Here is a 42,190-nt window from a genome sequence, read left to right on the forward strand (position 1 = left end):
ATCGGACCCTTCACCGACCTCCGCGTCGATGACCTGCGCCGAGTCGTCGACGTCAACCTCGTCGGCTACGTCCTCTGCGCCCAGCAGGCCGCCCGCCGCCTCACCGACGGCGGCGCGATCGTCAACGTCTCCTCCGCCGCCGCGACCCTCGGCAGCCCGGGGGAGTACGTGCACTACGCCGCCGTGAAAGCCGCCACCGACACCCTCACCGTCGGTCTGGCCAAGGAACTCGCCCCGAAGGGCATCCGCGTCAACGCCGTCGCACCCGGCATCGTGCGCACCGACATCCACGCCGACTCCGGCGTACCCGACCGCGCCGACACCGCCGCCGGCCGCATCCCGCTGGGCCGCGCCGGCGAACCCGACGAGATCGCCGCCGCCATCGCCTGGCTGCTCGGCCCGGACGCCTCGTACACCACCGGCACGGTCCTGCGGGTCTCCGGCGGTCTCTGACCACCCGTGCGCGGGCAGAGACCGCCGGACCACGTGCGTGGGCAGAGACCGCCGGACCACGTGCGTGGGCAGAGACCGCCGGACCACGTTCGTGGTCGGAGACCGCCGGAGCAGGTTTACCGCGTGAACAGCTTCGCCGCCGTGATGAGGGTCTGCACCACCCCGTAACCGAGCAGCACCGCCACCACCGACCAGGAGATCCACAACCGGGCCCGCTGCCCGGATCGGCTGTCGTCACTCATCGCGTGGCACTCCTCTCCGCCATCGTGTCCTCATCCACACCGTGCTCCGACGACGGTTCGTGGTAGCGCCGCGGCACCGGCCGCACCAGCAGGTTCGCCACGAAACCCACGGCCAGCACGCCCACCATCGTGAACAGCGCCGGCCGGTACGCCGCCGCCGTCAACGAACCCGGCTCGCCCTGCGCGTCGAGGAAACCGTTGACGATCAGCGGACCCGCGATCCCCGCCGCCGACCAGGCGGTCAGCAACCGGCCATGGATCGCCCCGACCTGGAACGTGCCGAACAGGTCCCGCAGATACGCCGGCACCGTGGCGAACCCGCCCCCGTAGAACGACAGGATCACGCACGCCAACAGCACGAACAACGCCGTCGCGGTCTGCCCGACGAGCGCCAGCAGCGCGTACAGCACCATGCCGACACCCAGGTACACCAGGTAGATCGGCTTGCGGCCGATGACGTCCGAGGTCGACGACCACACGAACCGACCCGCCATGTTGAACAGCGACAGCAGCCCCACGAACCCGCCCGCCGCCGCCACCGACACCGCCGACGTGCCGTTGTCCCGGAAGAAGTCCTGGATCATCGGACTGGCCTGCTCCAGGATGCCGATGCCCGCGGTCACGTTGCAGAACAACACCACCCACAGCAGCCAGAACGAGCGGGTCTTCACCGCGTTCGCCGCCGACACGTTCGCCGTGGTGACAAGCGGTTTCGCCGCCACGCTCGCGGGATCGAAGCCGGCCGGGCGCCAGCCCTCCGCGGGCACCCGCACGTTCGCCACCCCGAACATCATGATCACGAAGTAGGCCAGGCCGAGCGTCACGAACAACCACACCAGCGCGCTGCCCGACGCCGTCGAGCCCGCGTTCGCCGGGTCGTAGCCGGGGTCGTAGAACGACAGCAGTTGCCGGGACAGGGGAGAGGCGACCATCGCCCCACCACCGAACCCCATGATCGCCAACCCGGTGGCCAGACCCGGCCGATCGGGAAACCACTTGATCAACGTGGAGACGGGGGAGATGTAACCGATACCCAGACCGATACCACCGAGCAACCCGTAACCCAGATACAGCAACCACAACTGCTTCGTGGCGATACCCAGCGAACCCACCAGGAAGCCGGCCGCCCAGAAACAGGCCGAGACGAACATCGCCTTACGCGGCCCGTTCGACTCCACCCAGGTCCCCGCGACCGCGGCGGACAACCCCAACATCACGATCGCGATGCTGAAGATCACCCCGATCGCGGTCTGGCTCGTGTCGAAGTGGGCGATCAGCGAGTTCTTGTAGACGCTCGTGGCATAGACCTGACCGATACAGAGATGAATGGCCAAAGCCGCCGGGGGGATGAGCCACCTGCTGTAGCCGGGCGGCGCGACGGTGTGCCGACGATCGAGTGCGGAAAGCATGCGCTGCTTCCTCTCCGACGAGGACGATAGACGTCCCGCACAACGTGCCCACACCACACGCAGGCGGCAAACCTCACCATCGCCGGACGGTCACCACGCTGAGCTGAGCGGTCAATCAGCACCACGGAGCGGAAACCGCACCGCGCCCTACCCCAGATCCGGGGTATGCCACCCACCGGCCAACGCGTCGGCGTCCGCCGGACCCCAACTGCCCCTGTCGTATGACTGCACCGCCGCCGGCAGATCCAGAATCGGCTCCACGATGCGCCACTCCTGCTCGATCGTCTCCGCCCGCGCGAAACGCAGGTGCCGCCCGTTCATCGCGTCGTCGAGCAACCGCTCGTACGCCTCCTGACGACGACCGAGCGCCGCACCGAAGTCGACAGACAGATCCACCGGACGACTCGCCACCTCCGCACCCGGGCTCTTCGCCTGGATCGACATCGTGATGCCGTCACCACGACCCAACCGGAACCGCAGCAGGTTCGCGACAGTCACCGTGCCCCGCTCGGCCGGAATCAACGACCGCTGCGGCTGCTTGAACTCGACCACAACCTCCGTCGCCGTCCCCGGCAGGGACTTACCGGTCCGCAGATAGAAGGGCACACCCGCCCAGCGGGGCGAGTCGACAGTCAACCGCGTGGCCACGAACGTCTCCGTGTTCGACTCCGCCGCCACACCCCGCTCGTCCCGATAACCCGCATACTGCCCCCGCACCGTGGACTCCGGCGACAACGGCGTGATCTGCCGCAGCACCCGCACCTCCGCCTCCCGGAACGCGGCGGCGTCGTCACCGTCGGGCGCCTCCATCGCGATCAACGCGACGACCTGCAGGATGTGGTTCTGCAACACGTCCCGAGTCGCGCCCACCGTGTCATAGAAGCCAGCGCGGCCCTGCGTGCCGAAACCCTCAGCCAGAGTGACCTGGATGTTGTCGATGTGCTGGTTGTTCCACAGCGGCTCGAACAACCGGTTCGCGAACCGGAAGGCGTACAACCCCTCGACGGCCTCCTTGCCGAGGTAGTGATCGATGCGGAACACCCGCTCCTGGTCGAAGGCCCCCCGCAGCGTGCGATCCAGCTCACGCGACGACTCCAGATCACGCCCGAACGGCTTCTCCACGATGACCCGACCCCGATCGGCCAGACCAGCCGCCGCGAGACCCTCGACCACCGAACCGAACACCGCCGGCGGAATCGCCAGATAGAAGACCGGCCGCTGCGCGCCCCGCAGACGCTCGGCCAGCCGCTGGTACGTGGCCGGGTCCGCGTAGTCGCCGGAGATCATCGAAAGGTGGTGCGCCAGCCGGTCGAAGGTCTCGTCGTCCACCTCGTCGTTGGCCTCGGCTACCGACTTGCGGGCCATCGTGACGAGCTGCTCATCATCCCAGGGGGAGCGGGCCACCCCGATCACCGGAACGTCAAGGCGATCGCGCCGAGTCAACTCGTACAGCGCCGGGAACAGCTTCTTCGAGACGAGGTCGCCAGTGACACCGAACAGCACTACCGCATCTGAGCGCATGTGCATGGCACTTCCATTCGATCATGTGATCCTGATCTTCCGAACGGAGAACCGCGCGACCCGCTCCCGGAATTCCCCCGCGAACGGCGCACGTGAGGTCGGCGACAGCGACGGCGCTTACCTTGAAGAAGGGTTACAGCCCAGACGACGGTTTGCAGCCCAGGTGTGACGCGGGTAACGCGCCCAGCCGGACCTGATCGAATGACTTCGATCATCATAAGGGCGGGAGACCCTACGCCCACCCCACCACACCCAGCGCTACCGGGCGAAAACCCCGACGTCACCGGAGCGGGGGAGCCAGGCACCTATACCGCAGGTGCCGCAACGTCGAGCCGTACCCCGTCTCGCGCTGTTCGTGGGCGCCGGCCAACCCGGCCCGGCGCCCACGATGGTCAGCGACCGCAGACGGTGTCCAACGCCGTTAACAACGGGTCAAGATCCGGTGCCTCGACCTGGGTGCCCTTCGGGCCGGCGAGGTGCCTCTCAACCCCGCTGGCCAGCGTCTCCAACGCGGCGCGCACCTGCGGGTCGGCAGCGCTCGGCGCCGCCTTCCGCAGATCCGCCAGAAGCGCCGTGTAGTGACCACGGACCTTCGCGCCCGCCTCCTTGGCACTGACCGGCTTGTCGATGGCGGCGATCGCATCGTCGGCCATCGCCACGTAGTGCTTCTTGACCACCGCGAGAGTCGTGGCGCAGACCTGCGTGCTGTTCGCCGCGACGTCGACGCTCGGGCTCGGCACCACACTCACCGAGGGCACCGCGCTCACCGCCGAGCCAGTGGCGGGCGCCGCGCTCTCCTTCGTGGCAGGCTGGCAACCCACCACAAGACCAGCGGCCGCGACCAGACCCAGCACGACACGGACAGACCTACTCATCAAGGCGTTCCCCCGTGGTAACACGCGATTCCACCGGTCACGTGCGCACACGCGCCGGCCCAGAGCGCACCACTGTAGAGACCGCACCACGCCCACGCACACCCGTTTGTAGGCTGGGGCCGCGTCTCCTGCCCACCACCTCACGCGAGGACTGCTGCCATGAACCTGGCGTACGACCGATCACCGGGCACCGGCCCGGACGTGGTGTGCCTGCCCATGTTCAGCATGACCCGCGCCGCCATGGCCACTGCCTTCGGCCCCGCCCTCGCGGGCGCCGACCTGCGGGAGACCTACCTCGACCTGCCCGGCCACGGAGACACCCCCGCGACCTGCGCACCCACATCCCAGGCGGTGCTGGACAGCGTGTGCGCATGGCTCGACGACCACGTCGAGGCACCGGTCCTGCTGGCCGGCGCCTCCTACGGCGCGTACCTGGCCGCCGGCATCGCCCGGCAACGACCCGACCTCGTTCGCGGCCTGCTCCTCGTCTGTCCCGGTGTCACCATCGCCCGCGACACGCGGACCCTGCCTGACTTGCCACCGCTCGACGCGCCCACGGGCTGGCTCGACGCCGCACCCGCCGCCCTGCGCGAGCACCTGGACTCAGCCCTGGGCCAGCGCACCCCGACCGTCGTCGCGACAGTGATCGCGGCACTGGACTCCGGCGGCCCCGGCGACGAAACGTTCCTGCAGAAACTGCAGTCCGGTCCCGACTACGCGCTGCCCGACGAGACCGCGGAGGTCGTCTTCGACGGCCCGGTCACCGTGCTCGCCGGCCGCCAGGACCGTGTCGTCGGCTACGCCGACCAGTTCCACGCCATGCGCAACTACCCGCGTGGCACCTACACCGTGGTCGACGACGCCGGACACTACCTGCCGTACGAGCAGCCCTCGGTACTGCGATCGCACGCCCAGGAGTGGCTGCGTCGCCAGCTCATTCGATAATGCACATTATGTAAAGTGGACCAGGTTGAGGGTCCCCTGGGGTGCTCGGCTAGCCACCCTGGGCATCAGGAGGCCAACAGGTCGAAGTGCATACCCGCGAGGAAGAGGAACAGCGCCGCCCAACGGAACGCGTGTCCCGGCCGGGCAATGCCGATCACCGTGGCACAGCGACGCAAGATCCGGGCGCAGCCGGAGCGCCAGGCCGCCAGCAGGGACCCGCTGAGACGCCAATCGCCCATCGGCGATACGCCGAGGGGGACGCTCACGAGCAAGACGACGAGCATGATGGGTACGGATATCCATCCACTGAGCGTCGTGGCGAGCAGGGCCGTGATCACGGCTGCGTTGACAGCCATCGCTGCCACCAACCCGATGAGTCCGAAAGTGGTGCTGCGCGCCTGAAACTGGTGGGCAACCTCGCCCGACCATCGCCGCTCACCTGGACCGAGATGCTCGCCAAGGAAGCTGTCGATGCGATTGCGGACGTGCCACTGGAGGTGCGCGCCGCGCCAACCTCCCGTGGCGGCTTCGGCATGCACCCTGCGCAGAAGTTCGGCAACGTCGACTGTGCCGAGCAGGTCCGCCGTCTCCTCGGAAACGGTGACGCTGGGCGTGGCTCGTAGCGACGAGGTGTCGAGAGTCTTGCCTCCTCGAGCCGCCAGGTATCTCTGGTCCACGATGCACCTGGCGAGCTCTTCACGAACGCCGAACATCTTGGCGCGGTGCCTTTCTAGTGGTGCCCGGCGATCGAGATCGCGTCCTCTGCGGTCGAGTTGGGCCGCAGATCGCCCCAGCCGCTCCAGATCGATCAGGTCGAGTATCACGACGAGTCCAGCCACGAGCTGGACGCCCTTGCCCACGCGACTCCAGCGCAGCATCGGCCACCACCACAGCCGCATGTCCATGGTGGACTCGCCCGACCACCAGGCTGCCCATACCGCGCCGAGACTCGTGGTGACCAGCGACACGACGTAGGTCAGGATGAGGAGGAGAAATCCGGCCCACACCAGCTTCCGGCGAGAGGTAGCGGCCACCCGGTCATGGTAGCGAGATGCCGCACCACGACTGCCCCTCGAAGACACCGCTACGAGGTGGAACCGTGTCCGCTGCGCCGTCTCTAGTCGCGGGTCCGACCCGGCGGGCAGGCGTCCTCATCGGGTCGGACGAGGCGCGCGTTGACCAGCGGACTGCGGCGCAGGCCCGCGAGCACGGGCGCGCTGGCACCGACGTCGGTCCAGGTGTCGTCCCAGAGGGCGGAGACGAGCCAGGAGCGATCCGTCGGAAAGAAGAGGTCGGGCAGCGCTCCGTCACCGCGCAGGTGACCGGTCCGCCAGGTGAGCGCCTGCTCGGGTCCGGCTTCGACAAGCACGTAGGACCAGCCTCCATAGAGGGAGACCTTCGCCGCGTACGGGAAGACGATGTCGTGGGCGCCGGTGTCGAGGTAGCCCAGCCACCAGGGCTGGTCCGGGGTGGCCGCGGCCAGTGCACGGACCACGGCGTGTTCGTGGGTCTGCAGGCTGACGCCGTCGGGCGGATGGAACGTGGCGTACGCGTCGAAGACCGGCGGGATCGCCGCGGTGACCGCGAGCCCTGGTGTGGTGTGGCCGGCGATCCAGCCGACGTCGCTGGCCGTGCCGATCCGCCAGGTCCGCCCGTCGCTGCTGCGCACGGAGTCCACGCTTGTCGCCGGGCCGCGACCGTCGTGACCGTCGGAGACGGCGCCCGGCACCGCTGCTGGATCCCCGTCGGCCCGCCACTCGTGCCGCTGCGGGCAGGCCCGCTCGGTGTGGTCGTCGCGCTCGGTGTAGGTGATCGGCAGGCGGGGCTGACCGCAGGTGGGGCAGTTCGCGCCTGGCGACGTCACGTCGGCCACGATACGTGCCTCTCGATCACCGCGACCCGCTTCCACAGCGGTCCGGCCGGCACGTCCACCGGATGGTGTCCGTACTCTTCGTACACCTGTCTGTGCACGCGCGCGAAGGCCAGCGATTCGGCGTAGCTGATCTGGCGTGCGGGTGTGTGTCGGATGAGGCCCAGCGGGCTGATCATGAACACCAGCCGCTGGTAGCTCCGCAGCCGCGTGATCCGGTCGAGTTCGGTTCGCAGCGGTGACGCCCCCGGGCATCGCTCCCCCTCCTCCCCTCTTCTCGGTAACACGAAAATCATGCATAATATCCCTTATGCATGACAAAAAGGACGAATCGCTCGGGGTGCTGATCGAGGAGTTCCTGACCGCCCGAGCCACCCGCAAGCCCTCCCCCCACACCCTGGCGGCCTACCGGCGTGACCTGCACACGGTGGGCGAGCTGATCGCCGGGGACGCTGCCACTCCCCTCCCCCTGACCGACCTGTCGATCACCGACCTCTCCCCCCGGGTGATGCGGGCGGCCTTCGCGCGGTTCGCCGCTCCCCGGGCGGCCGCGTCGGTGCACCGCGCCTGGTCCACCTGGAACAGTTTCTTCACGTTCCTGGTGGCCGAGGGGCTGCTGGCGGGCAACCCGATGCCGGCGGTCGGGCGGCCTCGGGCGCTACTCCCCCAGCCCAAGCCGCTGCGGGGCACGGACACCCCCGAGGTGCTGCTCGCGTCGGTCGCCCGCGACGACGGTCGGCAGCGCGACCCGTGGCCGGAGCGCGACGTGGCGGTGCTGGCCGTGGCGTTGTGCGCCGGGCTGCGCCTGTCGGAGTTGCTGGCGCTGCGGGTCGGGTCGCTGGCGGGTCGGCCGGGCGAGCGGCGTATCGAGGTGGCGGGCAAGGGTGGGCGGCCGCGGGTGGTGCCGATCGAGGCCGATCTGGACCGGGTGGTGGCCGACTACCTGGACAGTCGGCGGCGGCGTTTCGGGGGGCGGTCGGTGCGCCCCGACTCGGCGTTGCTGGTGGATCGTCACGGTGAGCCGCTGCGTCGTGGGGGGCTGCAGTATCTGGTGGAGTCGTGTTATCGGCGGGCGGGTATCGGGGACCGGGTGCCGCGGGGGGCGCGGTTGCACGCGTTGCGGCACACGTTCGCGACCCGGCTGGCGGAGGACGGGGCGAGCGCCGCGGAGATCATGCGGTTGTTGGGGCACGCGTCGTTGGCGTCGTCGCAGACGTACATCGAGGTGACGGCCGGGCAGCAGCGTGACGCGGTGCGGGCCAACCGCACCAATCGGGTGTTGGCGTCGTTGGTGGCGGTGGACCGGGGTTGAGCGCGCCGGTCAGCGGGCGTGTCGTAGCGCCCAGTCGAGGGCGTGGTCGGCGATCTGCTCCCAGCCGTGCTGCGCGGGCAGCAGGTGGGCGTATCCCTCGAAGAGTTCGACCTCGGTGATGGTGTCGCCCTGGTAGTGCGCGGCGTTGGCGTGTTGCACGCTGGGCGGCATGATGTGGTCTTCGGAGCCGGAGATGAACAGCAGTGGGGCGCGCCGCTGGTTGTGGTAGTCGACGGCGATGTCCTGGGGGCCGGGCAGCAGGTTTGCCAGGACGCCGTCCCAGAGGATGCCGCCGGCGGCGGGGATGGCGTAGCGCTCGTAGAGGGCCCGGGCGGTGCGCTCGTCGAAGGTGTTGGTGAACGCGTAGTTCCACTGGTCGAAGGTGAAGCCGACGGCGCGGTGCCGGTTGGCGGGGTTGCGGAGCACCGGGAAGGTGGAGCGCAGCTGCGAGAGGGGGGTCACCGTGACGCCTTCGGTGGGTGCGGAGTTGAGCACGACCGCCGAGGCGCCGTAGCCGCGGTCGAGGAGCACCTGGGTGAACGCTCCGCCGGCGGAGTGGCCGATGATGATCGGTGGCGTGGGCAGTGCGTCGAGCACCGCGCACAGGTGGGCGATGATCTGCGGCGCGGTGAGTGTCTCCAGGGGGCTCGGGTCGGCGTTGATCGCCTCGACCTCGGCTTCCAACCCGGGGTAGGTGGGCGTGAGGACCCGTAGGCCCTTGTCCTGGTAGTGGGTGACCCAGTGTTCCCAGCTGCGGGGGGTGACCCAGAACCCGTGGATGAGCACGATGGTGTCGGGCGTGTCGCTCATGGTCAGCTCCGTGGCGGCGGTGGTTTCCAACCTACGCACTGTCGGGCGGGTGGCTGGCGGGTTCAGCCGAGGTCGACGAGCAGGGGTCGGTGGTCGGAGATGGTGGACTCCGGTGTGGTGACGGCGCGTACCGGTGGGAGTTGGTCGAGGGCGTGCCGGTCGGCGAGGACGTGGTCGAGTTGGACGCGGGGTTGCCCGGAGGGGTAGGTGGGGCGGCGGCCCAGGGGGTGCCAGCCGGAGATGAGCCGGGCCGCGCCGGCGGGCAGGTTGAGGTCGCCGAGCAGGACGCGGGGGCCGGGTAGGGCGCGCAGGGCGCGCACGGTCTGGCGCAGTTGGCGGGCGTTCCAGCCGGGTACGAAGGACAGGTGAGTCGCGGCGACGGTGAGGGGGCCGTGGGGGGTGTCCAGGACGGCGGCGAGCACGACGCGGGGTTCGTCGTGGAGGAGGATTAGGCCGCCGCGGGGGCCGGGCACGTAGACCGGGGAGCGTACGGGGGCGGGTTTGAGGCGGGTGATGTGCCAGCTGCGGACGGGGTGGCGGCTGATCAGGCCGATGCCGTAGCAGGGTTCGCCGTGTCCGTCGTCCTCGTGGCGCAGGGGTCGGAAGTGTTCGCCGGGGGTGCCGACGACGGCGGCGGCGAAGCGGTGCTGCGGTGCGTCGAGGGCGTGGGCGGCGATGGTGGTGAGGTCGAGTTTGCCGCTGCGGTGTTGGTCGCGGTCGACCTCCTGGAGGGCGAGCACGTCGGCGTCGAGGGCGCCGATGGCGGCGGTGAGGCGGTCGGAGTTGACGAGCCCGTCGGTCAGGGATCGTCCGTGCAGCAGGTTGAAGGTGGCCAGGCGCACCTCTGCACCATACGTGGCCGTGGCATGGTTGCCGGGTGCTGAAGTTGTTGGTGTGTTCTGTGCTGGTGTTCGTGGCGGTTGGCGCGTTGGGGGTGTGGTTGCGGCGTGCCCGGGGTCGCTGACCGGGTGAGGCTTGCCACTCGGGTGGCGTTCGGGGCGGGTGTGGTGGGGAGAATTGCCGCCCGTGGACGCCGTATCGCTGACTACTCTGCTGGCCGCCGCTGCGATGGCCGGGTGGGTCGACGCCGTGGTCGGTGGTGGTGGGTTGTTGCTGCTGCCGGCGTTGCTGGTCGCCGCGCCGGGGTTGCCGTTGGCCACTGCGTTGGGCACGAACAAGTTGGCTGCGATCTTCGGTACGGCCACGGCGGCGGCGACGTACGCGCGGCGGACCGAGGTGGACTGGCGGGTGGTGGCGCCGGCGGCGGGGCTGGCGGTGGTGAGTGCGGGCGTGGGCGCGGCGTTGGCCGGGGCGGTGCCGGCGTCGGCGTACCGGCCGGTGGTGTTGGTCGTGCTGGTGGCGGTGGCGGTGTTCGTGCTGGTGCGTCCCCGGTTGGGGGTGGTGGCGTTGCCGCAGCGGCGGACTCCGGTGCGGGTGGTGGCGGTGATCGCGGTGGCCGGGGTGGGTATCGCGTTGTATGACGGGTTGATCGGTCCGGGTACGGGGACGTTCCTGGTGTTGGCGTTCACCGCGCTCGTCGGCGCGGATTTCGTGCACGGTTCGGCGATGGCGAAGGTCGTCAACGCGGGGACGAATCTGGGTGCGTTGCTGGTGTTCGGGGTGACCGGGCACGTGTGGTGGTTGCTGGGGGCGGCGATGGCGGTGTGCAACATCGCCGGGGCGGTGGTGGGGGCGCGGATGGCGTTGCGTCGTGGTTCGGGGTTCGTGCGGGTGGTGTTGGTGGTGGTGGTGGTGGCGTTGGTCGCGAAGCTGGGTCACGACCAGTGGGTGGCGCGCTGATGGTGGTGCGGGCCGAGCACGACCGTGCGGTGTTGGCGCGGTTGTTGGGGCGTGACCCGGTGTTGCACGCCTACCAGTTGGGTGATCTGGACGATTTTTTCTGGCCGTACATGTCGTGGTTCCGTCGGGGTGAGCAGGTCGCGTTGCTGTATCACGGCGTCGATGTGCCGACGTTGTTGGCGTTCGCCGCGCCGGGGGACGTGGAGGCGCTTGCGGTGTTGCTGGCGGAGTTGGCGCCGGTGCTGCCGGCCCGGCTGTACGCGCACCTGTCCCCCGGGCTGGTCGGTGCGCTGGCCGGGTCGTTCCGGTGGGAGTCCGGTGGCCGGCATTACCGGATGGCGTTGACCGACGAGGCGCGGTTGGACGCGGTGGTCGCGGCGGGTGTGGTGCTCGGCGCGGCTGACCTGCCGCAGGTGCGGGAGTTGTACGCGCTGGCGTATCCCGGCAACTGGTTTGACGAGCGGATGCTGCGGACCGGGCAGTACCTGGGGATCTATGACGGCGGGGCGCTGGTGGCGGTGGCCGGGGTGCACGTGTTCTCGCCGACGTACCGGGTGGCGGCGTTGGGTAACGTCACGACGCATCCGCGGTGGCGGGGGCGGGGGTTGGGCGCGTCGGTGGTGGCGGCGCTGTGTGCGCGTCTGCGGGACAGCGTCGCGCACGTCACGCTCAACGTGAAGGCCGACAATGTGGCGGCGGTGCGCCTGTACGAGCGGGTGGGTTTCGCCCGGGTCGCGGACTACGACGAGTGGACGTTGACGGCTCGGACGGCTGGGCGGTGACCGTTTCAGCCGCGGCGGCTGGGTGAGTCGAAGCGGCCGGCGCGGATCTCGCGCAGGGCGCGGCGGCGGGTGTCGCCGCGCAGGGTGTCGACGTAGAGGGTGCCGCGCAGGTGGTCGGTTTCGTGTTGCAGGGCGCGGGCGAGGAATCCGCTGCCGGCAATGGTGAGTGGTTCGCCGTGTTGGTCGACGCCGTGGGCGGTGGCGTGCAGGGCCCGTACGGTCGGGAAGTACAGGCCGGGGATGGACAGGCAGCCTTCGTCGTCGTCCTGGAGGTCGTCGGAGAGTTCCAGGGTGGGGTTGATGAGGTGGCCGCGGTGCCCGTCGGCGTCGTAGACGAACACCTGGGCGCTGACGCCGATCTGTGGTGCGGCGACGCCGGCGCGGCCGGGGGCGCCGAGGAGGGTGTCCATCAGGTCGGTGACGAGGGCCCGCAGCTCGGCGTCGAAGGTGGTGACCGGTTCGCATCCGGTGCGCAGGACGGGGTCGCCGATGATCCGGATGGGCCGCATGGTCATGGGGGGCAGTTTATCGCCGGTCCGGGTGGGTTCGGTGGCCGGCCAGGGTGGCGCGGATCGGGGCGGTTTTCGCGGCGGCTTCGGCGACCTCGGCGTGCGGGTCGCTGTCCCAGGTGATGCCGCCGCCGGCCCAGGTGTGCAGCAGTTCGGTGTCGGCGGCGGCGGTGCGGATGGTCAGGCCGAGGTCGATGCGGCCGGGGGCGACCCAGCCCAGTGCGCCCATGCTGGCGCCGCGGCCGACGGGTTCGAGGGCGTTGATCTGGGTGAGGGCGGCGTGTTTGGGTGCGCCGGTGACGGAGCCGCCGGGGCAGGTGGCGCGCAGCAGGTCGGCGAGGCCGAGGCCGTCGGCGGCGGTGGCGCGCACTGTCGACTCGGCCTGCCACAGGTCGCACCAGCGGCGTACGGCGAACAGGTCGTCGACGGTGACGGTGCCGGTGCGGGCGATGCGGGCGAGGTCGTTGCGTTCCAGGTCGACGATCATGATGTGTTCGGCGCGTTCTTTGGCGCTGGCGAGCAGTTCGGCGCGGCCGGCGGGGGTGGCCGGGCGGGTGCCTTTGATGGGTCGGGTGATCAGGTGTCCGTCGGTGACCTCGATGAGGGTTTCCGGGGAGGCGCAGCCGATGGCCCAGCCGTCGCCGGTGAGGACGCCGCCGTAGCGGGCGCCGGGGAGCGCGCCGAGGCGTTTCAGGGCGGGTAGGGGGTCGCCGGTGTAGCGGGCGGCGGCGTGTCCGACGAGGTTGGTCTGGTAGACGTCGCCGCGGCCGATGGCGGCGCGGACCGCGTCGACGGCGTCGGCGTGTTGGTGGGGGGTCCAGCTGTCGGTCCATGGGCCGAGCCACCAGGGGGTGGGTGCGGTTGGTGGGGTGGTTCGGGTGGGGCCGTGCTCGTAGACGACGACGGTGAGGTCGGGCAGGGTGGGTGCGGGCTCGGGGGCGGTGGTGGGTGTGCCGGCCAGGTGTGCGCCGGCCGCGGCGGACAGGTAGAGCGCGGCGCCGCAGGCGCTGGTGTGGTGGGTGGGGGTGGGTCGGGTCAGGTCGTGCAGGGGCAGGCCGTGTGCGGCGAGGAATTCCTCGGCGAGGGCGGCGGGGTCGCCGCCGTCGCGGCGGTGCCATTGCAGGCGGGCGCGTTCGGTGAGCGTGTGGCGGCAGGCGGTGGGTGCCGCGGGTGCATCGACCAGTGCAGCCGGGCCGCTGCCCGCGGCCAATGTGGCTGAGCCGCTGCCCGCGGCCAACGTGGCTGAGCCGCTGCCCGCGGCACCAACCTGTGGGAGCGTTTCCACGCCGTATGGTCCGACCTTCCTCATCCGTTCAGTGGATTTCGTGTGCGCCGGGCCGGCACCTGCTCGATGCTGGACACTTTCGCTTGGTACTGTGCGTCACTGGTCATGTGAACCATGACACAGTGCCCCCACAGTCCGGAGACCCTGATGTGCCAGCACCAACCGACCTGCCCCTCCGCTGAAGCCACCGACCGGGAAGCCGCACGGGTCCTCGCCTGCTTCCGTGAGCAGGGCTGGAGCCTGCTCTGCAATGGTGTGATCGTCTTCGAGGACACCGGCGAGTTGCTTCCCGACGGCAGCAGCATCGCACCGCACCGCGGTCCTGCCCGCCACGCCCTCGTGGCCTGATCGACCACCGAGAGTTACCGTTTAGCCGCCGTCGGCCAGGCTAGTCCCCCGGTACGGGACGTCTCCGCCCAGGTCGCAGCGGCTGCCGGGGCAGGCCGTAACCGCCCGCCCCGGCGCGCCGCCGTCAGTCCTCGAACGCCTCCGGCGTTGTCAGTCCTCGAACGCCTCCGGCGACGGGCACGAGCAGACCAGGTTCCGGTCGCCGTACGCGCCGTCGATGCGCCGCACCGGCGGCCAGTACTTCCCGGCCCGGTCCACCCCGGCCGGGTACGCGCCCACCGACCGCGGGTACGCGTGCGCCCAGTCGTCGCCGCTGACCATCGCCGCGGTGTGCGGCGCGTTGGCCAGGGGGTTGTCCCCCGCCGGCCACTGCCCCGACGCGACCTGCTCGATCTCCGCCCGGATCGCGATCATCGCGTCGCAGAACCGGTCCAGCTCGGCCAGGTCCTCGCTCTCGGTCGGCTCCACCATCAGCGTCCCCGCCACCGGGAACGACATGGTGGGCGCGTGGAAGCCGTAGTCGACCAGCCGCTTCGCGACGTCGTCGACGCTCACGCCGGTCGCCTTCGTCAACGGCCGCAGGTCGAGGATGCACTCGTGGGCCACCAGGCCCTTGTTGCCGGCGTACAGCACCGGGAAGTGCCCCCGCAGACGGGCCGCGACGTAGTTCGCCGCGAGGACCGCGACGCCGGTGGCCCGGGTCAGCCCCTGCGCGCCCATCATCCGCAGGTACGCCCACGGGATCGGCAGGATGCCCGCCGACCCGTACTTCGCCGCCGAGATCGCCGGCGTGGAGTCCTCGTGCGCGCCCAGCGGGTCGCCGGGCAGGAACGGCGCCAGGTGCGCGCGCACCGCCACCGGACCCACACCGGGGCCGCCGCCGCCGTGCGGGATGCAGAACGTCTTGTGCAGGTTCAGGTGCGACACGTCCGCGCCGAACTTACCGGGCTTCGCGAACCCGACCAGGGCGTTGAGGTTCGCCCCGTCGACGTACACCTGACCGCCGGCGTCGTGGACCTTCGCGCACAGCGACGCGATGCCCGTCTCGTACACCCCGTGCGTCGACGGGTACGTCACCATGATCGCGGCGAGCGCGTCCCGATGCTTGTCGATCTTCGCGTCCAGGTCGACGAGGTCGACGTTGCCGTCGTCGTCGCAGGCCACCACGACGACCCGCATGCCGGCCATCACCGCCGACGCCGCGTTCGTGCCGTGCGCCGACGACGGGATCAGACACACGTCGCGGTGCGACTCACCGCGCGACGCGTGGTATGAGCGGATCGCCAGCAACCCGGCCAGCTCACCCTGCGACCCGGCGTTGGGTTGCACGCTCACCGCGTCGTAGCCGGTCACCTCGGCCAGCCACGACTCCAACTGGCCGATCATCTCCCGGTACCCGACGGTCTGCGCGTCCGGCGCGAACGGGTGGATGTTCGCGAACTCGGCCCAGCTGACCGGCTCCATCTCGGTGGTGGCGTTCAGCTTCATCGTGCACGACCCGAGCGGGATCATGCCCCGGTCCAGGGCGTAGTCGAAGTCCGACAGGCGCCGCAGGTAGCGCAGCATCGCCGTCTCCGAGTGGTGGCTGCGGAACACCGGGTGGGTGAGGAAGTCGCTGCCGCGCGCCAGGTCGACCGGCAGGGCCCCGTCCCCGTCGCCGTCGAACGCGGGCACCCCGAACGCCTCCCACACCTGCGCCAGGTGCGCGTCGATGGTCGTCTCGTCGCAGGACACCCCCACCCGGTCGGCGTCGACCAGCCGCAGGTTCACCCCACGTTGCGCGGCCGCCGCGACGACCCGCGCCGCGCAGCCCGGCACGGTCGCGGTGACGGTGTCGAAGAACGCGACGTCCGCGACGTCCACACCACCGGCGCGCAGCCCGGCCGCGAGCCGCGCCGCCATGGCATGGGTACGCGTCGCGATGTCGCGCAGCCCGTCCGGGCCGTGGTAGACGGCGTACATGCCGGCCATCACCGCGAGCAGCACCTGCGCGGTGCAGATGTTGCTCGTCGCCTTCTCCCGCCGGATGTGCTGCTCACGGGTCTGCAACGCCAACCGGTACGCCGGGTTGCCGTCTGCGTCGCGGGACACCCCGACCAGGCGCCCGGGCAGCATCCGCTCCAGGCCCGCGCGCACCGCCAGGTAGCCGGCGTGCGGCCCCCCGAAGCCCATCGGTACGCCGAAACGCTGGGTGGTGCCGGCGGCGATGTCCGCGCCGATCTCCCCCGGTGCCCGCAGCAGCGTCAACGCCAACAGGTCCGCCGCCACCGTGACGAGCGCGCCGACAGCGTGCGCGGCCTCGACGAGGCCGCGGTGGTCACGGACCGCCCCGGACGCCCCCGGGTACTGCAGGTGCAGACCGAAGAACTCCGCCGGCACCTCGTCGCGCTCCACGTCGACGACCCGCACCTCGATGCCCAGCGGCTCGGCCCGGCTGGTGATGACCGCGATGGTCTGCGGCAACGCGTCGGCGTCCACGACGTACACCCGGCTCTTGCTCTTGGAGGCTCGCCGCGCCAGCGTCATCGCCTCCGCGGCGGCGGTGCCCTCGTCGAGCATCGACGCGTTCGCGGTGGCCAGACCGGTCAGGTCGCTGACCATGGTCTGGAAGTTCAGCAGCGCCTCCAGGCGGCCCTGACTGATCTCCGGCTGGTACGGCGTGTACGCCGTGTACCAGGCCGGGTCCTCCAGCACGTTACGGCGGATCACCGCCGGGGTGTGCGTGCCGTGGTACCCCAACCCGATCATGGACACGGCGACGGTGTTACGGGCCGCGAGGGCCCGCAGCTCGGCGATCGCCTCGGCCTCGGTGGCCGGATCGGGCAGGTCCAGGGTGCCGTGCCAGCGGATCACCTCGGGGATCGCGGCGTCCATCAGCTCGTCGATCGAGTGGTGCCCGACGACCTCCAACATCCGACGCTCATCGTCGGGGCCGGGACCGATGTGACGGGTGGCGAACTGCTCTACGGTCATAGGGGGGCACTCCCGGGGCGAGGTCGACGTGTCGGCCTCCCCCTCTGTCGCACCCGGGGGCGCTCCACAGTGCCTGCCCACGAGGTCCTTTTGCCTGAGAGGTTCCGGGGAGGATTTGCCCCTTCGGCGCCGCCCTGCGTGCTGTCGGGCGGTCTCTCCCACGTGGGTGTTACCGGCACGGACAACGCTACCAGCGCCGGTGTTTCCGGCAGATGTCTCCCCGGCAGTGCTCAGATGCCGACCGTCGCCGCGTCGCCGGCGACCCGGGCGGCCAGCTCCGGCAGCAACGCGCCCAACGGGGCGTCGACACACACGCTGGCGTGCCCGTCACCCCGGGTCGGACCCTGGTTCACGATCGCCACCGGGATGCCCCGTTTCGCCGCCCGAATCACGAAACGTCGCCCGGACATCACCGTCAACGACGACCCCAGCACCAGCACCGACCGGGCCCGCTCCACGGCCGCGAAGCAGCGCGCCACCCGCTGCGGCGGCACCGTCTCCCCGAAGAACACCACGTCCGGTTTCAGCATCCCGGTGCCGCAGATCGCGCAGTCCACCGTCCGGAACGCCGCCACCTGCTCGTCGGGGAGATCAACGTCACCGTCCGGGTTCACCGCGGCGACCTGGGCCACGAAGTCCGGGTTGGCCTCGCGCAACCGCCGGTCCAACTCCTCCCGGGAGGTCAGGTTGCCGCAGTCCAGGCAGATCACCTCGTCGAGGCGACCATGCAACTCGATCACCGACGTGCTGCCGGCCGCACCGTGCAGACCGTCGACGTTCTGGGTGACCACCGTGTCGACCAGCCCGGCCCGTTGCAACCCGGCGACGGCCCGGTGCCCGGCGTTCGGCGCCGCACCCGCGATCAACCGCCACCCCAGGTGGCTGCGCGCCCAGTAGCGCCGCCGAGCCAGAGGATCCCGGGTGAACGCCTGAAACGTCATCGGGGTGTGCCGCCGCGCCACCCCGCTGGGCCCCCGGTAATCCGGGATGCCCGACTCGGTGGACAGGCCCGCGCCGCTGAGCACCACCACCCCACCAGCGGCCACCAGCGCGCGCACCGCCTCGAAGCTCTCCGTCACCCCTCCATGCTGCCTCACCCCACCCGCCGACGCCGAACCCCCGACCACCCGCGGGCGCCACTGGTCGGAGGTGCGGCGCTGACGCCGACCGAGGGCGGCGGTCGCGGTCCTACCCGGCGACGACGTCGGCGACGACGCAGGCGACGTTGTCCGGCGCCCCCGCGGCCTCAGCCAGACCGATCAGTGCCCGCACCGTCTGCCCGGGACCGGTCGCCGCGCTCAGCGTCGCGCACAGGTCGGCACGATCGACGACGGCGGACAGACCGTCGGAGCACAACAGGTAACGATCACCGGGCAGCGCGGTACGCAACGCGAGATCCGCCTCGACCTGCTGGCCGCCACCGAGGGCACGCACCAGCACGGCCCGCTGCGGATGCGCGGCGGCCTGCTCCCGGTCCAGGTGGCCCTGCTCCACCTGAGCCCGCACCCAGGTGTGATCCTGGGTGAGCAGCGACAACTCACCGCCGCGCAGGAGATACGCCCGGGTGTCCCCCACGTGCACCACGGCCAGGTGGGAGCCACCGAACAGCACCGCGGTCAGCGTGGTGACCGGCTGGTACTCGTCGGTCGCCAACGCGCGCACCGTGCGCTCGGCGTCGGTGACCGCACCAGCGAGCCCCGTCAGCAGATCGTCCGCCGCGACGTCAGCCAGCGCCAACGGTCGCAGCGCGTCGATGGCGGCAGCGCTGGCGGCGGCGCCGCCCGGTCCTCGCATCCCGTCGGCGACGGCCAGCAACCGCCCGCCGGCGTACGCGGCGTCCTCGTTGCTGTCGCGCGCGGCCCCGGCCACACAACCAGCGGCATGACGGACAGCAAAGGTGGGTGTCGCCTCAGACATGGTGGTGCCCCCTTCAGACAGATGGTCCACGAGGACGGCGGCCAGCCGCGCCCGCGCCGCCGTGTCGGCGCTGACCTGCTGCCAGTACGCGGCGACCGCCTCAGCCGCCGCCGCCGGCGCCAAACCAGACACGGCGTGGATCTGCGCCAACGGCATCCCGATGCCGCGCAACTGCGCGATCAGGCGCGCCAACGGCACCTGCTCCGGGTCGTAGAGCCGGTACCCGGACTCGGGATCGACCGCGGCCGGCACCAGCAGCCCCACCTGGTCGTACAGGCGCAGCGCCTTCGGTGTCAGCCTCGCCGCCCGCGCGAACGCCCCGATGGTCAACAACTCCACGACGGCATCCTCCTCGTACCGGTCACCGTGACCGGCACGCACCACACTCAGGGTTACCCAAAGGTCAAGGTCAACCTCCGCCGGCCAGGACACCACCCCGTCGGCTCCCGGTTCCGCCACCACCACCGCCGGTACGTTGGACCCATGCGCGTCGTCATCGCCGGAGGCAACGGCAGGATCGCCCTCCTGGTCCAGCGTCACCTCACCGGGCGCGGCGACACCGCCGTCGGCCTGATCCGCAACCCCCAGCAGGCCGCGACGCTGCGCGCCGCTGGCGCCACCCCCGTCGTCTGCGACCTGGAACACGCCGACGTCACCGAGGTCGCCGCGCACCTGCACACCGCCGACGCGGTGATCTTCGCCGCGGGCGCCGGACCCGGCAGCGGCGCCGCCCGCAAGGACACCGTCGACCGGGCCGCCGCCGCGCTCCTCGCCGACGCCGCCACCCGCGCCGGTGTCCGCCGCTACCTGCTCGTCTCCTCCATGGGCGTGGACGACCCACCCACACCCGACACCGACGACGTGTGGGCGGCGTACCTGCGCGCCAAACGCGCCGCCGAGGACGACCTGCGGGGCCGCGACCTGGCCTGGACGGTGCTGCGACCCGGCCGGCTCACCGACGACCATCCCACCGCACGGGTCACCCTCACCCCACACACCGGGCGGGGCGCGATCAGCCGCGCCGACGTCGCCCACGTCCTCGTCGCCCTGCTCGACGCACCAGCCACCGCCGGTGCGACCCTGGAACTCGTCAGCGGACCCACCCCGATCGCCGACGCCAACCGCGCCGCCACCACCTGAACGCCCGCCCCCCGGAGGACAGCAATGGACCCGCAACCACTCGATCACCACTTCACCGCGCCCATCGAGAAAGACGGCGCGTTCGCCACCTACGTGACCGTTCCCGACTCCGCGCAGCTGCTCGGCACCCGCCGCGCCGTCAAGGTCACCGGCACCATCGACGGCCACCCGTTCAGCGCCACCCTCATGCCCTCCGGCGCCGGCCCGCACTGGCTGCCCATCCGCGCCGCCCTGTGCAAGGCCATCGGCAAAAGCGATGCCGGCACCGAGGTCACCTTCCACCTCGCACAACGCCTCAGCTGAGCACCGGGTGGGGTCGCACCCCACCCGGTGCGCTCACCGCTGGTGGTGACGCGGCAACGCCGACTGACCCACCACACCGCCGACGAACGGCGCCCCCGGCGTCTCCGCCGCGATCCGATCCATCGTCCGCGCCAACTGCTCACTGCCATCATCGAGATGCCGCGCCGCCGCCTGCATGTGCGACACCATCATCTCCCCGAAGATCCGCAACGCCTCCCGGGTGGCCACCGTGTCGTCGAAGCTCGACCCCGCCGCGCTGCGATACTCCGCCACCGCCCGCTCCGCCTCCTGCTTCGCCTCCGCCTCCGCCGCGTGCAGGTAACTCTCATACTGCACCCGGGCGTACTCGGCGACCCGCCGCGCATAGTCGTGCGCCTGCGCGATGATCTGCTCCGCCTCCCGCTGCGCCGCGGACAGCAGATTCACCTCCCGCGCCGCCGGGGCCTTCCCCGCCGCCCCCGTGCTCGGGATCACCCCGTGCCGGTGCAGCTCCACCCGGTCGGTCAGCCGCTCGTTCTCCGCCCGCAACGTCGCGATCTGCGTCGCCAACACGTCCAACTCGTCGGCGATCTGCATCCGGAACCGGTCCACGTCGGCGTTGTCGTAACCACGCCGCGCGAACGACGCCGCCCCGAACTGCCACCGCCGCACCCGATCGGCGGTCATCCGCACCTGCACCGCGCCGGACACCTGCATCCCGTCGTACCGGCTGATCGGGGTCGCGCTCACCTGTGCCCACCTCCCGAAACGTCACCGACCGGCGACTGCTGCACCGCCGTACGCCACGCCGGGCCGTACCACTGCTCACCCAGGCCCTCGTGGTGCACCTGACCCGGGTGGAAACCCGCCTGCAGCAACGCCCGCACCGCGTACGACACCATCTCGTCCGACCCACACACGAACACGTGCCGGGAACGCCAGTCACCGTCGGCCAACGCCCGATCCACCGCGTGCGCGAACTCCCCGGGCCGGCTCACGTCGGCACCCACCACATAGGTGACCGTCAACCACGGACACGACGACGCCAACTTGTCGATCGCCTCACTGTCGTACAGCTCACTGCGGGAACGGGCCCCCACGTACAGGTCCACCCGCCGACGCGAACCCTCCGCCGCCACCTGCTCCACAAGCGCCTTCACCGGCGCCCAACCGGTCCCCGCGACCAGCAGCAACAGATCACTGGAGCCCGCCGACCACAAGCCCAGCCGCTCCCCGACCGGCGCCGCCAGGTGGACCCGATCCCCCACCGCCGACCCGTAGACCAGCCGCGACGACACCGCGCCACCCGGCGCCGCCCGCACATGCAACTCCAGGGTGCCATCCACCCGCGGCGCGTTCGCCGGCGAGTAGTACCGCCACGAACGCACCGACGGATGCGACACCCCGATCGACTGACCCGGAGTGAACGGCAGCAGATACTGCGGACGCACCGTCAACACCGCCACGTCGAACGCCCGCCGCTCATGCGCCACGATCTCCGCCACCCACCACGGCGGGTTCACCGCCTCGGCGGCCTGAGCGGCCTCCACCATCACCTGCGCCACCAACCCGTACGCGGCAGCCCAGTCCGCAGCCAACTCGTCGGTCCACTGCTCGGCGAGGAAATGCTGCAACGTCGCCAACAGCGCCTCACCGACAGCCGGGTAGTGCTCCGCGCGGACCGCGAACTTGCGGTGGTCGGCACCCAGGTCCTGCAGGAAACCCACCAACCGGTCCACCTGATCCACGTTGGACACGATGTGGCCCAACGCGGTCACCAGGCGGTCCCGCTGACCGGCCATGTTCGTGGGGAACATCTGCCGCGTCTCAGGATGCGCGAGGAACAACGTCGAATAGAAATAGAGCGGCACCTGATCGCCGTGCTCGGCGACCACCGACCAGCTCTGCTTGAGTTGGGCAGCGTCCACGCTCAGGCGCCCGACCGGTCTCCAGAGGCCACCACCTGGTCCTGCACCTGGCCCAGCACCACCTGCACGTGGGCCAGGGTGTCCGCCGGCACATCCAACTCGGCCAGCGTCGCCAGGAGGTACCCGCCCACCTTCACGTAGTGCTCCACCGGGATGCCCAACGGCTGGTGCGCCTCGGCCAACCCACGACCGGTGTACTCGTCCGGACCACCCAGCACAGTGGTCAACATCAACGTCAGGTGCCGCCGCTGACCCACCATGTCCACGTTCGCGAAATAGCTCGCCGACGTCGGGTCGGCCAACACCTTGTCGTAGAACAGCTCCACAGCCGCCTTGACCGAGCTGGCACCGCCAATACGGTCGTAGTGCGACTGGGGGGCAGCCTCTTCGGTAACCGTCACGGTCGTTCCTCCGGGGGGAAGGGTCGATAACCGTGACGGACCATAGCGTGTCAATCGTCTGGGGTCATTGCCCCCCTATTGCGTTCCCGACAATTGCCTGAAACGCAGCGTCACCGCTACCGGCGGGTATCTCCACAGTCGGCAACGACAACACCACCCAGGGTGTCCACAGTGGAGAGAACACACCCACCGGCACCACCAGCCGTCACCGACGGTCGCGAAAAAACCAACCGAAAAAAAGCGCGCTCAGCCAGCCCGCCGCCGCGCCCGCCGCGCCGCCAACTCGTCACCCACGGGATCCGAACCCGACGCCACCGCAGGCTCCACCGGGGCGCTCGTCGCCGGCTCCGCCGGCAGATGCGACAACGACCCCTGGATCTCCTTGAACGCCCCACCGATCGCGATCCCGAAGACACCCTGGCCACCCTGCAACAGGTCGACCACCTCCTCCGGAGACCGACACTCGTACACCGTCGTCCCATCGGAGATCAACGTGATCCCGGCCAGGTCCTCCACACCACGCGACCGCAGCGCCTCAATCGCCTTACGGATGTTCTGCAGGGACACCCCCGCATCCAACAACCGCTTCACGACCTTCAACACCACCAGATCTCGGAACGAATACAACCGCTGCGTACCCGAACCAGAGGCGTCTCGCACACTCGGCACCACCAGCGCCGTCCGCGCCCAGTAATCCAACTGCCGGTAACTGATGCCCACCGCGTGGCAGGCCGTCACACCCCGGTAGCCGACCGAACCGTCACCCTCAGCCGCCACACCTGGCGACGAGGCACCCGACTCGTCGAAATCCGTGCCTGGATCGGGATCCTGCGGCTCGTGCATCCGGACAACCTCCCCCGTCAGTGTGGCGACGCGTCGTTTCCTTCGACGCGCACCCCTCGACACGGCAACCCTATCGCCACCCTCAGGGGTTACCACGGAGGAACCGACACGACACGCCGCGCCGCCACCGAGAAAGATCACCAACCGCACCGGGGACCACCCACCCGGGAGCGAGCACACGGCCCGCCTCAGCCCGCGAAGTCCTCCGGACGCACCTGCTCCAGGAACTCCCGGAACTTCTCCACCTCGTCCTCCTGCTCATCAGGAATGACGATCCCCGCCTCGCTGAGGACCTGCTCAGCACAACGAATCGGCGCACCGACCCGCAACGCCAACGCGATCGAATCGCTCGGACGCGCCGACACCCGCACCCCATCACCGATCAACAGATCCGCGTAGAACACGTTCTCCTTGAGCTCGGTGATCTCCACCGCCTGCAAGGGCGCCTTCAACGCCGCCAACACATCCCGCAGAAGATCATGCGTCAACGGTCGGGCCGGCTTGACCCCCTGCTGCTCATAAGCGATAGCCGTGGCCTCGACCGCGCCGATCCAGATCGGCAGATAGCGGTCACCCTCGACCTCCCTGAGCAGGACGATCGGCTGGTTGCTAGGCAGCTCCACCCGAACTCCGACCACGCTCAGCTCGCGCACCGCCGCCTCCGTGTCGTTGTCACCTACGCCGCACCGCGCCCTTCCCTGCACGGTACACGGACCGCGACACGGTCGTCCCGTGCGCTACCGCACCACGCCCGCGCCGGAAAGGGGTTACCCCGGCAAGCCTACGGCACGCTTCCCGGAAGAGATCTTTCCGCTCAGCCACCACCCACCGGGACCCCTCACCGACCCAACGTCGACCGCAAACCCACCCGCACCAACGCCGCGTGCAACTGCTCCGACAACGCGACCAACTCACGCGCCGTCTCCGCCGCCCGAGCCCGCGCCGCCGGATCGCTCTGCCGCGCCAACGGCGCCACCAACTGAGCGAACAAACCAACCTCGCGATCCGCCGCCGTCCGGTAACCCCGCAGATGCCGCGGCTCCAACCCGTACGACGCCAACCCCGCCACCGCCGAAGCGATGATCAACGCATCCCCGTCATACCACCCCGGCGGATCCGACACCAGCACACCGAGCCGCTCCAACTCCCCAAGCGTCGACTCGTCGATCCCACTCCGGGCCACCAGCTCCGCCCGGCCGAGCCGCACCTGCGACGACTCGGCCGGCTCCACCGACTCACGACCCGGCACCGCACCATCAGGACCAACCGCCACCAACGCCGGCCGCGACCGCCCCGGCTGCTCACCAGACGAATCCCACTGGGCCAACTGCTCACGGATCACCCGCAACGGCAGGTACTTGTCCCGCTGCGCGGTCAACACGAACCGCAACCGCGCCACATCGTCCCAGCTGTACTTCCGGTAACCCGCCGCCGTCCGCTGCGGCTCGACCAAACCCTCGGCCTCAAGAAACCGCAGCTTCGAAATCGTGGTGTCCGGGAAATCCACCCGCAACTGCCCAAGCACCTCACCGATGCTCATCAGCGGCTCAGACCGAGCCGCCCCGGGTGACATGGAGGCCGCAGGCTCGTTCACCCCCGGCCGGCCTCCTCCTCCGGGCGCGGACCGGCGATGAACACCACCCGGAACTTACCGATCTGAACCTCGTCACCATTGCTCAACGTGGCCGCCTCAACCCGCTCACGATTCACGTACGTACCATTCAGGCTACCCACGTCCCGCACCGTGAACGTCCCACCATCACGGTGGAACTCCGCGTGCCGACGCGACACCGTCACGTCATCGAGGAAGATGTCACTGTCCGGATGCCGGCCACTGGTCGTCACATCGTGGTCCAACAGGAACCGGGCACCCGCATTCGGACCTCGACGAACCACCAGCAGCGCCATACCCGGCGGCAACGAGCCGGACATCCGGCTCGGCACCACATCGGTGTCCGGCCCTTCCAGCACTTCGTCGAGCGAACCGAGATTGAGCGTCGAAGTGACGTCGAGCGGGGGGAACTCGTCGTCTGGCCGCGTCATGGGACCACCTCACGGATCTGTTCGGTCGGCGTCGGGTAATGGCGGGTCTGGCCGCCGGGCACGTGAACACCCGGCGGCTGGCTCCCCGTGCCCGGGAAGGCAATTCCACAACGCTCAACTATTTGGGTTCTCGGTCGACTGGGCGAGCCTAGCCAGCGCCGAAATGCAGGGCAACCGGACGCGCGCACACAACCCACGCACCGGATCACGCACACTCAGCCTTCGGTGATCTTCTGATAAGCCGCCGCCGTCAGCAACCCATCCGTCGCCGTCGGATCGTTCGGCGTGATCTCCACCAACCAACCCGCACCGTACGGATCAGTGTTGATCAACTCCGGTGTGTCACCCAACGCCTCGTTGGGCGCCACCACCGTACCGGCGACCGGCGCGTAGATCTCCGACACACTCTTGGTCGACTCGATCTCGCCCAACGAATCACCGGCCGCCACCACCGCGCCCGCCTCGGGCAACTGCACGTACACGATGTCACCCAGCGCGTCCTGCGCGAAGTGCGTAATACCGACCCGGATCGAACCCGTGCCGTCACCCGCCACCCACTCATGCTCGGCGGTGTATCGCAGATCCTCAGGAATCACCAGACGCGTCCTTCATCCATCGGTGCCCCGGACCACCCGGGCCCGGCGCGGCCGCGCCGGTCAGGAGACCGGACGGGCGTGTTCCAACTTGATCGGCGCGTGCAGCGCCGAAACCTCGGCAACCTCACGCTCCCCAAACGTCACGTTACCGCCGACACCCCGGACCGACGCCACCACCCCACCAGGAATGTTCAACGCCGTACGCATCGTCGCCGGATCACCGATCACCGTGATCGTGTACGGCCCCGTCAACCGACGCCCCTCCACTATCAACGACCCGTTGTCCCCATCGAGGAAGTACGTCGACGCGATGATCCGCACCGTCGCACGGTCACCGCCGGCGATCTGCATCGCCTCCGCGCCCGCACCCCGCAACTCCTGCACCGCGTCCAACACCCGGGTCGCCGTGATCGGCTTGACATCCGCATCGAACTGCACCGTCAACCCCGGCCCGACCGCCGGCAACGTACCCGCCAGAATGCCCAACTCGTTCGCCCGCCGCGTCGCCTCGTCCAACGCCGCCTGACGACCCTGCTCACCCGAGCGCAACTGCCGCTGACTGTCCTCCAGGGCACGAATATCCTGCTGAAGCCGACTCTCCCGCGCGTCCAGATCCGACAGAATCCGCACCAGGTCCTCCTGACGCGTCGCCCCCAACGTCGGATCCGTCGACGTCGTCTTCAACTGCACGACCAACGTGAAACCCAGCAACACCAACAACGCCACGATCATCACACCGGCCGTACTCCACCGGAACCGACCCGCCGCCACCGGCCGCGCCGCCACCGACTCCCCGGCCGGCTCACCCAACCCGTCCGAAGCCGCCACCGGCTCCTCCGACCGCGACACCGGCTCCTCCGACCGCGACACCGCGCTCAGGTCCACCGTCGCGCCGTCATCGACCCGCTCCACCGCGGGCTCCTCGTCCGGCCGGACCGGCTCCTGCGGGGCCAACGGGCTCAGCTCGTCCGGATCCGGTGCGTCCGGACGGGGATCCGGCTCACCCGCCGGCCCACCCGGCCGTGCCGGTCCAGCAGGCTGCGGCCACCCGGTCCCCGTGTCGCTCTGCTCATCACTCATCGCTGTCAAACCTACGCCCGGAACAGGTGCCGACGGATCGCCGCCACGTTGCCGAAGATGCGGACACCCAACACGACGACCACGCCCGTGGACAACTGCCCGCCCACCCCGAGCTGGTCACCCAGATACACGATCAGGCCAGCAACCAGCACGTTCGAAATGAACGACACCACAAACTGCTTGTCGTCGAAGATGCGGTCCAACCGAGCCCGCACCCCACCGAACACCGCGTCCAACGCGGCCACCACCGCGATCGGCAGGTACGGCTGCAACGCCGCCGGCACCGTGGGATCAAGCCACACACCCAGCACCACACCGGCAAGCAACGCCAGCACCGCGATCATCGGCCACCTCCGGAGGGGCTAACGGTCGTCGTCGGACCGGACGACCCAGGACTGCCGGACCGGACACCCGACGCGGAAGGGCTCGGACTGGCCGACGGCTTCGCGTAGCGTAGCTGCGGCTCCGGAGCCGCCGGCAGGGTGAGGTCATCGGCCTCCCGCACACCGAACGACAACCCGGTCTTCTGCGCGACCTCCCGCATCACGTCCGCGTTGCGACTGTCCTCGAACCTGCGCCGCATCGAACCCGGCCCGACCGCCGACACCTCGTACGGCCCCATCACCGGCCGGAAGTCCACCAGGATCGCGTCACCCGCCGTACGGATCGTCGACGTCGAGGTCAACCGCTGCCCATTGATGGCGACCGCCTCCGCACCGGCACTCCACAACGCGTTCGCCACACCCTGCAAGTCGCTGTACAACACCCGCGACGGCCCCGCACCAGCCCCCGTCACCGCGTCCGCGTTACCCGGCCCGTCCGCCAACCGCACCACCACGCCGTCGCCGCGCACCCGCCCCAGGCCGGTGCTCGCCTCCAGGTCCCGCAGCCGAGCCGCCGCCGACCCGCTCAACGCCGCGTCCCGCTGCCGACTGACCTCCTCGCGCAGCTGGTCCGCGCGCGTGGACAACCGGTCGGTCGTGCCCTCGCGCTCCTTGATCTGCGCCACCAGACCGGAACGAGCCTGGGCCCGCCCCGGCTCGTCCGCCATCGTCTGCCGGTACGCGACCGCGAACAGGAAACCGAGCAGCACCACCACGACCAGACTGACCGACCGCGCCGGCCACGCCCGCCACCCCCGCGCCGACCCGGTGGACGCCGAGTGCCGACGGGCAGCCGCCGCATCCGCGTAGCCCGGATCGAGCGGGTTGCGGAACAACTCGGTGAGGAAATCCGGCGCGTACACCCGGTCCGGGCGGGGTTTGCCCGGCTGCGGCGCGCTCATGCCGCCGCTCCCGGACCACGCGCCGCGCGCACCAGCCGCGCCGCCTGCACCACGTACATCCCGCCGGCCACCCAGTAGAGCACCAGCCCCCACCACGCCAACGCCCAACCGATCGCGGCCGTCGCCGTCGCCGCCGCGCTCCACTCGCTGGCCAACAGCAGCACCGGGAACGCCGCCAGCAGCAGGAACGTGGCGGTCTTACCCACGTAGTGCACCGGCGGCGGCCCGTACCCGTAGCGGCGCAGCACCGCCAGCGAGCCGAGCAGCAGCAACTCGCGGGCCAGCAACGCCGCGGTGAACTGCCACGGCACCACCTCCCGCACGGTGAAGGCGACAAGGGTGGCGAGGATGTAGAGCCGGTCGGCGAACGGGTCGAGCAACTCCCCGAGGCGACTCACCTGGTGCAGGCGGCGGGCGATCCAGCCGTCGACCCAGTCCGTGGTGCCACCGATGGCCAGGACGACGATCGCCGCCACGTCGGCGCGCTCGACCAGGAACAGGTAGAGGAAGAGGGGTACGCCCAGCAGCCGTACGAAGCTGATCAGGTTGGGCAGGGTGAGCACCTGGTTGCCGGGGGCCTCGTCACCGGTGTCCCGCGGTTGCTCTGCCCGAGCCGGACGCGACACCGATCCTCCTCCGCGGCAAGGACCCTCGGCCGACGTCGGGCGCGGCGGAGGGTCGTACGCGCTGTCGGGCCGGCCCGCGCCGGCTCCCCCTGCGGCCCCGGGGTGGGGCCTGTTCCCTGATCCGGCCCGCGATCTTGAAGATCACGGGCCGGGTAAGTGCGCTGTCACTATATCGGGCCTGCCTCCGTGCGCCGTCGCCGCGCGTTCGGTGCGGCTGTGTCGCACCGTGGCGTGGATCACCACGTGTAGAGCGTCCTAGGATACTAGTGGGAGCGAGGGCTCACGCCGTCTGTGCCGCCGGGTCGGTCTGCTGCTCGGGCACCGACTGGGTCGCCGCCCGGCCGAACGCGACCAACGCCAGCCACAGATCGTGCTGCGTCCTGCCCGGCATCCGATCCAGCACCGACTGCACCGCTCGCCGCCGCCGCTCGGCCAGGTCCCCCAGCAACGCCAACGCCGCGGGCGTGGGCACCAACCGCACCTCACGCCGGTCGCGGGGATCGGCCACCCGCCGCAACAGCCCGGTCGCCTCCAGCCGGTCACAGAGGCGGCTCGCCGACGACGGCACCACGTCGAGCAGCTCTGCCAACCCGTTGACATTGGTTTCCGCTCGGCTGCTGATCAACGTCAACACCCGCAACTGCGTGGGCGGCACCTGATGCCCCGACGCGGAGGAGTCGAGCACGGCGATCAGCGTCCCGGCAGCCGCGGCGATCGCCGCGGCGAGATCTTCAGGTCGCTCCACCCGATGTCCCCTGCCGTCGTCGCGCTGGTGCCCACCAGACGAGGCGGCGGCGGCCCTCACCCGCTGCCCCGCTCACGCGGGCCGTGCCAGTCCAGACACACCACGACGGCGTCGTCGCGCAGATCGGAGTCCGCGTGGTAGGCGTACAGTTCGCGCATCACCGTACCAACCGCCTCGGCCGCCGGCTGCAACCGCGTGGCGCGCAGCGAGCGAGCCATCGCCCGATCGCCGTACGGCTCCTGACCCGGCGGCTCGGCGGCCCACACCCCGTCGCTGACCACGAAGAGCCGGTCCCCCGGCTCGAGGTGCAACTCCTGCACCTCGTAGCGGGTCTCGGCGAACATCCCCAGCGGCAACTGCTGATCCAGCTTCATCGGCTCCACCGTGGCCCCCCGCATCCGCAGCAGGTGCGGGGAGCCCGCGTCGACCGCACCGACCCGGCCGGTGCGGGTGTCGACGTCGAGCAGCAGGGTCGCCACGTGCCGGCGGCCCCGGTGCTGATAGAAGACCGTGTCCGAGGCGAGCTCGGCCTGCTCCACCAGGCCGCCGCCGGAGCGCCGGGCGTTGCGCATCGCGTTGACCGTGACAGCGGTCAGCATCGACGCGGCCAGCCCACTGCCCTCGCCGTTGAGCACCGTCACGGTGAGACGGTCGCCGTCCAGCGACCAGTCGAAGTGGTCCCCACCCACGGTGTACGCCGGCTCCAGTTGCCCGGCCAGCGCGAACGCGTGGTGCGCCACGCTGCGACCGGGCAGCAGGTCCCACTGCATCTCGGCGGCCATCGTGAGTCGCTCACGGCGACGGGCCCGCCGATACCTGTCGGTCCCCCGGTCCGCCGCGCGCATCGCCACCGCCAGGGCGCCGGCGATGTCGGTCGCGTGGCCGGTGACTGTCGGATTCGGTACGGCCGGCAGCTCGATCAACAGCACGCCCAGCCGCTCCCCCCACAGGGTCAACGGCAGGTAGAGCCGACAGGGGCCCTCGCCAGCGGCGTCGCGTACCGGTTGCTGGCTGCTGAAGCACCGCTGCGCCACGGTGTGGCGGGAGAGGGACCCGGCCGCCGCCAGGTCCGGGTCCAGCACCGGCCAGAGCCCGCTGATCCGATAGTCGGCAACGAAGACGTCGGTGCGCAGCGCGCCCAGCGTCGAGCGGATCGCCTGGTCCGCCGCCTCGGCCAACTGGTCGGGCGGGGCCTCGCGCAGCGCGCGCGACACCACGTCCGGCGGCTCCACCATTGTCGTCCTCTCCAGAAGCTTGCTACAGGGCAAGCATCATACGGACGCCCCCGGACGGCGAACCGCTGCGGTCAGTCGTCACCACGGGTCGCGAGCACGCCGTGGAACGCGTCGGGCACCTTCGCGGGCGGACCCTCCGGCCGCCACCGCGCGACCGGCACGATCCCGTCCGCCGTCGGCGCCCAGCGGCCCAGCAGCGGCGCGAACGCCCTCGGGGCACGCATCCGGAACTGTGGCCCCATCATCGCCAGCGCCTGCGGGTGACCCGCCAACTCCTCGGTGTCGAAGTCCACCACCAGCAGGCTGCCCGGCGCCGCGGCGGCATACAACTCGTCGAGCGTGTGGGTCAGCGTGGCGTCGTCGAGGAACGCCGCGAGCCCGAGGAAGACCACCCCGACCGGCCGGCGGCCCCAGCCCGGCACGAAGCGGTGCATCTGCGCCGGGTCGACCGTGCCGATGTCGGTGGCGTCACCGAAACCGTAGCCGGCCCGGCCACTGCCGGCGAGGATGCTCTGCCCCAGCCGGATGGTCACCGGGTCGACGTCGGTGTAGAGCACCGTCGCGTCGACGGCGACCTCGTGCACGTTGCCCATCGTGGGCACCCCGGCACCGAACACCAGGAAACCATCCACACGCTGGGCGACCATGGCCCGCACCGCCCGGCCCAGGAACGCCCGCAGCTCCCGGAACACCGGCGCGCACGGCCCGTACGCCTGCTCGAACGCACTCGCCGCGACCACGTCGACCGGGAAGTGGTGCTCCCCGCCGAGCCAAAAGTCGATCATGCGGCCGGTGCTCGGCTGGTCCGGTTCACCCATCGACAATCCCCCCTCCCCAGCGATCGTCGCCAGCGTACCGACCCCGACGCGCTCAGCGGTATCACGGCGCGGGGACGGTCCTGCCCGCGATACTGACCCCGAGCGGGAGGTGGGCGGTGAACTCGGCGAACAGCGCGGCGGTCGTGGTCGGCGTGGACGGCTCACCGCCGGCCCTGCGCGCCGTACGCCTCGCCGCCACCGAGGCAGCGCGCCGGCACCGGCCACTGCGGATCGTGCACGGGTTCATCTGGCCGCTGCTGCACGTGCCCGCCGCCCCCGCCCCGGGCGCGCCGCCCGGCGGTGGCCTGCGACACCGGGCCGAGGAGCTGGTCCAGGCCGCGGTGGCCGAGGCCGAGGCGACCGTACCCGGACTGTCGATCTCCGGCGAGATCATCGACGGTGAGGCCGCCGCGGTGCTGGTGGGCGAGTCCCCCACCGCCGCGCTCATCGTGCTCGGCGACCGTGGGCTGGGTGGTTTCTCGGCGCTGCTGGTCGGCTCGGTCGCGGTGCAGGTCGCCGCGTACGCCGACTGCCCGGTGCTGGTGGCCCGCGGCGCGCAACGACCCGACGAGCCGGTGCTGGTCGCGGTGGACGGCTCGCCGGCCTCCCGGCTGGCGGCCGACTTCGCGGCCGAGACCGCCGTGTCGCGTGGGGTGCCGCTGCTGGCGGTGCACGCCTACCAGCACCCCGGCAGCAGCGGCCCCGGCGACATGCAACCCCTGGTGTACGACGACGCGACGCTGCGCGGCGAGCAGGAACGGATGCTCGCCGAGTGGCTGACCGGCCTCACCGAGCACCACCGGGAGCTGCGGTTGACCTGCCGGGCGGTGCACGGCCGCACCGGCGCCGTGCTGGCCGAGGCGTCCCGCTCCGCGCAACTCGCGGTGGTGGGCGGGCAGGGGCGCGGCGAGGTGACCGGGTTGCTGCTGGGGTCGGTGAGCCAGTCGATGCTGCACCACGCGCGGTGCCCGGTCGCCGTGGTCCGCGCCCCCCGCTAGGACCGAGGTTCACCGGCCGCCAGACGGGTAGACGGCCGCGGTACGCCGACGGCGACGAGGGCGACAGCAGATGCCCAGACCGACGAAGGAGGCACCACATGCCAGGACCACGGCCGGGCAGTAACGCCTACGACAAGCAGCGGGCGCGGTTGCGCAACGCGATCGACGACTCCGGACGTCGGGTGCCCGACGGCAAGGCCAACCAGGTCGCCAACCGGATCCTCCAGGAGGACCGAGGCCAGCGGGGCGTGGTCCGCGGCGACCGCGCGTACGGCCCCAAGAGCGAGCGCGAACCGGGCGACCCGAAGTGAGGAAGGTCGACCTTGCCGACGGTGCCATCGCTGGCGCCGTCGGCAGCACCGCGCTGAACGTGGTCAGCTACCTCGACATGACCCTGCGGGGACGGCCGGAGAGCGACGTCCCCCAGGAGACCGTCGACCGGCTGGCCGGGATCGCGCACGTCAGCCTGGGGTCCGACGGCCGGGCGGCGAACCGCCGCTCGGGTCTGGGACCCCTGATCGGCTACGGCCTCGGCATCGCCGCGGGCGTCGCGTTCGCGCTCTACGCCGGTGGTCGGCGTCAACCGCTGCCGGTGGCCACCGGCCTGCTCGGCGCCGGCGTGATGACCATGACCGACGGGTCGATCACCGCCCTCGGGATCAGCGACCCGCGTACCTGGCGGCGCTCCGACTGGATCTCCGACATCATCCCGCACCTCGCGTACGGGCTGACGGCCGCCGCGACCTGGAACAGGTTGCGGCGGCCGTCACGCTAGGGGCCGTTACCGGGTGTCGCTGTCGTCCTCGGCCACTGGTTCACCGGCCGGGCCGTACGGCGACACCTGCCCCCTGGGCACCGGCCGACCCTCGTCACCGCGCGACGAGCCACGGTTGAGCGGGTGCCCGGTCGGCGTCGGTCCCTTGCTGTCCTGGCTGGTGGCGCCCTTGGCGTTGCGCCGGAACTCCTCCTGCTGCGGGTTGACCACAGGTGTCTCCCTCCGGATACGGCGGGCGGTATCGACCGCCTCCACCGTCGGCATACCCGTCCGATCCGGTGGCATTCCGACCGGGCTCGCCGGCGCGACGGCTAGCGGGGCACGGATCGGGTACCCCCGCGGTGTGGGCAACGATCGAACAGTGGTGCGGGTCCTGCTGGACCGGCGTGGCCGCACCTACGCGGAGGAGGCCGGCATCCAGCTCGCCGACCGCCCCCGTCCGCTCTACCAACTGCTGGTGCTGACCACCCTGCTGAGCACCCGGATCCGGGCGTGCGTGGCGGTGGACGCCGCGCGGGAGCTGTTCGCCGCGGGCTACCGCACACCGCAGGCGATGGAGGCGGCCAGCTGGCAGGACCGCGTCGACGCGCTGGGCCGGGGACACTACCGCCGCTACGACGAGCGGACCGCCACCATGCTCGGCACCGGCGCCCGGTTGTGCCTGGACCGCTGGCACGGTGACCTGCGCCGACTACACCGCGAGGCCCAGGGTGACCCGGCCGGGCTGCGTCGACGCCTCACCGAGTTCCCCGGCATCGGCCCCACCGGCGCCGACATCTACCTGCGCGAAGCGCAGACGGTCTGGTCGGACCTGCGCCCGTACGCCGACCGTCGGGCACTGGCCGGGGCGAAGCGGTTGGGTCTGCCGGGCTCCCCGGACGGACTGGCCGGCCTGGTCGACGAACCGGACTTCGGTCGGCTCGCCTCGGCGCTGGTGCGGGTGGCGCTCGGCGAGGAGTCCGCCGGCGAGGTCACCCGGGTCGCCGCCCGCTGAGACCGCTCACTTCACCGTCTTGTCCCCCGGCCGGGTCAGGTGCCACACCAGCAACGCGGCAAGCAACGCCAGGACCACCACCCCGCCGGAGATCCCACGGCCCTCCTCGGGGCTGCGCCCGGCGCTGCCGAAGTAGATCACCGCGAGGCCGGCCAGCACGGTGACGAACGTACGCAAACCTCGGTCCTTCACGAATCGCACCGTAGGCGGGCCGCCTTCCCGGCGGGCTTTTTCGGTGCTGCTGTCCCCCGTCCGGGCGACCCGGTCACCCCTCGGTCGTGAACCCGCGCAACCGCACCCGCCGCACCGCCCGGTCGGCGACCTCCACCACCTCCAGCGTCAGCCCGGGTAGCCGGACCGTCTCCCCCGGCTGGTCGGGCAGGTGCCGCAGCCGGGCCAGCACCAACCCGGCCACCGTGGTGTAGTCCCGGGACAACGGGAAGCGCAGCCGCACCCCCAGGTCGGGCAGGTCGTGCAGCGGGAAGTCACCGGGCACCAGCAGGGCGCCGTCCTCCTCCCTGATCACCCCGTGCACGTCCCGGTCGGTCTCGTCGTACAGCTCGCCGACCACCTCGGCCAGCAGATCCTCCATGGTGACCAGGCCGTCGACGCCGCCGTGCTCGTCGACCGCCAGGGCCAGTTGCTGATGCTCCTGCCGGAGTTGGCGCAACGCGTCGGAGACCGGCAGGGTCACCGGCAGCAGCACCGGCGCGCGCACCCGGTCCCCCACCGACGCGGTGCCGGCCTGCACCAGGTCGCGGATGTGCACCACCCCGAGCAGCTCGTCCAGACCGCCGGGACCGGTGACCGGGGCGCGGGACCGGCCGGCGGCGGCGAGCCGGCGTACCCCCTCGTCGGCGGTCAGGTTGCCCGGCAGCGTCATCACCTCCCGGCGGGCCACCAGGATCTCCCGCAACGTCCGGCCGGCGATGTCGAACGCGCCGGTCAGGATCTCCCGCTGCTGGGCCGACAGGCCACGCTGGCTGGCCAGCATCTCGCGCAGTTCCTCCTCGGTCATCTCCGCGCGGTTGGCCCGCGGGTCACCGCCGGCCAGCCGTACCACCGTGTCGGTGGCCCGGCTGAGCAGCCACACCGCCGGCCGCGACGCCCGGGCGAGCAGGTCCAGCGGGCCGGCGCTGAGCAACGCCCAACGCTCCGCCCGCTGCATCGCCAGTCGTTTGGGCGCCAACTCGCCGAGCACCAGCGTGACGAACGTCAGCAGCACGGTAACCAGCAGCACCGCGGCGGGGCGGGCCGCGCCGCCGAGGAAGCCCAGCGGACCGACGAACGGCTCGGCCAGCGACACCGCGGCCGCCGCCGAGGCGAGGAAACCGGCGAGGGTGATGCCGAGCTGGACGGTGGCCAGGTAGCGGTTCGGGTCGCGGGACAACCGCACCAACCGATCGCCGGCGCGCGACCGGCGGCCCAGCCGCCGCAACTGCCCCTCGCGCAGCGTCACCAACGCCATCTCGCTGCCGGAGAGCGCGGCGTTGACAAGCACCAGTACGGCCACCAGCGCCACCTGCACGAGCTGACCACCCATCGCGCACCCCCGTCCGCCGCCTCAGGTCACTCAACCGCAGCGGAGCCGGTCCCGGGTCCGGTTTGCGCCCGCGCCACCGCTCAGTCGACCTCCAGGTCGTCAAGCGAGATGGCGTGGGTCATCAACCAGCGGGCCAACGCCGACATACCGAACAGCCACAGCGGCACCGATTCGGTGGGGCCGCTGGTGGCGTAGATGGCGAACCGCAGATCGGGCGCGCGGTACGCCTCGATCCGCCACCGGTGCTGCCGGTCCCGCCAGACCGCCGAAGGGTCCATGGCGTCACCGTAGGGGACCGCCATCCGGCCGGGGGGCGGTTAGCCCGGGACCACCGTCGTGCCGAGCAGCCGACGGGCGTTGAACACCAGCACGGCGATGCCGATCCCGGCGAGGATCAGCCAGCCGAGGCCACGCCAGCCCGAGCTGCGCTCGCCGACCTGCTCCGACGGTGCCCGCCACACCTCCCGGTAGGTCCAGGCGAGCACACCCGTCCCGAACGGCAGAAGCCCGACCCAGAACCAGAACCATCGGGTGCCGGTTCGTGGCGGCGCACCACCGACAAGCCTGGCCAGCCACAGCACGGTCAACACGCCGGCGAGCACGGCGGCGGCGTCGGTGATCCGGTGCGCGGCGGCGCCCACGCCCCGCCACGGTTCGGCGACGGCGGCGAGCCGCGCGTCCCACCCCGCGTTCGCCGACGGGACCGCCTCGACGACGGACGTTTCCGGGGCGGGCTGGTCGACGAACACGTACCGGGTCTGGCCGTTCGGCACGGTCCAGGCGAGCAACCAGCCGTTCGTCGCATACTGCAGCCGCGCACGGCTGCCCCAGTAGGCGTCGTCGTCGGCCCAGCCGTCCGCCCGTTGGAAGGTCACCACCCGGCCGGCCGCGAGATCCCGGCCGAGTTGGGCCTGCGTCGACTCGCGGGGCTCCACCCACCAGGCCAGGGGTGCCCACAGCACCCAGAGCACCGGCAGCCCCCAGCGCAGCGCCACCGGGAGGGCCTCGCGCCATCGACCGCCAGCGGGCTGCGACCGGGTCGGGATCAGCTCGACCATGTGTACACCGTCGCATTCCGGCAGGGTCCTGTCAGCCCCGGCCGGCGCGGGTGGCCACGGCACTCGGCCGCCTCCGGCGAAACGACGTCCGCTACCGCTTCGTCCTCGACATGTCCGACCCGGACTCCTGACCAGCGGAGTGTCGCGGGCTCAGGTGACGACGATCCGCGCGTCGTCGGGCAGCCGCCGGGTCGCACCGCGACGATCCAGCAACTCCAGCAGCGGCACCGCCACCCGGCGGGTGGTGTCCAACGCCTGCCGGGCCGCGGAAAGCGTGAACGGCTGTGGCAGCCCCGCCAGCACCCGGACCGCGTCGTCGAGCGCGTCGGGCAGCAGCACCACGTTGTCGGCCAACCGCAGCAGGGCGCCGGCCCGCACCGCCGCGCCGATCTCCCGGGGACCCAGTCCCAGGTCGACGAGACGGTCCGCCTCGGGAGCGCGGAACGGCCGGTCGCCGTACTCGTCGCGGACCCGCCGCACGGCTCGGGCCACGGGTTCGGGCAACGCGTCGGCGTCCGCCGCGCCGATCCGCCCGGCGTGGATCCGCAGCGGCGGCCGGACCAGCGCCTCGACCAGCACCCGGTCCGGCAGGCCGAGGCGCTGGCGCAGCGCGTCCACCGGCATCCCGGGCTCCAACGGGTGTTCCCGCGCGTGGCGGGTGACCTCCTCGGTCAGCTGGTCGCCGAGCCACCGCCAGTGCTCGGGGTCGGCCAACCAGTCACCGGCCACCGGCGCGGCGTGCACCGGTACGCCCATCCGGATCAACGCGCCGGCCCGGACCAGCCGCCGGCGGCGCAGCTCACCGGCCAGCTCGGGTCGACCGTCAAGCGCGGCGAGGACCTGCGCGCGGGCTACCGCGGCCCCTCGGCGGGCCAGCGGCGGCGGCGCCACGTCCAGCACCCGCACCCCGCCGGTCACGTGGTGCCGGCCCGGGTCCCGTAGCAGCGCCCGGTCGCCCACCAGCAGCGGCAGCGCACGGGACAGGCGCAGCCGTACGGTGTCCGTACCGAGCGGTCGGACCCGCACCGGCACCGCCGCCGACCCGACGTGCAGGGTGAGGGTGGCCGGCAGGTCGGCGGCCGGGTCGCCGGTGAGCCGGACGTCCACGAGGTCGGTGTGCTGGAACCGGCCCGGGGTGAGCAGCGCGTCGCCGCGGCCGAGTCGGTCGCGGGGCGTACCGCGCAGGTTGACCGCCACCCGGGCCACCGCGGCGGCCTCCGGTCGGGCCTCGCCGAGCGAGTGCAGGCCACGGACCCGGACCGGCTCGTCGGCACCGGCCACCTCCAGCACGTCGCCCACCCGCAGCCGACCGGCGCCGAGGGTGCCGGTGACGACGGTGCCGCTGCCCCGCACCGTGAAGCTGCGGTCGACCCAGAGCCGGACCGGGTCGTCCACGGTGGGTGTCGGCAGTCGGGCGGTGAGCCGGTCCAGGGCGGCCCGCAACTCCGGCAGACCAGCGCCGGTGCGGCCGCTGACCGCCACCGCCTCCACCGCGCCGAGGCTCGTCGCGCCGATCTCGGTGCGGGCACGGGCCATGGCCGGCCCCGGATCGGCCAGGTCCGCGCGGGTCACCGCCAGCAGGCCGTACCCGACGCCGAGCGCGTCCAGCGCGGCCAGGTGCTCGGCGGACTGCGGCATCCACCCCTCGTCGGCGGCGACCACGATCAGCGCCGCCGGCACCGGGCCGACACCGGCGAGCATGTTCGGCACGAACCGCTCGTGACCGGGCACGTCGACGAAGGCGATGGTGGCGCCGGATGGCAGCGTCGTCCAGGCGAAACCCAGGTCGATGGTCATGCCTCGGCGACGTTCCTCGGCCCACCGGTCGGGTTCCATCCCGGTCAGCGCCCGGACCAGTGTCGACTTGCCGTGGTCGACGTGCCCGGCGGTGGCGACGACGAACACGCTCAGTCGTCCCCGGGTACGCGCAGCACGGCCGCGCGGACGGCGTCGTCGGCGTCGGCGGGCACACACCGCAGGTCGAGCAGGAGTCGGCCCCGCACCACCCGGCCGAGCACCGGCTGGTCCCCGGTGCGCAGCGGCGCGGCGTAGCGCTCGGGCAGGCTCAGCGCCCACGAGTCCAACTCCACGCCGGGGGCGCCGCCGCCGCCGACCACCGCGACGGCCGGCACCACCTCCGCCTTACGGCCGTCCGCGCCGAGCCGGTCGCGCAGCCGTTCCACCCGATCGCGCAGGGCGCCCGGATCGGCGTGCAGGGCGGTGCGGGTGGGGGTGTCCGGTCGGTGCAGGGTGGCGGCCAGCGCGGCCAGGGTGAGCTTGTCCACCCGCAACGCCCGGGCCAGCGGGTGGCGGCGCAGCCGGTCGATCAGCGCGACGTCACCGAGCAGCAACCCCGCCTGCGGGCCGCCGAGCAGCTTGTCACCGCTGGCGGTGACGAGCGCGGCCCCCGCGCGCAGCGTGCCGGCCGCGTCCGGTTCGTCGGGCAGCAACGGATCCGCGGTGAGCAGACCGGAGCCGATGTCGGCGACCACGGGCACGCCGAGGGTGGCCAGTTGGCGTACCGGGGTGGCCGAGGTGAAGCCGGTGACCTGGAAGTTCGACGGGTGCACCTTGAGCACGAAACCGGTCTGCGGACCCAGCGCGGCGGCGTAGTCCGCGAGGGTGGTGCGGTTGGTGGTGCCCACCTCCCGCAGTCGAGCGCCGGTGCTCTCCAACAGGTCGGGCAGGCGGAAACCGTCGCCGATCTCGACGAGTTCGCCGCGGCTGACCACGATCTCCCGGCCGGCGGCCAACGCGGTGGCGGCCAGCACCAGCGCGGCGGCGCCGTTGTTGACCACGTGCACGGCGCCCGCGTCGGGCACGGCGGCGGCCAGGGCGTCGAGCGCGTCGCGGCCACGGCGGGCCCGTCGGCCGGTGCTCAGGTCCAACTCCACGTCGGTGTGCCCGGCGGCGGCCACCACCGCGGTGACCGCGGCGGGCGACAGGGGCGCCCGGCCCAGGTTGGTGTGCAGCACGACACCTGTCGCGTTGAGCACCGCCCGGGGGCCGGGTGCGGGCAACGCGGCGACCGCGGCGTCGCGTACCTCACCGGGGTTGATCTCGCCGCGGCGGGCCTGCTCCTGGGCGCGGACGACGACCGCCTTGACCTGGTCCCGGCCCAGCGTCACGCTGGCCGCGGCCAGCAGCGGGTCGGCGAGCAGCGTGTCGGTGCGGGGCACCCGACGTCGCGGGTCCACCGGCCCGTCGCCCATCGCGTCATCTCCTGCTGCGGTTTGGCGGAGACGGACGGGAATCGAACCCGCCTGGCCCGGGTCCCGGACCACTCCGGTTTTGAAGACCGGGAGGGGCACCAGCCGCCTGAACGCCTCCATCGGACATTCGATCACACCGCGGGCGGGGCCGCCCGATCAGATGGAAGATCCATGCCGGTTCGTCGGGCGTCGGCCCGCGCACGCTGCGGCACCACCGTGTAGCGAGGGTCGCGGGCGGACGCGACGCCACCGTAGAAGATGCCGAACCGGGTCGCCACCGACGCGGCCAGCAGCGCGGCACCGGACAGCGCGCTGACCGCCCGGCTGCGCCGGCCGAGCAGCGCACCGGCGACCCCACCGACCGTCAGCATCCGGCTGGCGCGCAGCAGCCAACCGGGCCGACCCTGCCGGTAGGGCTCGCTGAGCAGGCCGAGGCGGGTCTCCACCCGGTGCGTGCCGTACAGCTCCAGGGCCGCGCCGGCCACCGCCATCCGGCGGGCCGGCCCCGCCTGGGCCGTCGGCGCGGCGAGCAGACCCACGCCGGCGCCGCTGGCCAGGGCACTGCCCGCGAAGATCACCGGCAACTCGGGGTACGCCTCGTGCCACGACGGCACCGCCGTGTCGGCGAGCAGGACCCCGGTGTACGTGGCCAGCGCGGGCGCGGTCCCGGCGGCGAGCAGCCCGGCGGCGTGCCCGAGCGGCGGCAACGCCCGGCCGGCCAGCCCGAGCAAGCCGTGGCGGGGCAGCCGGCCAGCGACCTCGGCGATCGCGGCGACGCCCGCGGCCGGCCCGTACGCGGTGAGGATCCAGGTGCCCATCGACATCGGCGAGGTCGGCTTCGCCACCCGCAGCATGTGGTGGAACCGCGCCGGCCGGCCCAGGTCCCTGATCAGGAAGACGGCGCTGGCGCTGACGGCGGCCAGTGCGGTCACCCGACCGGCGCGACGCAGCGCCGGCCGCCCGGTGAGCTGCCCACCCGCGGCGAGCAGCGACGAGCCGGCGGCCAGGCCGCCGGTGAACAGGTACGCCGCGATGTCCCACTTCCACACCGGCGCCTTGAGGATCGGCCGACCGTAGTACGAGGTGAATTCGGCCTCCGGCACCCGCAGCTCCTCGCCACCGCCGCGACGCCCGCCCCGCCGGCCGGCGGACCCCCGCCGCGGCGAGGTCAGCTCCGCCCGGGAGTCCGCGCCCACCGCTTCCCGCCGCACCCCCGGACCACCCGACCGGTCGCTGCCGGCGGCGGATGGGTCGGTGCTGGCGGCGACCGATGGGTCGGGGCCGGCGCTGGTGAGTCGGTCGCGGAAGCGGCGGAAGCGGTCACCTATTTCGGGGTGGTGCGCCCTCACGAGGAACCTCCGACGAACGCGAACACGGTGGCAGCCGTCATGGTGAGGGCGGCGAGGCCCGCGCGTTTCCACATCGCCGGCAGGTCACGGGTCGTCACGACCGGATCCGGCGGCAGCCCGTACACCTCGGGCTCGTCCAACAGCAGGAAGAACGCCCCGTCACCACCCACACCATCATTCGGGTCGTG

At 71.6% G+C, this 42,190-nt stretch carries 49 protein-coding genes, 1 tRNA gene, 1 pseudogene and 1 riboswitch (1 of these 52 only partly in view); of the genes and pseudogenes, 12 read left to right on the forward strand and 39 right to left on the reverse strand.

Going from position 1 to position 42,190, the window contains the following annotated elements; translation table 11 throughout:
- Nucleotides 1-453, forward strand: the 3' portion of a protein-coding gene (locus ACFYPM_RS27825; RefSeq protein ID WP_387202921.1) for an SDR family oxidoreductase. Its footprint begins 276 nt before the window's first position; 453 of the gene's 729 nt are visible here — the last part of the coding sequence; its start codon lies beyond the left edge, outside the window; it ends in the stop codon at nt 451-453.
- 116 nt (nt 454-569) lie between these two features.
- Here ACFYPM_RS27825 and ACFYPM_RS27830 read toward each other — a convergent pair whose 3' ends face one another.
- The 4 genes from ACFYPM_RS27830 to ACFYPM_RS27845 form a co-directional block, all read right to left on the reverse strand.
- The gene (locus tag ACFYPM_RS27830; RefSeq protein ID WP_387202924.1) at nt 570-695 is read right to left on the reverse strand and encodes a hypothetical protein; all 126 of its coding nucleotides are present in this window, start codon (nt 693-695) and stop codon (nt 570-572) included.
- Nucleotides 692-2,104: an OFA family MFS transporter gene (locus ACFYPM_RS27835; RefSeq protein ID WP_387202927.1), complete on the reverse strand. Its 1,413-nt coding sequence runs from the start codon at nt 2,102-2,104 to the stop codon at nt 692-694. The genes ACFYPM_RS27830 and ACFYPM_RS27835 overlap by 4 nt, the downstream gene beginning before the upstream one ends.
- A gap of 147 nt (nt 2,105-2,251) precedes the next feature.
- Entirely contained in the window at nt 2,252-3,631 is a 1,380-nt protein-coding gene (gene zwf, locus ACFYPM_RS27840; RefSeq protein WP_387202930.1) for a glucose-6-phosphate dehydrogenase, read from the reverse strand.
- 386 nt (nt 3,632-4,017) lie between these two features.
- Nucleotides 4,018-4,500: a hypothetical protein gene (locus ACFYPM_RS27845; RefSeq protein ID WP_387202933.1), complete on the reverse strand. Its 483-nt coding sequence runs from the start codon at nt 4,498-4,500 to the stop codon at nt 4,018-4,020.
- A 159-nt stretch (nt 4,501-4,659) separates the two neighbouring features.
- On the opposite strand from ACFYPM_RS27845, the gene ACFYPM_RS27850 reads away from it, so the two are divergent.
- A complete protein-coding gene (locus ACFYPM_RS27850; protein ID WP_387202937.1) occupies nt 4,660-5,445 on the forward strand; it encodes an alpha/beta fold hydrolase in 786 nt (261 codons plus the stop codon).
- 65 nt (nt 5,446-5,510) lie between these two features.
- Here the strand turns inward: ACFYPM_RS27850 and ACFYPM_RS27855 are convergent, their stop codons facing one another.
- The 3 genes from ACFYPM_RS27855 to ACFYPM_RS27865 all read right to left on the reverse strand — a co-directional run bounded on the left by ACFYPM_RS27855 (nt 5,511) and on the right by ACFYPM_RS27865 (nt 7,611).
- Nucleotides 5,511-6,479: a hypothetical protein gene (locus ACFYPM_RS27855; protein ID WP_387202940.1), complete on the reverse strand. Its 969-nt coding sequence runs from the start codon at nt 6,477-6,479 to the stop codon at nt 5,511-5,513.
- 83 nt (nt 6,480-6,562) lie between these two features.
- Nucleotides 6,563-7,309 (reverse strand): hypothetical protein, encoded by a 747-nt coding sequence (locus ACFYPM_RS27860; protein WP_387202943.1) that lies wholly within the window; start codon nt 7,307-7,309, stop codon nt 6,563-6,565.
- A complete protein-coding gene (locus ACFYPM_RS27865) occupies nt 7,306-7,611 on the reverse strand; it encodes an AAA family ATPase (protein ID WP_387202946.1) in 306 nt (101 codons plus the stop codon). The genes ACFYPM_RS27860 and ACFYPM_RS27865 overlap by 4 nt, the downstream gene beginning before the upstream one ends.
- Before the next feature lie 14 nt (nt 7,612-7,625).
- On the opposite strand from ACFYPM_RS27865, the gene ACFYPM_RS27870 reads away from it, so the two are divergent.
- A complete protein-coding gene (locus ACFYPM_RS27870; RefSeq protein WP_387202949.1) occupies nt 7,626-8,627 on the forward strand; it encodes a tyrosine-type recombinase/integrase in 1,002 nt (333 codons plus the stop codon).
- Nucleotides 8,628-8,636: 9 nt separating this feature from the next.
- Here the strand turns inward: ACFYPM_RS27870 and ACFYPM_RS27875 are convergent, their stop codons facing one another.
- Both ACFYPM_RS27875 and ACFYPM_RS27880 read right to left on the reverse strand, forming a co-directional pair.
- On the reverse strand, nt 8,637-9,437 hold the full coding sequence (locus ACFYPM_RS27875; protein ID WP_387202952.1) for an alpha/beta hydrolase: 801 nt from the start codon (nt 9,435-9,437) through the stop codon (nt 8,637-8,639).
- A gap of 62 nt (nt 9,438-9,499) precedes the next feature.
- The gene (locus ACFYPM_RS27880) at nt 9,500-10,279 is read right to left on the reverse strand and encodes an endonuclease/exonuclease/phosphatase family protein (protein WP_387202955.1); all 780 of its coding nucleotides are present in this window, start codon (nt 10,277-10,279) and stop codon (nt 9,500-9,502) included.
- Nucleotides 10,280-10,463: 184 nt separating this feature from the next.
- Between ACFYPM_RS27880 and ACFYPM_RS27885 the strand changes: the two genes are divergently transcribed.
- Both ACFYPM_RS27885 and ACFYPM_RS27890 read left to right on the forward strand, forming a co-directional pair.
- On the forward strand, nt 10,464-11,237 hold the full coding sequence (locus ACFYPM_RS27885) for a sulfite exporter TauE/SafE family protein (protein WP_387202958.1): 774 nt from the start codon (nt 10,464-10,466) through the stop codon (nt 11,235-11,237).
- Complete coding sequence (locus ACFYPM_RS27890) at nt 11,222-12,019, forward strand: GNAT family N-acetyltransferase (protein WP_387202961.1); 798 nt, start codon at nt 11,222-11,224, stop codon at nt 12,017-12,019. Before ACFYPM_RS27885 ends, ACFYPM_RS27890 begins: the two co-directional genes overlap by 16 nt.
- Nucleotides 12,020-12,024: 5 nt before the next feature.
- On the opposite strand, the gene ACFYPM_RS27895 is transcribed toward ACFYPM_RS27890, so the two are convergent.
- The gene (locus ACFYPM_RS27895) at nt 12,025-12,534 is read right to left on the reverse strand and encodes a peptide deformylase (protein ID WP_357572990.1); all 510 of its coding nucleotides are present in this window, start codon (nt 12,532-12,534) and stop codon (nt 12,025-12,027) included.
- A 10-nt stretch (nt 12,535-12,544) separates the two neighbouring features.
- Nucleotides 12,545-13,837 (reverse strand): chorismate-binding protein, encoded by a 1,293-nt coding sequence (locus tag ACFYPM_RS27900; protein WP_387202964.1) that lies wholly within the window; start codon nt 13,835-13,837, stop codon nt 12,545-12,547.
- A gap of 123 nt (nt 13,838-13,960) precedes the next feature.
- Between ACFYPM_RS27900 and ACFYPM_RS27905 the strand changes: the two genes are divergently transcribed.
- Entirely contained in the window at nt 13,961-14,161 is a 201-nt protein-coding gene (locus ACFYPM_RS27905) for a DUF5999 family protein (RefSeq protein ID WP_007460326.1), read from the forward strand.
- A 150-nt stretch (nt 14,162-14,311) separates the two neighbouring features.
- Here the strand turns inward: ACFYPM_RS27905 and gcvP are convergent, their stop codons facing one another.
- The 3 genes from gcvP to ACFYPM_RS27920 all read right to left on the reverse strand — a co-directional run bounded on the left by gcvP (nt 14,312) and on the right by ACFYPM_RS27920 (nt 19,390).
- Nucleotides 14,312-17,134 carry an aminomethyl-transferring glycine dehydrogenase gene (gene gcvP / locus ACFYPM_RS27910; RefSeq protein WP_387202967.1) on the reverse strand — a complete coding sequence of 941 codons (2,823 nt, stop codon included), beginning with the start codon at nt 17,132-17,134 and terminating at the stop codon, nt 14,312-14,314.
- Nucleotides 17,135-17,206: 72 nt separating this feature from the next.
- Nucleotides 17,207-17,305, reverse strand: a riboswitch (glycine riboswitch).
- A 59-nt stretch (nt 17,306-17,364) separates the two neighbouring features.
- Nucleotides 17,365-18,213 carry an NAD-dependent protein deacetylase gene (locus ACFYPM_RS27915; protein ID WP_387202970.1) on the reverse strand — a complete coding sequence of 283 codons (849 nt, stop codon included), beginning with the start codon at nt 18,211-18,213 and terminating at the stop codon, nt 17,365-17,367.
- 109 nt (nt 18,214-18,322) lie between these two features.
- A complete protein-coding gene (locus ACFYPM_RS27920; RefSeq protein WP_387203046.1) occupies nt 18,323-19,390 on the reverse strand; it encodes a MerR family transcriptional regulator in 1,068 nt (355 codons plus the stop codon).
- A gap of 144 nt (nt 19,391-19,534) precedes the next feature.
- On the opposite strand from ACFYPM_RS27920, the gene ACFYPM_RS27925 reads away from it, so the two are divergent.
- Nucleotides 19,535-20,191 carry an NAD(P)H-binding protein gene (locus tag ACFYPM_RS27925; protein WP_387202973.1) on the forward strand — a complete coding sequence of 219 codons (657 nt, stop codon included), beginning with the start codon at nt 19,535-19,537 and terminating at the stop codon, nt 20,189-20,191.
- Between the two features lie 24 nt (nt 20,192-20,215).
- Nucleotides 20,216-20,494 carry a DUF1905 domain-containing protein gene (locus ACFYPM_RS27930; protein WP_387202976.1) on the forward strand — a complete coding sequence of 93 codons (279 nt, stop codon included), beginning with the start codon at nt 20,216-20,218 and terminating at the stop codon, nt 20,492-20,494.
- 33 nt (nt 20,495-20,527) lie between these two features.
- Here ACFYPM_RS27930 and ACFYPM_RS27935 read toward each other — a convergent pair whose 3' ends face one another.
- The 15 genes from ACFYPM_RS27935 to ACFYPM_RS28005 form a co-directional block, all read right to left on the reverse strand.
- Nucleotides 20,528-21,223 carry a cell division protein DivIVA gene (locus tag ACFYPM_RS27935; RefSeq protein ID WP_357249191.1) on the reverse strand — a complete coding sequence of 232 codons (696 nt, stop codon included), beginning with the start codon at nt 21,221-21,223 and terminating at the stop codon, nt 20,528-20,530.
- A complete protein-coding gene (locus ACFYPM_RS27940; RefSeq protein ID WP_387202980.1) occupies nt 21,220-22,401 on the reverse strand; it encodes a globin domain-containing protein in 1,182 nt (393 codons plus the stop codon). Before ACFYPM_RS27940 ends, ACFYPM_RS27935 begins: the two co-directional genes overlap by 4 nt.
- A 2-nt stretch (nt 22,402-22,403) precedes the next feature.
- The gene (locus ACFYPM_RS27945; protein WP_387202983.1) at nt 22,404-22,802 is read right to left on the reverse strand and encodes a group 1 truncated hemoglobin; all 399 of its coding nucleotides are present in this window, start codon (nt 22,800-22,802) and stop codon (nt 22,404-22,406) included.
- A gap of 246 nt (nt 22,803-23,048) precedes the next feature.
- The gene (locus ACFYPM_RS27950; protein WP_387202986.1) at nt 23,049-23,645 is read right to left on the reverse strand and encodes a MerR family transcriptional regulator; all 597 of its coding nucleotides are present in this window, start codon (nt 23,643-23,645) and stop codon (nt 23,049-23,051) included.
- A gap of 188 nt (nt 23,646-23,833) precedes the next feature.
- Nucleotides 23,834-24,298, reverse strand: coding sequence for a bifunctional nuclease family protein (locus ACFYPM_RS27955; RefSeq protein WP_030327706.1), 465 nt, complete (start codon nt 24,296-24,298; stop codon nt 23,834-23,836).
- A gap of 185 nt (nt 24,299-24,483) precedes the next feature.
- Nucleotides 24,484-25,185 (reverse strand): MerR family transcriptional regulator, encoded by a 702-nt coding sequence (locus tag ACFYPM_RS27960; RefSeq protein WP_357376846.1) that lies wholly within the window; start codon nt 25,183-25,185, stop codon nt 24,484-24,486.
- A gap of 50 nt (nt 25,186-25,235) precedes the next feature.
- The gene (locus ACFYPM_RS27965) at nt 25,236-25,688 is read right to left on the reverse strand and encodes an FHA domain-containing protein (RefSeq protein ID WP_007071101.1); all 453 of its coding nucleotides are present in this window, start codon (nt 25,686-25,688) and stop codon (nt 25,236-25,238) included.
- Nucleotides 25,689-25,903: 215 nt separating this feature from the next.
- Nucleotides 25,904-26,284: a glycine cleavage system protein GcvH gene (gene gcvH / locus ACFYPM_RS27970; protein ID WP_355031815.1), complete on the reverse strand. Its 381-nt coding sequence runs from the start codon at nt 26,282-26,284 to the stop codon at nt 25,904-25,906.
- Nucleotides 26,285-26,344: 60 nt separating this feature from the next.
- Complete coding sequence (locus ACFYPM_RS27975; protein ID WP_387202990.1) at nt 26,345-27,364, reverse strand: DUF881 domain-containing protein; 1,020 nt, start codon at nt 27,362-27,364, stop codon at nt 26,345-26,347.
- Nucleotides 27,365-27,375: 11 nt separating this feature from the next.
- On the reverse strand, nt 27,376-27,708 hold the full coding sequence (locus ACFYPM_RS27980; protein ID WP_030327710.1) for a small basic family protein: 333 nt from the start codon (nt 27,706-27,708) through the stop codon (nt 27,376-27,378).
- On the reverse strand, nt 27,705-28,649 hold the full coding sequence (locus ACFYPM_RS27985; RefSeq protein ID WP_387202993.1) for a DUF881 domain-containing protein: 945 nt from the start codon (nt 28,647-28,649) through the stop codon (nt 27,705-27,707). Before ACFYPM_RS27985 ends, ACFYPM_RS27980 begins: the two co-directional genes overlap by 4 nt.
- Nucleotides 28,646-29,275, reverse strand: coding sequence for a CDP-alcohol phosphatidyltransferase family protein (locus tag ACFYPM_RS27990; RefSeq protein WP_357572997.1), 630 nt, complete (start codon nt 29,273-29,275; stop codon nt 28,646-28,648). Before ACFYPM_RS27990 ends, ACFYPM_RS27985 begins: the two co-directional genes overlap by 4 nt.
- Before the next feature lie 280 nt (nt 29,276-29,555).
- The gene (locus tag ACFYPM_RS27995) at nt 29,556-30,020 is read right to left on the reverse strand and encodes a MarR family transcriptional regulator (RefSeq protein ID WP_357249166.1); all 465 of its coding nucleotides are present in this window, start codon (nt 30,018-30,020) and stop codon (nt 29,556-29,558) included.
- A gap of 56 nt (nt 30,021-30,076) precedes the next feature.
- The gene (locus ACFYPM_RS28000) at nt 30,077-31,255 is read right to left on the reverse strand and encodes a PP2C family protein-serine/threonine phosphatase (protein ID WP_387202997.1); all 1,179 of its coding nucleotides are present in this window, start codon (nt 31,253-31,255) and stop codon (nt 30,077-30,079) included.
- A 71-nt stretch (nt 31,256-31,326) separates the two neighbouring features.
- On the reverse strand, nt 31,327-32,073 hold the full coding sequence (locus ACFYPM_RS28005; protein ID WP_387203000.1) for an SAM-dependent methyltransferase: 747 nt from the start codon (nt 32,071-32,073) through the stop codon (nt 31,327-31,329).
- 116 nt (nt 32,074-32,189) lie between these two features.
- Here ACFYPM_RS28005 and ACFYPM_RS28010 point away from each other — a divergent pair, with 116 nt between their 5' ends.
- From ACFYPM_RS28010 to ACFYPM_RS28020, 3 genes are all read left to right on the forward strand, one after another.
- Entirely contained in the window at nt 32,190-33,071 is an 882-nt protein-coding gene (locus ACFYPM_RS28010) for a universal stress protein (RefSeq protein WP_387203003.1), read from the forward strand.
- 98 nt (nt 33,072-33,169) lie between these two features.
- Nucleotides 33,170-33,382 (forward strand): hypothetical protein, encoded by a 213-nt coding sequence (locus ACFYPM_RS28015; protein ID WP_030327717.1) that lies wholly within the window; start codon nt 33,170-33,172, stop codon nt 33,380-33,382.
- A complete protein-coding gene (locus tag ACFYPM_RS28020) occupies nt 33,379-33,846 on the forward strand; it encodes a hypothetical protein (protein ID WP_387203006.1) in 468 nt (155 codons plus the stop codon). The genes ACFYPM_RS28015 and ACFYPM_RS28020 overlap by 4 nt, the downstream gene beginning before the upstream one ends.
- Nucleotides 33,847-33,852: 6 nt before the next feature.
- Here the strand turns inward: ACFYPM_RS28020 and ACFYPM_RS28025 are convergent, their stop codons facing one another.
- Nucleotides 33,853-34,056, reverse strand: coding sequence for a hypothetical protein (locus ACFYPM_RS28025; protein WP_387203009.1), 204 nt, complete (start codon nt 34,054-34,056; stop codon nt 33,853-33,855).
- A 133-nt stretch (nt 34,057-34,189) separates the two neighbouring features.
- On the opposite strand from ACFYPM_RS28025, the gene ACFYPM_RS28030 reads away from it, so the two are divergent.
- A complete protein-coding gene (locus tag ACFYPM_RS28030; RefSeq protein WP_357376828.1) occupies nt 34,190-34,840 on the forward strand; it encodes a hypothetical protein in 651 nt (216 codons plus the stop codon).
- A gap of 6 nt (nt 34,841-34,846) precedes the next feature.
- Here ACFYPM_RS28030 and ACFYPM_RS28035 read toward each other — a convergent pair whose 3' ends face one another.
- From ACFYPM_RS28035 to ACFYPM_RS28075, 9 genes and pseudogenes are all read right to left on the reverse strand, one after another.
- Nucleotides 34,847-35,032 carry a hypothetical protein gene (locus ACFYPM_RS28035; protein ID WP_036410487.1) on the reverse strand — a complete coding sequence of 62 codons (186 nt, stop codon included), beginning with the start codon at nt 35,030-35,032 and terminating at the stop codon, nt 34,847-34,849.
- 73 nt (nt 35,033-35,105) lie between these two features.
- Nucleotides 35,106-36,383, reverse strand: a complete 1,278-nt coding sequence (locus ACFYPM_RS28040; RefSeq protein ID WP_387203014.1) for a hemolysin family protein — start codon at nt 36,381-36,383, stop codon at nt 35,106-35,108.
- Nucleotides 36,384-36,463: 80 nt separating this feature from the next.
- Nucleotides 36,464-36,661, reverse strand: coding sequence for a hypothetical protein (locus ACFYPM_RS28045; RefSeq protein WP_110566850.1), 198 nt, complete (start codon nt 36,659-36,661; stop codon nt 36,464-36,466).
- Nucleotides 36,662-36,700: 39 nt separating this feature from the next.
- Nucleotides 36,701-37,441 carry a hypothetical protein gene (locus ACFYPM_RS28050; protein ID WP_387203018.1) on the reverse strand — a complete coding sequence of 247 codons (741 nt, stop codon included), beginning with the start codon at nt 37,439-37,441 and terminating at the stop codon, nt 36,701-36,703.
- A 150-nt stretch (nt 37,442-37,591) separates the two neighbouring features.
- Entirely contained in the window at nt 37,592-39,346 is a 1,755-nt protein-coding gene (gene selB, locus ACFYPM_RS28055) for a selenocysteine-specific translation elongation factor (protein WP_387203021.1), read from the reverse strand.
- A 2-nt stretch (nt 39,347-39,348) separates the two neighbouring features.
- Nucleotides 39,349-40,653 (reverse strand): L-seryl-tRNA(Sec) selenium transferase, encoded by a 1,305-nt coding sequence (selA, locus tag ACFYPM_RS28060; RefSeq protein ID WP_387203025.1) that lies wholly within the window; start codon nt 40,651-40,653, stop codon nt 39,349-39,351.
- Between the two features lie 22 nt (nt 40,654-40,675).
- A tRNA-Sec gene (locus tag ACFYPM_RS28065) sits at nt 40,676-40,771 on the reverse strand.
- Nucleotides 40,772-40,784: 13 nt separating this feature from the next.
- Nucleotides 40,785-42,002: an NrfD/PsrC family molybdoenzyme membrane anchor subunit gene (gene nrfD, locus ACFYPM_RS28070; protein ID WP_387203028.1), complete on the reverse strand. Its 1,218-nt coding sequence runs from the start codon at nt 42,000-42,002 to the stop codon at nt 40,785-40,787.
- Nucleotides 41,999-42,190, reverse strand: a pseudogene (locus tag ACFYPM_RS28075) (4Fe-4S ferredoxin); the annotation flags it as partial. The pseudogene ACFYPM_RS28075 and the gene nrfD, both read right to left, overlap by 4 nt.

Source organism: Micromonospora sp. NPDC005203 (assembly GCF_042872705.1).
In the GTDB taxonomy this organism is placed as follows: Bacteria; Actinomycetota; Actinomycetes; order Mycobacteriales; family Micromonosporaceae; genus Micromonospora.

Coding starts and splice junctions, on each gene's coding strand:
- ACFYPM_RS27905 (WP_007460326.1), top strand. CDS start 13,961: ATGTGCCAGCACCAACCGACCTGCCCCTCCGCTGAAGCCACCGACCGG.
- ACFYPM_RS27845 (WP_387202933.1), bottom strand. CDS start 4,500: ATGAGTAGGTCTGTCCGTGTCGTGCTGGGTCTGGTCGCGGCCGCTGGT.
- ACFYPM_RS27975 (WP_387202990.1), bottom strand. CDS start 27,364: ATGAGTGATGAGCAGAGCGACACGGGGACCGGGTGGCCGCAGCCTGCT.
- zwf (WP_387202930.1), bottom strand. CDS start 3,631: ATGCACATGCGCTCAGATGCGGTAGTGCTGTTCGGTGTCACTGGCGAC.
- ACFYPM_RS27965 (WP_007071101.1), bottom strand. CDS start 25,688: ATGACGCGGCCAGACGACGAGTTCCCCCCGCTCGACGTCACTTCGACG.
- gcvP (WP_387202967.1), bottom strand. CDS start 17,134: ATGACCGTAGAGCAGTTCGCCACCCGTCACATCGGTCCCGGCCCCGAC.
- ACFYPM_RS27900 (WP_387202964.1), bottom strand. CDS start 13,837: ATGAGGAAGGTCGGACCATACGGCGTGGAAACGCTCCCACAGGTTGGT.
- ACFYPM_RS27895 (WP_357572990.1), bottom strand. CDS start 12,534: ATGACCATGCGGCCCATCCGGATCATCGGCGACCCCGTCCTGCGCACC.
- ACFYPM_RS27835 (WP_387202927.1), bottom strand. CDS start 2,104: ATGCTTTCCGCACTCGATCGTCGGCACACCGTCGCGCCGCCCGGCTAC.
- ACFYPM_RS27830 (WP_387202924.1), bottom strand. CDS start 695: ATGAGTGACGACAGCCGATCCGGGCAGCGGGCCCGGTTGTGGATCTCC.
- ACFYPM_RS27850 (WP_387202937.1), top strand. CDS start 4,660: ATGAACCTGGCGTACGACCGATCACCGGGCACCGGCCCGGACGTGGTG.
- ACFYPM_RS27865 (WP_387202946.1), bottom strand. CDS start 7,611: ATGATTTTCGTGTTACCGAGAAGAGGGGAGGAGGGGGAGCGATGCCCG.
- ACFYPM_RS28050 (WP_387203018.1), bottom strand. CDS start 37,441: ATGGTCGAGCTGATCCCGACCCGGTCGCAGCCCGCTGGCGGTCGATGG.
- ACFYPM_RS27980 (WP_030327710.1), bottom strand. CDS start 27,708: ATGATCGCGGTGCTGGCGTTGCTTGCCGGTGTGGTGCTGGGTGTGTGG.
- ACFYPM_RS27960 (WP_357376846.1), bottom strand. CDS start 25,185: ATGAGCATCGGTGAGGTGCTTGGGCAGTTGCGGGTGGATTTCCCGGAC.
- ACFYPM_RS28005 (WP_387203000.1), bottom strand. CDS start 32,073: ATGGGTGAACCGGACCAGCCGAGCACCGGCCGCATGATCGACTTTTGG.
- ACFYPM_RS27870 (WP_387202949.1), top strand. CDS start 7,626: ATGCATGACAAAAAGGACGAATCGCTCGGGGTGCTGATCGAGGAGTTC.
- ACFYPM_RS27875 (WP_387202952.1), bottom strand. CDS start 9,437: ATGAGCGACACGCCCGACACCATCGTGCTCATCCACGGGTTCTGGGTC.
- ACFYPM_RS27925 (WP_387202973.1), top strand. CDS start 19,535: ATGCGCGTCGTCATCGCCGGAGGCAACGGCAGGATCGCCCTCCTGGTC.
- ACFYPM_RS28045 (WP_110566850.1), bottom strand. CDS start 36,661: ATGGACCCTTCGGCGGTCTGGCGGGACCGGCAGCACCGGTGGCGGATC.
- selA (WP_387203025.1), bottom strand. CDS start 40,653: ATGGGCGACGGGCCGGTGGACCCGCGACGTCGGGTGCCCCGCACCGAC.
- ACFYPM_RS28040 (WP_387203014.1), bottom strand. CDS start 36,383: ATGGGTGGTCAGCTCGTGCAGGTGGCGCTGGTGGCCGTACTGGTGCTT.
- ACFYPM_RS27950 (WP_387202986.1), bottom strand. CDS start 23,645: ATGCACGAGCCGCAGGATCCCGATCCAGGCACGGATTTCGACGAGTCG.
- ACFYPM_RS28015 (WP_030327717.1), top strand. CDS start 33,170: ATGCCAGGACCACGGCCGGGCAGTAACGCCTACGACAAGCAGCGGGCG.
- ACFYPM_RS27930 (WP_387202976.1), top strand. CDS start 20,216: ATGGACCCGCAACCACTCGATCACCACTTCACCGCGCCCATCGAGAAA.
- ACFYPM_RS28000 (WP_387202997.1), bottom strand. CDS start 31,255: ATGGTGGAGCCGCCGGACGTGGTGTCGCGCGCGCTGCGCGAGGCCCCG.
- ACFYPM_RS27985 (WP_387202993.1), bottom strand. CDS start 28,649: ATGAGCGCGCCGCAGCCGGGCAAACCCCGCCCGGACCGGGTGTACGCG.